At 73.2% G+C, this 55884-nt stretch carries 56 protein-coding genes and 1 tRNA gene (2 of these 57 running past the window's edge); 25 read left to right on the plus strand and 32 right to left on the minus strand.

What is annotated here, in order from left to right:
- The 4 genes in view from DQ244_RS04985 to DQ244_RS05000 are tightly spaced (at most 19 nt apart) and all read left to right on the plus strand, a layout consistent with a single transcriptional unit that may run on beyond the window.
- Positions 1 to 1098 carry the 3' portion of a GntP family permease gene (locus DQ244_RS04985; RefSeq protein WP_199580184.1) on the plus strand. The gene continues 399 nt to the left of window position 1, outside the view, so 1098 of the gene's 1497 nt are visible here — the last part of the coding sequence; the start codon falls outside the window, past its left edge; it ends in the stop codon at positions 1096 to 1098.
- A 19-nt stretch (positions 1099 to 1117) separates the two neighbouring features.
- Complete coding sequence (locus DQ244_RS04990; protein WP_113810277.1) at positions 1118 to 2479, plus strand: four-carbon acid sugar kinase family protein; 1362 nt, start codon at positions 1118 to 1120, stop codon at positions 2477 to 2479.
- A complete protein-coding gene (gene pdxA, locus DQ244_RS04995) occupies positions 2476 to 3513 on the plus strand; it encodes a 4-hydroxythreonine-4-phosphate dehydrogenase PdxA (protein ID WP_113810278.1) in 1038 nt (345 codons plus the stop codon). The genes DQ244_RS04990 and pdxA overlap by 4 nt, the downstream gene beginning before the upstream one ends.
- Before the next feature lie 16 nt (positions 3514 to 3529).
- Positions 3530 to 4309, plus strand: coding sequence for a DeoR/GlpR family DNA-binding transcription regulator (locus tag DQ244_RS05000; RefSeq protein ID WP_113810279.1), 780 nt, complete (start codon positions 3530 to 3532; stop codon positions 4307 to 4309).
- Here the strand turns inward: DQ244_RS05000 and DQ244_RS05005 are convergent.
- The 3 genes from DQ244_RS05005 to DQ244_RS05015 are packed head-to-tail and all read right to left on the minus strand — an operon-like array spanning position 4287 to position 6920.
- Positions 4287 to 5423, minus strand: a complete 1137-nt coding sequence (locus tag DQ244_RS05005) for a glycerate kinase (protein WP_113810280.1) — start codon at positions 5421 to 5423, stop codon at positions 4287 to 4289. The genes DQ244_RS05000 and DQ244_RS05005 overlap by 23 nt on opposite strands.
- Positions 5424 to 5456: 33 nt before the next feature.
- Positions 5457 to 6470 (minus strand): NADPH:quinone reductase, encoded by a 1014-nt coding sequence (locus DQ244_RS05010; RefSeq protein WP_113810281.1) that lies wholly within the window; start codon positions 6468 to 6470, stop codon positions 5457 to 5459.
- A gap of 33 nt (positions 6471 to 6503) precedes the next feature.
- The gene (locus DQ244_RS05015; RefSeq protein ID WP_147251469.1) at positions 6504 to 6920 is read right to left on the minus strand and encodes a hypothetical protein; all 417 of its coding nucleotides are present in this window, start codon (positions 6918 to 6920) and stop codon (positions 6504 to 6506) included.
- A gap of 138 nt (positions 6921 to 7058) precedes the next feature.
- On the opposite strand from DQ244_RS05015, the gene DQ244_RS05020 reads away from it, so the two are divergent.
- On the plus strand, positions 7059 to 8468 hold the full coding sequence (locus DQ244_RS05020; RefSeq protein WP_113810283.1) for an APC family permease: 1410 nt from the start codon (positions 7059 to 7061) through the stop codon (positions 8466 to 8468).
- Positions 8469 to 8626: 158 nt separating this feature from the next.
- Positions 8627 to 9430: a hypothetical protein gene (locus tag DQ244_RS05025; RefSeq protein WP_113810284.1), complete on the plus strand. Its 804-nt coding sequence runs from the start codon at positions 8627 to 8629 to the stop codon at positions 9428 to 9430.
- A 24-nt stretch (positions 9431 to 9454) separates the two neighbouring features.
- Here the strand turns inward: DQ244_RS05025 and DQ244_RS05030 are convergent, their stop codons facing one another.
- From DQ244_RS05030 to DQ244_RS05055, 6 genes are all read right to left on the minus strand, one after another.
- Positions 9455 to 12058 carry a bifunctional FO biosynthesis protein CofGH gene (locus DQ244_RS05030; RefSeq protein WP_113810285.1) on the minus strand — a complete coding sequence of 868 codons (2604 nt, stop codon included), beginning with the start codon at positions 12056 to 12058 and terminating at the stop codon, positions 9455 to 9457.
- A gap of 78 nt (positions 12059 to 12136) precedes the next feature.
- Positions 12137 to 12985 carry an ABC transporter permease subunit gene (locus DQ244_RS05035; protein ID WP_113810286.1) on the minus strand — a complete coding sequence of 283 codons (849 nt, stop codon included), beginning with the start codon at positions 12983 to 12985 and terminating at the stop codon, positions 12137 to 12139.
- Positions 12982 to 13926: an ABC transporter ATP-binding protein gene (locus DQ244_RS05040; RefSeq protein WP_233491173.1), complete on the minus strand. Its 945-nt coding sequence runs from the start codon at positions 13924 to 13926 to the stop codon at positions 12982 to 12984. Before DQ244_RS05040 ends, DQ244_RS05035 begins: the two co-directional genes overlap by 4 nt.
- A gap of 19 nt (positions 13927 to 13945) precedes the next feature.
- The gene (locus DQ244_RS05045; RefSeq protein WP_113810288.1) at positions 13946 to 15037 is read right to left on the minus strand and encodes a hypothetical protein; all 1092 of its coding nucleotides are present in this window, start codon (positions 15035 to 15037) and stop codon (positions 13946 to 13948) included.
- Entirely contained in the window at positions 15021 to 15527 is a 507-nt protein-coding gene (locus tag DQ244_RS05050; protein ID WP_233491174.1) for a sigma-70 family RNA polymerase sigma factor, read from the minus strand. The genes DQ244_RS05045 and DQ244_RS05050 overlap by 17 nt, the downstream gene beginning before the upstream one ends.
- 142 nt (positions 15528 to 15669) lie before the next feature.
- A complete protein-coding gene (locus DQ244_RS05055) occupies positions 15670 to 16182 on the minus strand; it encodes a flavin reductase family protein (RefSeq protein ID WP_113810290.1) in 513 nt (170 codons plus the stop codon).
- A gap of 33 nt (positions 16183 to 16215) precedes the next feature.
- On the opposite strand from DQ244_RS05055, the gene DQ244_RS05060 reads away from it, so the two are divergent.
- The 3 genes from DQ244_RS05060 to DQ244_RS05070 are packed head-to-tail and all read left to right on the plus strand — an operon-like array spanning position 16216 to position 19482.
- Complete coding sequence (locus DQ244_RS05060; protein ID WP_113810291.1) at positions 16216 to 17640, plus strand: NAD(P)/FAD-dependent oxidoreductase; 1425 nt, start codon at positions 16216 to 16218, stop codon at positions 17638 to 17640.
- Positions 17641 to 17649: 9 nt separating this feature from the next.
- Positions 17650 to 18615, plus strand: coding sequence for an epimerase (locus DQ244_RS05065; RefSeq protein ID WP_113810292.1), 966 nt, complete (start codon positions 17650 to 17652; stop codon positions 18613 to 18615).
- A gap of 57 nt (positions 18616 to 18672) precedes the next feature.
- Positions 18673 to 19482, plus strand: coding sequence for an SGNH/GDSL hydrolase family protein (locus DQ244_RS05070; RefSeq protein WP_113810293.1), 810 nt, complete (start codon positions 18673 to 18675; stop codon positions 19480 to 19482).
- 58 nt (positions 19483 to 19540) lie between these two features.
- Here DQ244_RS05070 and DQ244_RS05075 read toward each other — a convergent pair whose 3' ends face one another.
- On the minus strand, positions 19541 to 21475 hold the full coding sequence (locus DQ244_RS05075; RefSeq protein WP_233491175.1) for a bifunctional diguanylate cyclase/phosphodiesterase: 1935 nt from the start codon (positions 21473 to 21475) through the stop codon (positions 19541 to 19543).
- 253 nt (positions 21476 to 21728) lie between these two features.
- Here DQ244_RS05075 and DQ244_RS05080 point away from each other — a divergent pair, with 253 nt between their 5' ends.
- On the plus strand, positions 21729 to 22766 hold the full coding sequence (locus tag DQ244_RS05080; RefSeq protein WP_113810295.1) for an LLM class flavin-dependent oxidoreductase: 1038 nt from the start codon (positions 21729 to 21731) through the stop codon (positions 22764 to 22766).
- A gap of 151 nt (positions 22767 to 22917) precedes the next feature.
- The gene (locus tag DQ244_RS05085; protein ID WP_113810296.1) at positions 22918 to 23559 is read left to right on the plus strand and encodes a hypothetical protein; all 642 of its coding nucleotides are present in this window, start codon (positions 22918 to 22920) and stop codon (positions 23557 to 23559) included.
- On the opposite strand, the gene nadC is transcribed toward DQ244_RS05085, so the two are convergent.
- From nadC to nadA, 3 genes are read right to left on the minus strand one after another with little or no spacing between them, the layout of a single operon-like run.
- The gene (nadC, locus tag DQ244_RS05090; protein ID WP_113810297.1) at positions 23548 to 24444 is read right to left on the minus strand and encodes a carboxylating nicotinate-nucleotide diphosphorylase; all 897 of its coding nucleotides are present in this window, start codon (positions 24442 to 24444) and stop codon (positions 23548 to 23550) included. The genes DQ244_RS05085 and nadC overlap by 12 nt on opposite strands.
- Positions 24441 to 26117: an L-aspartate oxidase gene (locus tag DQ244_RS05095; RefSeq protein WP_233491176.1), complete on the minus strand. Its 1677-nt coding sequence runs from the start codon at positions 26115 to 26117 to the stop codon at positions 24441 to 24443. Before DQ244_RS05095 ends, nadC begins: the two co-directional genes overlap by 4 nt.
- A gap of 1 nt (position 26118) precedes the next feature.
- Positions 26119 to 27132 (minus strand): quinolinate synthase NadA, encoded by a 1014-nt coding sequence (nadA, locus tag DQ244_RS05100; RefSeq protein ID WP_113810299.1) that lies wholly within the window; start codon positions 27130 to 27132, stop codon positions 26119 to 26121.
- A 71-nt stretch (positions 27133 to 27203) separates the two neighbouring features.
- Between nadA and DQ244_RS05105 the strand changes: the two genes are divergently transcribed.
- Positions 27204 to 27908, plus strand: coding sequence for an NrtR DNA-binding winged helix domain-containing protein (locus tag DQ244_RS05105; protein ID WP_113810669.1), 705 nt, complete (start codon positions 27204 to 27206; stop codon positions 27906 to 27908).
- Between the two features lie 185 nt (positions 27909 to 28093).
- Entirely contained in the window at positions 28094 to 28249 is a 156-nt protein-coding gene (locus DQ244_RS19545) for a DUF6131 family protein (protein WP_199580186.1), read from the plus strand.
- A 171-nt stretch (positions 28250 to 28420) separates the two neighbouring features.
- On the opposite strand, the gene DQ244_RS05110 is transcribed toward DQ244_RS19545, so the two are convergent.
- The 3 genes from DQ244_RS05110 to DQ244_RS05120 all read right to left on the minus strand — a co-directional run bounded on the left by DQ244_RS05110 (position 28421) and on the right by DQ244_RS05120 (position 30464).
- Positions 28421 to 29647 carry a lytic transglycosylase domain-containing protein gene (locus DQ244_RS05110; protein WP_158544468.1) on the minus strand — a complete coding sequence of 409 codons (1227 nt, stop codon included), beginning with the start codon at positions 29645 to 29647 and terminating at the stop codon, positions 28421 to 28423.
- A gap of 110 nt (positions 29648 to 29757) precedes the next feature.
- Positions 29758 to 30288, minus strand: a complete 531-nt coding sequence (locus DQ244_RS05115) for a hypothetical protein (RefSeq protein WP_199580188.1) — start codon at positions 30286 to 30288, stop codon at positions 29758 to 29760.
- Positions 30285 to 30464, minus strand: a complete 180-nt coding sequence (locus DQ244_RS05120) for a hypothetical protein (protein ID WP_113810301.1) — start codon at positions 30462 to 30464, stop codon at positions 30285 to 30287. The genes DQ244_RS05115 and DQ244_RS05120 overlap by 4 nt, the downstream gene beginning before the upstream one ends.
- A gap of 74 nt (positions 30465 to 30538) precedes the next feature.
- Here DQ244_RS05120 and DQ244_RS05125 point away from each other — a divergent pair, with 74 nt between their 5' ends.
- Complete coding sequence (locus tag DQ244_RS05125) at positions 30539 to 31105, plus strand: TetR/AcrR family transcriptional regulator (protein ID WP_113810302.1); 567 nt, start codon at positions 30539 to 30541, stop codon at positions 31103 to 31105.
- A gap of 21 nt (positions 31106 to 31126) precedes the next feature.
- Here DQ244_RS05125 and DQ244_RS05130 read toward each other — a convergent pair whose 3' ends face one another.
- The 3 genes from DQ244_RS05130 to DQ244_RS05140 all read right to left on the minus strand — a co-directional run bounded on the left by DQ244_RS05130 (position 31127) and on the right by DQ244_RS05140 (position 32411).
- Positions 31127 to 31762 carry a DUF305 domain-containing protein gene (locus DQ244_RS05130; protein WP_113810303.1) on the minus strand — a complete coding sequence of 212 codons (636 nt, stop codon included), beginning with the start codon at positions 31760 to 31762 and terminating at the stop codon, positions 31127 to 31129.
- 91 nt (positions 31763 to 31853) lie between these two features.
- Positions 31854 to 32285, minus strand: a complete 432-nt coding sequence (locus DQ244_RS05135; protein WP_113810304.1) for a DUF6153 family protein — start codon at positions 32283 to 32285, stop codon at positions 31854 to 31856.
- A 53-nt stretch (positions 32286 to 32338) separates the two neighbouring features.
- Positions 32339 to 32411: transfer RNA gene (locus DQ244_RS05140), tRNA-Arg, on the minus strand.
- A gap of 186 nt (positions 32412 to 32597) precedes the next feature.
- Here DQ244_RS05140 and DQ244_RS05145 point away from each other — a divergent pair.
- The 4 genes from DQ244_RS05145 to DQ244_RS05160 all read left to right on the plus strand — a co-directional run bounded on the left by DQ244_RS05145 (position 32598) and on the right by DQ244_RS05160 (position 36180).
- Entirely contained in the window at positions 32598 to 33101 is a 504-nt protein-coding gene (locus DQ244_RS05145; protein WP_113810305.1) for a single-stranded DNA-binding protein, read from the plus strand.
- Positions 33102 to 33203: 102 nt separating this feature from the next.
- Complete coding sequence (ettA, locus tag DQ244_RS05150) at positions 33204 to 34874, plus strand: energy-dependent translational throttle protein EttA (RefSeq protein ID WP_113810306.1); 1671 nt, start codon at positions 33204 to 33206, stop codon at positions 34872 to 34874.
- A gap of 144 nt (positions 34875 to 35018) precedes the next feature.
- Positions 35019 to 35642, plus strand: coding sequence for a maleylpyruvate isomerase family mycothiol-dependent enzyme (locus DQ244_RS05155; protein WP_113810307.1), 624 nt, complete (start codon positions 35019 to 35021; stop codon positions 35640 to 35642).
- A gap of 130 nt (positions 35643 to 35772) precedes the next feature.
- The gene (locus DQ244_RS05160) at positions 35773 to 36180 is read left to right on the plus strand and encodes a thioesterase family protein (RefSeq protein WP_113810308.1); all 408 of its coding nucleotides are present in this window, start codon (positions 35773 to 35775) and stop codon (positions 36178 to 36180) included.
- Here the strand turns inward: DQ244_RS05160 and DQ244_RS05165 are convergent, their stop codons facing one another.
- The 9 genes from DQ244_RS05165 to DQ244_RS05205 all read right to left on the minus strand — a co-directional run bounded on the left by DQ244_RS05165 (position 36181) and on the right by DQ244_RS05205 (position 45262).
- Positions 36181 to 36714, minus strand: coding sequence for an MOSC domain-containing protein (locus tag DQ244_RS05165; protein WP_233491177.1), 534 nt, complete (start codon positions 36712 to 36714; stop codon positions 36181 to 36183).
- On the minus strand, positions 36711 to 37352 hold the full coding sequence (locus tag DQ244_RS05170; protein ID WP_113810309.1) for an energy-coupling factor transporter transmembrane protein EcfT: 642 nt from the start codon (positions 37350 to 37352) through the stop codon (positions 36711 to 36713). Before DQ244_RS05170 ends, DQ244_RS05165 begins: the two co-directional genes overlap by 4 nt.
- Entirely contained in the window at positions 37352 to 38083 is a 732-nt protein-coding gene (locus DQ244_RS05175; protein ID WP_199580190.1) for an energy-coupling factor ABC transporter ATP-binding protein, read from the minus strand. Before DQ244_RS05175 ends, DQ244_RS05170 begins: the two co-directional genes overlap by 1 nt.
- 5 nt (positions 38084 to 38088) lie before the next feature.
- A complete protein-coding gene (locus DQ244_RS05180) occupies positions 38089 to 38655 on the minus strand; it encodes a biotin transporter BioY (protein ID WP_113810310.1) in 567 nt (188 codons plus the stop codon).
- Between the two features lie 43 nt (positions 38656 to 38698).
- Complete coding sequence (locus DQ244_RS05185) at positions 38699 to 40228, minus strand: alpha-amylase family glycosyl hydrolase (protein ID WP_233491178.1); 1530 nt, start codon at positions 40226 to 40228, stop codon at positions 38699 to 38701.
- A 159-nt stretch (positions 40229 to 40387) separates the two neighbouring features.
- On the minus strand, positions 40388 to 40819 hold the full coding sequence (locus DQ244_RS05190; RefSeq protein ID WP_113810311.1) for a globin: 432 nt from the start codon (positions 40817 to 40819) through the stop codon (positions 40388 to 40390).
- Positions 40816 to 42231, minus strand: coding sequence for an MFS transporter (locus tag DQ244_RS05195; protein WP_233491179.1), 1416 nt, complete (start codon positions 42229 to 42231; stop codon positions 40816 to 40818). Before DQ244_RS05195 ends, DQ244_RS05190 begins: the two co-directional genes overlap by 4 nt.
- Positions 42114 to 43115 (minus strand): mechanosensitive ion channel family protein, encoded by a 1002-nt coding sequence (locus DQ244_RS05200; protein WP_113810312.1) that lies wholly within the window; start codon positions 43113 to 43115, stop codon positions 42114 to 42116. Before DQ244_RS05200 ends, DQ244_RS05195 begins: the two co-directional genes overlap by 118 nt.
- A gap of 77 nt (positions 43116 to 43192) precedes the next feature.
- Positions 43193 to 45262: a prolyl oligopeptidase family protein gene (locus DQ244_RS05205; RefSeq protein ID WP_113810313.1), complete on the minus strand. Its 2070-nt coding sequence runs from the start codon at positions 45260 to 45262 to the stop codon at positions 43193 to 43195.
- Positions 45263 to 45405: 143 nt separating this feature from the next.
- Between DQ244_RS05205 and DQ244_RS19815 the strand changes: the two genes are divergently transcribed.
- From DQ244_RS19815 to DQ244_RS05220, 3 genes are all read left to right on the plus strand, one after another.
- Complete coding sequence (locus DQ244_RS19815; protein WP_233491180.1) at positions 45406 to 45963, plus strand: HNH endonuclease; 558 nt, start codon at positions 45406 to 45408, stop codon at positions 45961 to 45963.
- Positions 45960 to 46481, plus strand: a complete 522-nt coding sequence (locus tag DQ244_RS05215; RefSeq protein WP_113810675.1) for an HNH endonuclease — start codon at positions 45960 to 45962, stop codon at positions 46479 to 46481. The genes DQ244_RS19815 and DQ244_RS05215 overlap by 4 nt, the downstream gene beginning before the upstream one ends.
- 469 nt (positions 46482 to 46950) lie before the next feature.
- Complete coding sequence (locus DQ244_RS05220) at positions 46951 to 47571, plus strand: hypothetical protein (protein ID WP_147251470.1); 621 nt, start codon at positions 46951 to 46953, stop codon at positions 47569 to 47571.
- 48 nt (positions 47572 to 47619) lie between these two features.
- On the opposite strand, the gene DQ244_RS05225 is transcribed toward DQ244_RS05220, so the two are convergent.
- The 4 genes from DQ244_RS05225 to DQ244_RS05240 form a co-directional block, all read right to left on the minus strand.
- Complete coding sequence (locus DQ244_RS05225) at positions 47620 to 48990, minus strand: hypothetical protein (RefSeq protein ID WP_147251471.1); 1371 nt, start codon at positions 48988 to 48990, stop codon at positions 47620 to 47622.
- A 96-nt stretch (positions 48991 to 49086) separates the two neighbouring features.
- The gene (locus DQ244_RS05230; protein ID WP_113810316.1) at positions 49087 to 49662 is read right to left on the minus strand and encodes a DUF6262 family protein; all 576 of its coding nucleotides are present in this window, start codon (positions 49660 to 49662) and stop codon (positions 49087 to 49089) included.
- Entirely contained in the window at positions 49659 to 52175 is a 2517-nt protein-coding gene (locus DQ244_RS05235; protein ID WP_113810317.1) for a site-specific integrase, read from the minus strand. Before DQ244_RS05235 ends, DQ244_RS05230 begins: the two co-directional genes overlap by 4 nt.
- Positions 52172 to 53338, minus strand: coding sequence for a tyrosine-type recombinase/integrase (locus tag DQ244_RS05240; RefSeq protein WP_158544469.1), 1167 nt, complete (start codon positions 53336 to 53338; stop codon positions 52172 to 52174). Before DQ244_RS05240 ends, DQ244_RS05235 begins: the two co-directional genes overlap by 4 nt.
- A gap of 108 nt (positions 53339 to 53446) precedes the next feature.
- Between DQ244_RS05240 and DQ244_RS05245 the strand changes: the two genes are divergently transcribed.
- The 4 genes from DQ244_RS05245 to DQ244_RS05260 all read left to right on the plus strand — a co-directional run.
- The gene (locus DQ244_RS05245) at positions 53447 to 53758 is read left to right on the plus strand and encodes an HNH endonuclease (protein ID WP_199580194.1); all 312 of its coding nucleotides are present in this window, start codon (positions 53447 to 53449) and stop codon (positions 53756 to 53758) included.
- A gap of 160 nt (positions 53759 to 53918) precedes the next feature.
- Positions 53919 to 55052: a hypothetical protein gene (locus tag DQ244_RS05250; RefSeq protein WP_113810319.1), complete on the plus strand. Its 1134-nt coding sequence runs from the start codon at positions 53919 to 53921 to the stop codon at positions 55050 to 55052.
- 3 nt (positions 55053 to 55055) lie between these two features.
- Positions 55056 to 55742: a class F sortase gene (locus DQ244_RS05255; RefSeq protein WP_113810320.1), complete on the plus strand. Its 687-nt coding sequence runs from the start codon at positions 55056 to 55058 to the stop codon at positions 55740 to 55742.
- A gap of 35 nt (positions 55743 to 55777) precedes the next feature.
- On the plus strand, positions 55778 to 55884 hold the 5' end (the start) of the coding sequence (locus tag DQ244_RS05260; protein WP_113810321.1) for an amidase. Its footprint extends 1327 nt past the window's final position; only the first 107 of its 1434 coding nucleotides appear in the window; its start codon is at positions 55778 to 55780; its stop codon lies off the right edge, out of view.

Genomic DNA, 55884 nt, shown 5'->3' on the forward strand with positions numbered 1-55884 from the left:
AAGGGCCGCTACGTCACCCTGGCGCTGGCACTCGGCTGCGGCATGACGCTGACCCACCACCTCGTGCCGCCGACGCCCGGCCCGCTGGGCGTGGCCGGGATCCTGGGCACCGACCTGGGCGCGCTCATCCTCTCCGGTCTGGTCTTCAGCGTGCTGCTGCTGCCGGTGGTCATCGCCTACGCCGCGTGGATCGGACCCAAGCTGGAGAGCGAGATCAACCCGAAGGTCCGCGAGGCGGTCTACGCGGGCGTGCCGGCCGGCACCGGCGCCGTCACCGACGGTGCCGTCGGCTCGAGCGGGCGCGGCACCGGCGCCGGCGCGGAGGACGTCACCGGCGAGCCTTTGCGGGAGGAGGACAGCCCCTCCGCCCTCGGTGAGGCGCCCGCGGGGGCGAAGCCGCACAAGGTCGGCTTCGGGCTGGCCGTCGTCCCCCTCCTCGTCCCCCTGCTCCTCATCGTCATGAACACGGTGGCGACGGCGATCGACCGGAACGCGCAGGGCGTCCTCGCGCCGACCGACGAGTACACCCCGTCCGGCATCGCGGCGGTGCTGTCGTTCGTCGGCAACCCGGTCGTCGCGCTGATCATCGGCATCGTCCTGGCCGTCTACCTGCTGCTGCCGCGCTGGACGCCGCGTAAGCGGGTGCACGGCTGGCTGGCCGACGCGGCCGCCTCGGCCGGCCTGATCATCCTGATCACCGGCGCCGGCGGTGCGCTCGGCCAGGTGCTGCGCGACACCGGTGTCGGCGACGAGCTCGCCGAGGCGGTGTCGAGCCTCTCGCTGCCGAGCGTGCTGGTGCCGTTCCTGGTCGCGTCGCTGGTCCGCCTCGCGCAGGGCTCCGGCACCGTCGCAATGATCACCGCGGCGTCGGTGACGGCGCCGCTGGTCGGCGCGCTCGGGCTCTCGCCGCTGCTGGCCGCGCTGGCCTGCTGCGCCGGCTCCATGGTGTTCAGCTACTTCAACGACTCCTACTTCTGGGTCGTCACGAGGTTCACCGGGCTGGACGGCACCGCGGCGCTGCGCGGCTGGTCGGGCATCACCACCGCGGTGTGGCTGGCGTCGCTGCCGCTGCTGCTCATCGCGAGCCTGTTCCTCTGACCGGGGGAGCGTCTTCCTGATGGCCGAGGTGCTCGTCGTCGCCGACGACCTGACCGGCGCGAACGCGACGGCTGCGGACTTCGCGTCCGCCGGCCTGCGAGCGGCGACGGCGAGCGCCGCCACGGGGGCCGAGGTGGTCACCGACATGGCCTCGCGCTTCGACGTCCTGGTGGCCACGACCGACAGCCGGCACTCCCCGCCGGCCGAAGCGGCCGCGCTGGTGCGGTCGGCGGTGCGGGCCGGCTGGCCGGCCAGGCTGGTGTGCAACCGCATCGACACCACCCTGCGGGGCAACGTCGGCGCGACGACGGAGGCGCTGGCCGCCGAGGTCCGGGCGCTCACCGGCTCCCGGGTGGTGGTGCTCTGCGCGCCGGCGCACCCGACGGCGGGACGGCACACGATCGGCGGCACCCAGCTGCTCGACGGGCGCCGCCTGGAGGAGACCGAGGTCGCGCGGGACGCCCGCACGCCGATGCGCACCTCCGACGTCCTGGAGATCCTGCGGCAGCAGACCGACCTGGCCGCTCACCTGGTGCCCCTGGCCGCGGTGACCGGCCCGGCCCCGGAGCTGGTTGACCACATCGCGTCCGCTCTCGACGCGGGCGTCGACGTCCTGGTCGCCGACGCCACCACCGAGGAGCACCTCGAACGGGTCGCGACCGGCGCCGTGGCCGCCGCCGAGGGACGGGACCTGGTCTGGGTGACCAGCGATCCCGGCCCGTCGGCCGTGGCGATGGCGCGGGCACTGGGTCTGACGCGCGGCGTGCCGGGCGCGCCCCTCCTGGTGGTGTCGGGGTCGGCGACCGAGCTCACCCGCAAGCAGTTGCAGCAGCTGGCCGCGGAGCGGGCCGCCGTCGTGCACACGGTGCCGGTGCTGGAGGGCAGCGCCGTCCCCGACGTGGACGCCGCGGTCGCCGTGCTGGCCGCGGCCCTCGATCGGGCCGGCGCCGACGACATCGTCGTGTTCGCCACCGCCGTCCAGGACTCCGACGTCCGCCCCACCACGGCGGAGGACGCGGTGCGGATCTCGCGCGAGCTCGCGACCGCGGTGCGCCGGGCGCTGGAGGAGCACCCGGTGGACGGGCTGTTCACCACCGGTGGCGACGTGACCGCCGCCGTGCTGGCCGAGCTGGGCTCGCACGGGCTGGAGATCTCCGAGGAGGTGGTCCCCCTGGCGGTCGCGGGAACACTCGTGGGGGGACCCTGGGACGGAGTGCACATCGCGACCAAGGGTGGGCTGGTCGGCGACGTGGGCACCACCGTCACGTGCCTGGACCACCTGCGGCGGACCGTCGAGCTCGACCGCCGCCGCGTCGCCGCCGCCACCTCACGCACCTCGCACCGATCATCGCCGCCCCGCACGAAGGAGAGAGACACATGACCCGACACGTACTCGCAGTGACCCTGGGCGACCCGGTGGGCATCGGACCCGAGATCACGGCGCGGACCCTTGCCGAGCAGGCCGGCGCGGCCGACCACCACGGCGTCGCCGTCGGTGACGCCGCCGCCCTGCGGCGGGGGGTCGAGGCGATGGGCCTGGACGTCGAGGTCCGCAGCGTGGACGGCTTCGACGTCGAGCCGGCCGAGGGGTTCATCGACATCGTGGACACCGGTGTGCTCGGCGACGACGTGCCCGAGTGGGGCAAGGTCGACGAGCGTGCGGGCAAGGCCGCGGTCGCGGCGATCGAGACCGCCACCCGGGCCGCCATGGAGCGGAAGGTGGCCGGCATCGTCACCGGCCCCATCCACAAGGAGGCCATCTGGGCCGCCGGCTCGAAGCACCTGGGCCACACCGAGATGCTCGGCGAGCTGACCGGGGTGACCGAGCAGGACACGATGTTCGTCGTCCGCAACAGCGCGGCGGCCGGCCACCACCTGCGCATCTTCTTCACGACCCGCCACGTCTCGCTGCGCAAGGCGCTCGACCAGCTGACCAAGGAGCGGATCGAGTCCTCGATCCGGAAGGCGCACACCGCGCTGCAGGTCTTCGGGGTCGAGAACCCGCGGCTGGCCGTCGCGGCGCTGAACCCGCACGGTGGCGAGAACGGCAACTTCGGGGACGAGGAGATCGTGCACATCGCGCCCGCGTGCGAGGCCGTCCGGGCGGAGGGGCTGGACGTGCGGGGTCCCATCCCGGCCGACTCGGTGTTCCACCAGGGGCTGGTCGGCCGGTTCGACGGCGTCCTGTCCCACTTCCACGACCAGGGCCACATCCCCGCCAAGACCTTCGACTTCGACGGGACGATCTCGGTGACGGTGGGTCTGCCGATCCTGCGGACCTCGGTCGACCACGGCACGGCGTTCGACATCGCCGGGAGCGGCAAGGCCGGCCACGGCACCATGCTCTCGGCCTACCTGGCAGCGGTGGACTACGCCCCGTACGTCGACAACATCCGCCGCGCCTACGGGTCCTGATCCGGAGCCGGCGCCGATGGGGGAGACGAGGAGACGTCGCTCGACCGAGGAGCGGCACGAGGCGCTGCTCACGCTGCTGCGCGGCGGGGCCGACGGGGTGGAGACGCTGGCCGACCAGGTCGGCGTCTCCGCCTCGACCGTCCGCCGGGACCTGGCCCGGCTGCAGCGCGAGGGGCGGATCGCCCGCACCTACGGCGGGGCGCTCGTCCGCGAGGTCTTCCACGAACGGTCCTTCGGCGAGAGCGCCCAGCTGTTCGCCGGGGCGAAGGCGGCCATCGCCGCCGAGGCGGCGGAGCTCGTGCCGGCCGAGGCCAGCGTGTTCGTGGACGCCGGGACGACCTGCCTTGCCCTGGCACGCGTCCTCGCCGAGCGCGGCCCGCTGACGGTGACCACCCGCGGGTTGGAGGCGGCGCTGCTGCTGGCCCGGGTGCCCGGCCTGCGCGTGATCATGGTCGGGGGGCAGGTGCAGCCGCTCAGCCACGGGGTGGCCGGTGCGCTGTCGGAGGTGGCCCTCGGCCGGCTCGCCTTCGACGTCGCCTTCCTCGGGGCGGACACCCTCGACCCGGAACGGGGCCTCGGTGAGCCCACCGTGGAGGAGACCTACGTCAAGGAACTGGTGGCCGGGCGGTCCAGCCGGGTCGTCGTGCTCGCCGACGCCTCCAAGTTCGCCCCGGACAACGCACCCGCCTGGACGCGGCTGGGCGGGGAGTGGAGCGTGCTCACCGACGACGGCGTGGACGACGCGACCGTCGCCCGGTTCCGGCGGCGGGGGATCAGGGTCGACCCGGTGCGCTGAGGTGCCGGGCGGCGACCTCCGCCGCGAGCCGCTCGAGCAGCTCCGCTGCCTGCGCCATGCTGCGCGCCGGGTCGGGTTCCAGGTCCGCGAGCGCGTAGGCCGCGTCGATGCCGGCGTCACGCAGCTGGTCCTCGCGGAGCGCGTTGCGCCCGCACACCGCCACGACCCGCGCACCGGCGTCCCGCGCCGTGCGCGCCACCCCGACCGGCGCCTTGCCGTGCAGGGTCTGCTCGTCGAGCGACCCCTCGCCGACGACGACCAGCTCGGCGCCGCGGACCAGCTCGCCGAAGTCCAGCAGGTCGAGCATCAGCTCGATCCCCGGTCGCAGGGTCGCCCCGAGCACGGCCATCGCGGCGAAGCCCACCCCACCGGCTGCCCCGGCTCCCGGCGCGTCCCGGACGTCCCGGCCGGTGGCGGCGGCGACCAGGTCCGCGAAGCGGGTCAGGTTCCGGTCGAGCAGCTCCACCTGCGCCGCGTCGGCCCCCTTCTGCGGCCCGTAGACGGCCGGCGCGCCGGTCGGCCCGGTCAGCGGGTTGTCGACGTCGCAGGCGACCACGAGCTCCGACTCCGCCACGTCGGGCAGCAGCCCGTCCAGGTCGATCCGGGACAGCTGCGCGAGCGCGTCGCCACCCGGACCGATCTCGCGCCCGTCGGCGTCGAGCAACCGGGCGCCGAGGGCCTGCAGCACGCCGGCGCCGCCGTCGGTGCAGGCGCTGCCGCCGATGCCCACCACCACGCGCCGGGCGCCGGCCGCCAGGGCGGCGGCGATCAGCTCGCCGGTGCCCCGGCTGGTGGCGCTGAGCGGCTCGGGCCGGCCTCCCGGCAGCCGTGACAACCCCGACACGTCCGCCATCTCCACGACCGCGACCGGGCCCCGCCGGCCGTAGGCGGTGGCCACCGGCTCACCGGTCGGTCCGGTCGCCGTGACCGGCACGCGCTCGAAGCCCGAGGCGACCGCGGCGTCGAGGGTGCCGTCACCGCCGTCGGCCACGGGTACCGCCCGGACGTCGAGGTCCGGGATGACGGTGCCGAGCCCGCGGATCACCGCCTCGGCCACCTCGGCCGCGGTCAGCGAGCCCTTGAACTTGTCCGGCGCGACCAGGACCCGTGTCATGCCCGGATCGTGCCAGCCGTGAGGGCGCGGGGCTCAGGCGGTGACGTCGACGAGCACCTTGCCGACGGCGCCGTCCTGCACCGCCTGGTGCGCGGCCGCGGTCTCGGCCAGCGGGTGGACGTGCAGCGGCAGTCCGGCCTCCTCGCCGACCCGGATGGCGCCGTCGGCGACCGCGGTGGCGACGTCCTCGATGGCGAGCACCTTGGCGCGCTCCGGCTCGGTGTAGACGAGCACGAACTGCCAGCGGGCGTTGGGCCCCATCTGCGCGCGCACGGGCACGGTCACCTCGGCGCCGCCGTCGTCGGCGTACATGGCGACCGCCCCGTGCAGGCCGATCACCTGCGCGTCGACGGCGGCGTTCACCGCGGCGGACACCTCGACGATGGACGCGACGCCGTTCGGAGCGATCCTCCGGACCTCGGCGACGACGTCCTGGTCCCGGTAGTTCACGACGTGGTCGGCGCCGGCGGCCGCGGCGAGCTGCGCCTTGCGGGGGCTGCTGACCGTGGCGATCACCGTGGCGTCGGACCACCGCGCGAGCTGGATGGCGGCGTTGCCCACCGCACCCGCCCCGCCCTGGACGAGCACGGTGTGGCCGGTCAGCGTGCCGGGGCCCAGCCGGTCGGGGAGCGACTCGGCCACGGTGAGGCAGCGGTGCGCGGTCAGGAACGGGATGCCGAGCGCTGCGCCCAGCTCGAAGGACGGGTCCTCGCCGAGCAGGACCACGTGCCGGGCGGGGACGACGGTGTGCTCGGCGGCGGTGCCCCACGGGCGCTGCCAGGCGGCCTCCCAGATCCACACCCGCTGGCCGACCATCGCCGGGTCGACGCCCTGACCGACGGCCTCGACGGTGCCGGCGCCGTCCTGGTTCGGCACCTGCCCCTCGGGGCCGGGCTGGGCGGTGGAGCGGGACTTCCAGTCGGTCGGGTTCACCCCGGAGAAGGCGACGCGGACCCGGACCTCGCCGGGGCCGGGCTCGGGCACCGGCCGCTCGACCAGCTCGAGGACGTCGGGGCCGCCGGGACTGCTGTAGGAGATCGCTCGCACGGAGGTCCCCCTACCCGGCGACGGGGGTCTCAGTCAGCCGGCGTAGGCGTGCGGGTCGGTCGGCCAGTCCACCGGCGGCAGGCCGGCGAGCTCGATCATCCGGTCGACCGTCAGCTCCACCACCTCGTCCTCGGGCGGGACACCGGCGGGGGAGGCCAGCAGGGCCTGGACGTCGGCCGGGTCGAGCGGGGTCCCGGTCGCCTCCACGACCCAGCGGGTGAAGCCCTCGGCCTCGGCGGCCGCGTCCACCGGGTCGGCGGCATCGGCGTCGTCGAAGTAGAAGCGCGGCTCGTAGCGGAGGAAGAAGCGCCCGCCCGAGGCGTCGGCTCTGCGGTAGTCGACGGTGGCGAAGCCGCTGTCGTGCACGTCGAGGATCAGGAACGGCACCGCGGTCGGGCCCCCGGTGCTCCACCGGCCGTCGCTGTAGGAGAGCTTCCCGGAGTACCCCACCCCCGGAGGCTAGCCGCCGCCCCGCAGCCCCGCGGAGGGCTCCGGAACGCTCGGACGTGCGGCGATGCCGCCGGAGGGCCAGCATGCACACCGGAGGGGGTCGCGCCCGCGGCCACCACCGCGGCATGGGGAGTGGGCATGGCTTCCCAGAAGACCTCCGACGGCTTCATCCGCACGCTCGGACGCTGGGACGTCCTGGCCGTCGCCTTCGGCGCGATGATCGGTTTCGGCTGGATCGTCCTGACCGGAGGCTTCCTGGAAGGTGCCGGGCCGCTCGGCGCGGCGCTGGCCTTCGTCCTCGGTGGGATCGTGGTCGCCCTGGTCGGCCTGACCTACGCCGAGCTGGTGTCGGCCATGCCGCACGTCGGCGGGGAGCACAACTACGTCCTCAGGGCGATGGGCAGCCGCCCCGCGTTCTTCACCTCGTGGACCCTGGTGCTCGGCTACGTCTCGGTGGTGGCGTTCGAGGCGGTCGCGCTGCCGCAGACGATGCTCTACCTCTTCCCCGACATGCTCGCCGGCCGGATGTGGAGCGTCGCCGGGTACGACGTCTACGCCACCTGGGCGGCGGTCGGGATCGTCTCCGCGATCGTGATGACCGGGCTGAACTACATCGGCGTCCGGCCCGCGGCGGTGTTCCAGAGCATCGCCGTCCTGTTCCTCCTCGCGGTCGGCGCGGCGCTGCTCCTCGGCAGCTTCGTGGGCGGGAGCACGGAGAACATGGAGCCGCTGATCACCGGCGGCGTCGCCGGGCTGGTCGGCGTGCTGGTCGCCACGCCGTTCCTCTTCGTGGGCTTCGACGTCATCCCGCAGTCCGCCGAGGAGATCAAGCTGCCCTACCGGCAGATCGGCCAGCTGCTCCTGCTCTCGGTGCTGATGGCCGTGGCCTGGTACGTGCTCATCATGCTGACCGTCGGCTCCTCGCTCCCGGTCGGAGAGCTCGCCGCGTCCGAGCTCGCGGCCGCCGACGGCATGACCGCCCTGTGGGGCAGCGACGCGATGGGGACGATCCTGGTCCTCGGTGGCATCGCCGGGATCCTGACCTCGTGGAACGGCTTCCTCATCGGCGCCAGCCGGCTGGTCTACGCGCTGGCCCAGTCCGGCATGCTGCCGCGCTGGTTCGGCCGGCTCCACCCGCGCTACCGCACCCCCGGCAACGCCCTGATCTTCATCGGTGGGCTCTCGGTCCTCGCGCCGCTGTTCGGCCGGCAGACCCTGGTCTGGATGGTCGATGCCGGCGGTCTGAGCATCATCGTCGCCTACGTGATGGTGGCGCTGAGCTTCGTCGTGCTGCGGCGCCGGGAGCCGGGGATGGACCGGCCCTTCCGGGCGCCCGGAGGCACGGCCACCGGTGTGGTCGCGGCCGTGCTGGCGTTCGGGCTCGGCATCCTCTTCATGCCGGGCATGCCGGCCGCCCTGGTGTGGCCCTACGAGTGGGTCATCTTGGGCCTGTGGTGGGTCATCGGCGTGGTCTTCATGCTCCGGGTGCCGCGCGTGGGCCCCGGACCCGAGGCCGAGGCGAGGGTCCTGGCCGCGCGCATGCGGTGACTGCTCGGGGCGTCAGCCGGCGACGGCGACGCGACCGGTGAGCAACGCGGAGGCGACGTCGAGACGGCCGTTCCCCTCCGCGATGGCGGCGGCCGCGGTGGCGATCGCGAGTTCGGCCGACGATCGCTGCCGATCCGCTCTCGGGCAGGCTGCGCACCATGAGTTCCAGTGGGCCCGCGATCTTCGACGACGACCTGGCGTGCGACGTCCGTGATCTGTACCGGAAGGCACTCCTGGACCGGGTCCCCGACGACGAGGCGACCCGCCAGAGCATCGAGGGCTGGGAAGAGCTCGGGCCCGACGAGGAGCCGGTGCTCTGGCTGGCTCTGGCGGCTGCCCAGTTCGAGGTCGGCCGGCTGGACGAGCGCGTCCGTGATCGGGCCGTCGAGGCGATCGACTCCGGTCGGGACCTCGTCCGCTGGCAGGAGGCCGGCCCCGAGTTCGCGGCGGAGCGTGCTGCCGTCCTGGCGGCGCTGCGCGAGCAGCTGACCGGACCGCAGCCGAACCGCAAGACGCTCCGCCGCCCTTGGCGCGAGGTCACCGACCTGGAGGCAGGCATGGTGCTGGCCTGGTCGGCGAGCGACGGAACCGTCGCGCTGCTCCGGGTGGTCCAGCGGCTGGAGGACGAGTTCGACCACTCGGTCCGGCCGGTCCTGGAGCGGTTGGCCTGGTCCGGTCACGACGTCCCGCCGGCCGAGGTGCTGGCGAGGCTGCCGGCCGCAGCCGACGACGGCGCCTGGCGACCGGCGGACGGCGGAGGGCCGCACCGACCGGGTGTCTACATCCCGTTCCGGCTGAGGAAGCGCGATCCCGACTGGCGCGACGTCGGGTTGACCGTGTGCGGCCATGTGCCGGCTCGGCCGGGCGATGACGGCGACTGGATCCTGGGCACCGCGGGCCTCATGTGGTCTGGCCTGCCGTACTACTTGGAGCTCGCCGTCGTGGGGAAACCACCGGAGTAGCGCGGCTCCCGAGGCGGGAACGCGTCAGCGCGGGGTGATCGACAGGGTGAGCCGGGCGCGGCCCTCGTCGGAGCGGGCGGTGGCGATCCGTTCGGCCGAGGGCGTGCCGTACTCCGTCGTCCGCTGACGAGCGGGCCGGCCGATCGCGGCGGCCATGGCCTCAAGCTCGGCGATGGTCTTCAGCGAGCCGTTCTCGCTGCCGGCCATCCGGCTAATGGTCTCCTCCATCAGCGTGCCGCCGAGGTCGTTGGCCCCGCCCTGCAGCACCGCCTTGGTGCCGGCGTCGGCGAGCTTGACCCACGAGGTCTGGATGTTCGGGATGCGCCCGTGCAGCAGCAGCCGCGCGACCGCGTGGATCGCCCGGTTCTCCCGCACCGCCGGCCCCGGGCGGGCGACGCCGGCCAGGTAGATCGGCGAGTTGTGGTGCACGAACGGCAGCAGCACGAACTCGGTGAAGCCACCGGTGCGGTCCTGCAGCGCGGCCAGGGTGCGCAGGTGCGCGACCCAGTGCGCCGGGGTGTCCACGTGCCCGTACATCATCGTCGACGTCGTCGGGATCCCGACCTCGTGCGCGGTGCCGATGATCTCCAGCCAGGTCGCCGTCGGCAGCTTGCCCTTGGTCAGCACCCAGCGGACGTCGTCGTCGAGGATCTCGGCCGCGGTGCCTGGGATCGAGTCGAGACCGGCCGCCTTGAGCTCGGTGAGGAACTCGCGGAACGACAGCCCGGTGCGGGCCGCGCCGTTGACGATCTCCATGGGCGAGAAGGCGTGCAGGTGGATGCCGGGCTGCCGCTTCTTCACCGTGCGGGCCAGGTCGAAGTAGGCGGTGCCGGGCAGGTCGGGGTGGATGCCGCCCTGCATGCAGATCTCGGTCGCGCCGGCGGCCCACGCCTCGTCGACCCGGTCGCCGACCTGGCTCATCGAGAGCGTGTAGGCGTCGGCGTCGGTGCGCCGCTGGGCGAACGCGCAGAACCGGCAGCCGGTGTAGCAGACGTTGGTGAAGTTGATGTTCCGGTTCACGACGTAGGTGACGTCGTCGCCGTTGACGTCGGCCCGCACGGCGTCGGCCAGCGCGCACAGGTGCTCGAGGTCGGTGCCGTCGGCGCCCAGCAGCGTGAGGTACTCCGCGTCGGTCAGCCCGGCCGGGTCCTGCTCGGCGTGCAGCAGCGCGGCCAGCACCTCCGGGTCGCCGACGGTCAGCGCCGTCGAGTGCCCGTCGCGGGCGCTCTCGGTGCGCGACCGCAGCTCGGACCAGTCGCCGTAGACGGCGTCGAAGTCGCTGCGCCGGTCGGCGGTGCGGCCGACGGTGTCGACCTCGACGTGCAGGTCCACCCGCCCGGTCGACGTCCACGCCTCGTCCGGCTCCTGCCACGGCAGCCCGACCGGGTTGCGGCCCTCGACCGCCAGTCCGTCGGGGCCGGCCAGCGCGTCGACGTGCGGGCGCACCCGCGGGTCCAGCCACGGCTCGGGCTGCAGCACGTACGGCGGCTGGGCGGCCAGCCGCTCGCGCAGCTCGAAGCCTGCCTCGGCGGACAGGGCCGCCAGCTTGTCGATGTTCGGCCAGGGCCGCTCGGGGTTCACGTGGTCCGGCGTCAGCGGGGAGACCCCGCCCCAGTCGTCGACGCCGGCGCGCAGCAGCAGGCCGAGCTCGGTGGAGTCGCTGAGGTTCGGCGGCGCCTGCACGCGAGCCTTCGGCCCGAGCAGCAGCCGGGTGACGGCGACGGCGGCGATGTACTCCTGCAGCTCCAGGTCGTCGTGCGCCTGCATCGCGGTGCGCGGCTTCGCCCGGAAGTTCTGGACGATCGTCTCCTGCACGTGCCCGTGCCGCTGCGCGCTGGCGCGGATCTCCAGGACGGCGTCCACCCGCTCGGCGTAGTCCTCGCCGATGCCGAGCAGCACGCCGGTGGTGAACGGGACGGCGGAGCGCCCGGCCTCCTCCAGCACCCGCAGCCGGACGGCGGGCTCCTTGTCCGGGGAGCCGAAGTGCGGGCCGCCGGGATCGGACCACAGCCGCGTCGCCGTCGTCTCCAGCATCATCCCCATGGAGGCGGCGACCGGCTTGAGCCGCTGGATCTCCTCCCACGACAGCACGCCGGGGTTGAGGTGGGGCAGCAGCCCGGTCTCCTCGAGCACCCGGATCGCCATCGCGCGCAGGTAGCCCAGCGTCGAGTCGAAGCCGTGCGCCTCCAGCCACTCCGCCGCGACGGGCCAGCGCTCCTCGGGCCGGTCGCCCAGGGTGAACAGCGCCTCCTTGCAACCCATCGCCGCTCCCGCGCGGGCGACGTCGAGCACCTCGTCGGGGGAGAGGTAGGGGGCCTTGCCCTGCGCCCGGAGCTGGCCCGGCGTCGTCACGAACGTGCAGTAGTGGCAGCGGTCGCGGCACAGGTGGGTGAGCGGGATGAACACCTTGCGGCTGTAGGTGACGACGCCGGGCCGCCCGGCCGACGCCAGGCCGGCGTCGCGCACCCGGCCGGCGGCGGTGAGCAGCCGGTCCAGCGGCTCGCCCTCGCCCAGGCCGCGGGCGTGCAGCAGCGTCTCGGCCTCGACCGCGTCGAGGGTCACGCCGCGCTCGGCGCGCACCAGGACGCGGCGGACGGCGGACTCGGTGGGGGCAGGCAGCGGACTCATCGGTCACAACGCTATCCCGGCCACCCTTCAGGGACCCGCGCCGAGCGTGCGAGGTGTGGGGGGAAGGGTGGTCCTTCGTCAGACGTCGCGGCGCTGGAAGGACAGCGCGGTCAGCCCCCAGACGACGGCGATCCAGACCGCCGCCCACACCAGGTAGGCGGCGGTGAGCGGGGCATCGCTGAGGAACGGGAACCCGGCCTCGCCCTGGCCCATCTGGGCGAGCGCGAACGGGTCCTGGAAGGCGTTCATCGCACCGCGCCACAACCCGTCGGTGGGCAGCACGACCCGTGACACCGACCCGACTCGCTCCACGCCCTCGTTGCCCAGCGCCGCGCCGATCCCGCCGACGACGCCCGCCACCCAGGTAGCGCCGAAGAGCCCGACCGAGATGATCCCGGACGCCAGCGGCGAGACGACGCTGGACAGCAGCAGGGCCAGGGTCAGCAGCACCACGGTCTCGGCGGCGAGCAGGAGCAGCCCGGCGACCGGATCCGGGGGCCAGTAGCCGACCGCCCAGCGCACCACCAGCAGCTGCGCCAGCCCGGCCACGACCACGTAGCCGCAGCCGAAGGTGAGCAGGCCGAGCCACTTGCCGAGCAGCACCGACGAGCGGCGGACCGGCCGGGCGAGGATCGCCAGCGCCTGCCCGGACTCGACCTCGCCGGACAACGTCGGCCCGGCCAGGAACGCGGTGCCGATCGCCGCGATCAGGCTGAACCCGAACATGATCAGGTTCAGCAGCACCGAGGCGATCAGCCGGGCCTCGCCGCTGGTCATGGTGCCGAGGTCGGTGTCCAGCCCGATCAGCTTGGAGAACCCCCAGCCGCTCAGGGCGAGCAGCACCACGGTGAGCACGAGCAGCGCCCAGACGACGCGGCGCCGGAAGGCCTCGCGCAGGGTCAGGCCGGCGACGGTCAGCGCGATCACGGGGCGACCTCCTCGTGCCGGAGCACGGCGAGCAGGCGCTCCTCCAGGCTGATCCGCACCGGCTCGACGGCGTGCACGCGCACGCCGAGGCCGACGAGGTCGCGCACCAGGTCGGGCACCGTGACGCCGTCGTCGTCGGAGGTGAGCTGGACGGTGAACCAGTCGCCGCTGCGGGTCAGCGCGCCGGCCGCCCGCATGCGCTCCTCGGCCGGTCCGTCGGCTCCGGCGAGCCGGAGCCGCACCTCGCGCTGGCCGAGCAGCTCGGCCAGCGTGCCGGACGCGGCCACCCGGCCCCGGTCGAGGATCACGACCCGGTCGCACACCCGCTCCACCTCGCCGATCAGGTGCGAGTTCAGGAGCACGGCGACGCCGCGGGACTTCAGCGAGAGCACGATGTCGCGGACGTCGACGCGGCCCAGCGGGTCCAGGGCGCTGGTCGGCTCGTCGAGGACGACGAGCTCCGGGCGGGCGACCAGCGCGACGGCGAGGCCGAGGCGCTGCTGCATGCCCTTGGAGAACCCGCCGACCCGGTCGCCGGCGCGCTCGGCCAGCCCGACCAGCGCCAGGCACTCGCGCCGCTCGGAGGCATCGACGTCGGCACCGGCCAGCTTCACGTGCAGGTCGAGCACCTCGGCCGCGGTCAGCCAGGGCTGGTAGCGGAAGAGCTCGGGCAGGTACCCGACGGCGCTGCGCGAGCGGGGATCGGTCGAGGGACGGCCGAGCAGCAGCACCTCGCCCGCGTCGGGCCGCACCAGGCCGAGCAGCATCTTGATGACGCTGGTCTTCCCGGCGCCGTTGGGGCCCAGCAGCCCGACGACCTCGCCGCGGCCCACCGTGAAGGAGACGTCGTCCACGGCGGTCCGGCGTCCGTACCGCTTGCGCAGCCCGGAGCACCAGACCGCCGGGGACGGCGGGATGCCGGCGAGCGGGTCGGACGTCACGCCGCGGACGGTAGCGGCGTCAGCGGAGCCCACGGGCGACCTGCAGCAGCTCGTCGGCGCTGAGCGTGCCGGCCACCCCGGTCATCACGCCGTCCTCCACCCAGACCACGCCGGCGAACAACCCGTCGCGGGAGGTGAGCACGGTGGCCTCGGCGCCGTCGACGTCGGCCGTGGAGCTGGTGACCAGCTCCGCGGGCACCGGCAGCGGCAGCGTGCCGGCGTCGGCCGCGAGGCCGCGCAGCTGCTGGGCGACGTTCTCGGGCAGGCCGGGCAGCGACAACAGGTGGTCGCGGACGGTCTCGAACGGCACCCCCGAGGAGGCCACGGTCGGTGCGCCCACCCGGGCGACCACCAGCGTGGGCACACCCGTCGGCTGGGCCCACATCGCCGCGACGCCCGGTCCGGCCTGCAGCCGCAGCCGGCTGCCGTCCAGGCCCGCGGGCGTCGGCGGCAGCACCTCGCCCTCGGCCGCCGCGGCCTGCGCGGCCTTCGCGGCGGAGAAGGTGAAGGTCGCCTCGAGGACGCCGGCGGCCTGGTAGGTGGGGTCGCCGGTGACGCCCTCGGGCAGCTCGCCCACCTCGGGGACCGCCAGGCCGGTGCGCTCCTCCGCAGCGGCCGCGTCGGCCACCTGCTCCGGCTCGGGCTCGCGGACGACCTGCAGGTCGCCGTAGGCGGAGAGGTCGGGGATCTGCACCAGGTCGGCGCTGGTCACCGCGATCGGGTCGATCTGCTCGGCCTGAAAGATCGGCAGCCAGTCGTTGGCCGCGGCCACGCCCGCACCGGCCAGCAGGACCGTGGCACCGAGCGCGGCGACCGCCGGACGCCGGACGGCGGTCCGCCAGCGGGCGGGTGCGGCGGTGGGCGCCGGGCGGAACACCGGCGCAGGGGCCGACGCGGGGGCCGTCGAGAACCGGGCCCAGGCGGCGTCGGTGTCGACGGCGGAGGACCCGGACGTCGCGAGCGCGGCGCCGACGAGCTCGGCGTCCGCGCGGATCTCGTCCAGGGCCCGCAGGCAGGTGTCGCAGCCGGCGACGTGCGCCCGGTCGGCGTCTGAGACGCCGGCGGGCTCGTCGACCAGCCGGCGCAGCACGCCCTCAGTCGGATGACGCATGGCGGTTCAGCTCCTCGCGAAGGGCGGCCTCGGCGCGACGGACCGTCGTGCCGATGCTGCCGGGGGACAGGTCGAGAGCGGCGGCGACCTCGGCGTAGCTGAGGCCGCTGTGGCGCAGCACCAGGGCAACGGCCTGGGTGCGGGGGAGGGTGGCGAGGGCGGCCCGGACGCGGCTGCGCTCCTCGCGGGTGAGCACCGTGTCGGCCACGTCGGGGACGACGGCGGTGTCGGCGGCGGCGACGGTCTCCTCGCGGGACGCGCGCCGGCGGCCCGAGCGGATCAGGTTGAGCGCGGTGTGCGCGGCGGCCACGGACAGCCAGCCGCCGGCCTCCCCGGCCGGGACCCGGGAGCGGCCGAAGGAGAGGAAGACCTCCTGGGCGACGTCCTCCGCCTGGTCCCGCGAGCCGAGCACCCGGGCCGCGACGCCGACGACCCGCGAGTACTCGCGGCGGAAGACATCCTCGAGGTCGGGCCGCACCGACGTCGCCACGGCGCCCAACCCTCCGGGTCGGCCCACCGCGGCGCGGGGGCGTGCCAGGACGACGGCGGCTGCCGGTCGTCCCCGTTGAACGAGCTCCATGCCTGACTAGCACCGCCGGGCCCGCGGATGTGACATCCGCGCCGGAGATCGCTCAGCCGCGACCGGCAGGGGCGCCCGTCTCGTCGACGAACCGGCCGCGCAGCCGCAGCAGCGGAGGCACCGCGGGGTTCAGCACCGGCACGCCCACCACCTCCAGCAGCGCCAGGACGTGGTCCCCGGCCTCGACCAGCCGCTCCAGCCGGCAGTCCAGCGCCGCCGGGGCCTCCCGCAGCACGATCCCGCCGCTGGTCTCCGCCCGCGTCCACGGCACGGTCTCCAGCAGGTGCCGGGCGCTGGGCCGCCCCGCGGAGGAGAAGCGGGAGGCGACGATGGCGTGCGCGGCGCCGAGCACCGTGAGCGCGCAGGTGCCGACGGACTCCAGCACCTCGGCCGGGTAGCCGTCGGCGGAGAGCCCCACCGCGACCAGCGGGGGCGCGGACGACACGCTCATCACCGAGCTGACGGTCGTGCCGACGTCGTCGATGTCGTCCCGGACGGTCAGCAGGCAGACCCCGGCGGCGTACTGGCTCAGCGCAGCGGCGAACTCGGTGCGGTCGACCGGCATGCGCCCAGTCGACCACAACCCCAGGATGGAGCGGTGGATGCATCGGAGCGCACGTACGACGTCGTCGTCCTCGGAGGCGGCTCGACCGGGGAGAACGTGGCCGACATCGTCGTCCGCGGTGGGCTGACCGCGGTCGTCGTGGAGCCGGAGCTGGTCGGCGGCGAGTGCTCGTACTGGGCCTGCATGCCCAGCAAGGCGCTGCTGCGCGGCACCGAGGTGCTGGCCGAGGCCCGGGCCGTGCCCGGCGCGGCCGCGGCGGTGACCGGCGAGCAGGACGTCGCGGCGACGCTGGCCCGCCGCGACTCCTTCACCTCGAACTGGGACGACGCCTCGCAGGTGGAGTGGCTGGAGTCCGCGGGCATCGACCTGCTGCGCGGCACCGGGCGGCTGGACGGCGAGCGGACCGTCGTGGTCACCGACGACGAGGGCGGCACGGTCCGGCTGACCGCCCGGCACGCGGTCGCCGTCTGCACCGGGTCGATGGCCGCGGTGCCGCCGATCGACGGGCTGGCCGACGTCGTCCCCTGGACGCCGCGGGAGGCGACCAGCGCCAAGGGGGCCCCGGCCCGGCTGCTGGTGCTCGGCGGTGGCTACGTGGGCTGCGAGATGGCGACGGCCTGGCAGGCGCTCGGCTCGCAGGTGACCGTGCTGCAGCGGGGGGAGCGGCTGCTGCCGGGCCTGGAGCCGCAGGCTGGGGAAGCGGTCGGTGCGGCGCTGCGCGACGCGGGTGTCGAGGTGCGGTTGACGACCTCGGTGACCGGCGCCCGCCGGGACGGGACCGAGGTCGTGCTGACCACCGACGACGGCCAGGAGTTCCGCGGCGACGAGGTGCTGGTCGCCGTCGGCCGGAAGGCCCGCACGGACGACATCGGCGCGGACACCGTGGGCCTCGAGCCGGGGGAGTACCTCTCGGTCGACAGCACGCTGCGGGTCGAGGGCTCGAGCTGGCTCTACGGCGTCGGCGACGTCAACGGCCGCCGGCAGCTGACCCACATGGGCAAGTACCAGGCCCGCCAGGCCGGCGCGGCGATCGTGGCGCGCGCCCGCGGCGAGGAGGCCGACACGTCGCCGTGGTCGCCGTTCGTGGCCACCGCCGACGACGTCGCGACGCCGTCGGTGGTGTTCACCTCGCCCCAGGTCGCCAGCGTCGGGCGCACCTCGGCGCAGGCCGAGTCCGATGGCCTCCCGCACCGCGTCGTCGAGTACGCGATCGGCAGCGTCGCCGGCGCCTCGCTCTTCGCCGACGGGTACGAGGGCACCGCGGTGGCCGTCGTGGACACCGAGCGCGAGGTGCTGCTCGGCGTCACCTTCGTCGGCCCGGCGGTGGCCGAGCTGCTGCACGCGGCGACGATCGCGGTGGTCGGCGAGGTGCCGATCGGCCGGCTCTGGCACGCCGTCCCGGCCTACCCGACGATCAGCGAGATCTGGCTGAGGTTGCTGGAGACCTATCGCGGCTAGGTTCGCGGCATGAAGATCGTCCTCCCCGGCGGCACGGGGCAGGTGGGCGGCCTGCTGCGGCGGGCCCTGGCCGCGCAGGGGCACGACGTCGTCGTGCTGAGCCGGCGGCCGGAGCAGCTGGAGGACGGCGTCCGGCACGTCCTGTGGGACGGCCGGACGCTCGGCGCCTGGGCGGAGGAGTTCGACGGCGCGGACGCGGTCGTCAACCTCGCGGGCCGGACGGTGAGCGCTCGCTACAACGACCGGAACCTGCGCCAGATGATGGACTCGCGCGTCGACTCCACCCGGGTGGTCGGCGAGGCGATCGAGCGGGCCACCCGGCCGCCGCGCGTCTGGCTGCAGATGAGCACGGCGACGATCTACGCCGACGCCCGCAGCCGGCCCGACGACCTCCCGCACGACGAGGCGAACGGGATCATCGGCGGCGAGGAACCCGACGTGCCGCTCTACTGGGAGTACAGCGTGCGCATCGCCCGCCGGTGGGAGGAGACCCAGGCGGCGGCCGACGTCCCGGGCACCCGCCGGGTCGCGCTCCGGGCGGCGATGGTGATGACCCCCGACCGCGGCGGGGTCTTCGACTACCTGTCGTGGATGGCCCGGATCGGTGTCGGGGGCCCGGTCGCCGGTGGCCGCCAGTACGTGTCGTGGATCCACGGCGAGGACTTCGTGCGGGCGGTGGAGCTGCTCCTCGACCTCGAGGACGTCGACGGTCCGGTCAACCTCGCCGCGCCCGGGCCGGTGACCCAGCGGGAGCTGATGCGCTCGCTGCGCCGGGCGTGGGGGAGGCGGCCGGGGCTGCCCGCCACCGCCTGGATGGCCGAGATCGGTGCCTTCGTCCTGCGCACCGACACCGAGCTGCTGCTCAAGAGCCGCCGGGTGGTGCCCGGGCGGCTGCTCGACGCCGGGTTCACCTTCGTCCACCCGACCTGGGACGAGGCGGCCCGCGACCTGGTGGCGGAGCGGCGCCGGCGGTGAGCCGGTTCACGCCCGGGCCGCAGGCAGGTGGCGGTGCGGTCGTGCTGGAGTGGACGGGTGCCCGCCGACCTCTCCGCACCGTCCCCCTGGCGTCGCTACATCGCCCTCGGTGACTCGTTCACCGAGGGGCTGAGCGACCCCGACCCGGCGCGGCCGGGTGAGTTCCGCGGCTGGGCCGACCGGCTCGCCGAGCACCTGGCCACCGCCTCCGACGACGACGTCGAGTACGCCAACCTCGCCATCCGGGGGCGGCTGCTGCGCCAGGTCGTCGACGAGCAGGTGGAGGTCGCGCTGGCGGCCCGGCCCGACCTGGTCAGCCTGGTCGCCGGCGGCAACGACCTGATGCGCCCCGGCTCGGACCCCGACGAGCTCGCCGCCGGGCTGGAGGCGGCGGTGGTCCGCTTCCGCGAGGCCGGTGCCGACGTGCTGCTGGCGACCAGCGTCGACACCCGCAACACCCCGATCCTGCGCCGGGTCCGCGGCAAGATCGCGATCCACAACGCCAACATCTGGTCGATCGCCGACCGCACCGGCGCCGTGGTGCTCGACCAGTGGGGCGCGGCCTGGGTGCAGGACTTCCGGCTGTGGGACTCCGACCGCATCCACATGACCGACGAGGGCCACCGCCGCATGGCGCTGGCGGCCGCGGCCGCGCTCGGCCTGCCCGGTGCCGACGGCGAGGACTGGCGCACCCCGCTCCCGCCGCAGGCCCCGCGGGCGCTGCGCGCGGCGGTGGCGGAGGAGGCGGCGTGGGTGCGCGGCTTCGTCGCCCCGTGGATCGGCCGGCGGCTGCGCGGGCGCTCGTCCGGCGACGGCCGGCAGCCCAAGCGCCCCGTCCCGCTCACCCTCCCGAAGCCGGCCCTCTAGCGCGCACGAGGCCGTCATCCAGCGCGGATGACGGCCTCGGGTGCACGACGGGCTGCGGTTACAGGTCCTCGGGGTCGGCGAGCTCGTCGAAGAGGGTGCGCGCCGCGAACGACCCGGTGTCGTGCAGGTCGTGGGCCTCGGGCGTCGGGGGGATCCGCGGCTTGGGCAGCGAGACCGGCGGGACCTCCAGCTCGGGCAGCAGCGGGCCGGCGACGTCCTCGACCGGGGCCTGGGTGGCCTCGCTCATCAGCACCTCCGCCGGGCTGGGCAGCGGTGCGGGACGGCCGAAGGCGAAGCCCTGGGCCATGGCGCAGCCGTGCCGGAGCAGCCAGTCGGCCTGGTCCAGGTCCTCGATGCCCTCGGCGATGACCTGGAGGCCCATGCCGCGGCCGAGCTGCAGCAGGCCGTGCACGAGCGCGGCGGTCGAGGGCTCGGTGACGACGTCGGCGACGAACGAGCGGTCGATCTTCACGGTGTGGATCGGCAGCCGGTGCAGCGCGGTGATCGCCGAGTAGCCGGTGCCGAAGTCGTCCAGCGCGAGCGTCACGCCCTGCTGGGTGACGACGGCGACCGAGTGCAGCGTGGCCTCGGCGGCGAAGAGCGCCGTCGACTCGGTGATCTCCAGCTCCAGGCGGTGCGGCGGCAGCCCGGACTCCTCCAGGGCCGCGGCGACCAGCTCGCTGAAGCCGTCCTCGGCGAGGTGGCGGGCGGAGATGTTGACGTGCACCCGCAGGTCGTCGGGCCAGGTGACGGCGTCCAGGCAGGCGCGGCGGAGGACCCACGCGCCGAGCTTGGAGGTGAGCCGGTTGTTCTCGGCGGCGTCGAGGAAGGCGCCCGGGGGGAGCAGCCCGCGGGTGGGGTGCTGCCAGCGGATGAGCGCCTCGTAGCCGAGCAGCGTCTCGTCGGCCAGGTGCACGATCGGCTGGTAGAAGAGCCGAAGCTCGTCGTGGTCCAGCGCGTGCCGGAGGTCGGTCTCCAGCTGCAGGGCGTCGACCTCGTTGCGGCTGAGAGCGCCCTCGTGCACCTCGATGCGGGCGCGCTGGCCGTCGGCCTTGGCGCGGGTGAGCGCGCTCTGCGCCTGCCGGAGCAGGTCGTCGGGGGTCATGTCGGAGCCGAGGGTGAGCCCGACGCTGGCCGACAGGGTCAGCTCCCGGTCCTGCACCACGAACGGCTCGTCCAGGACGCCGAGCAGCCGCTCGGCGAGCGTGCGCAGGCCCGCGAGGTCCTCGACGTCCTCGGCCACGACCAGGAACTCGTCGGCGCCGAGGCGCACGGCGGTGTCCTCGACCCGGGTGCTCCAGCGGAGGCGGTCGGCGAACTGGCTGAGCAGCAGGTCGCCGGCCTCGTGGCCCAGCGCCTCGTTGACCGCCTGGAAGCGGTCGATGTTGAGGTGCACCAGGCCGACCTGCAGGCCGCGGCGACGGGAGAGCGCGACGGCGTGCCGCAGCCGGTCGGTGAGCGCGCGGCGGTTGGGCAGGCCGGTCAGCGGGTCGGTGTAGGCCCGGCGGACGGCGTCCTCCTCCGCGCGACGGCGGTCGGTGACGTCGACCATCGAGAGGACGACGAACTGCGGCGTCCCGTTGTTCTGGCGCACGATCTCGTGCGACTGCACGACCCACAGCTCGGTGCCGTCGGAGCGGCGCAGCCGGCGCTCGCCGTCGAGCAGGAGGTTGGGGTCCATGACCGGCTCGCCGGGCGGTGACTCGAGACCGAGGTCGCCGACCGGCGGGTCGTCCGGGTGGGCCAGCAGGTCGATGTGCCGGCCGGACAGGCTCTCGGGGGTGCGGCCGGTGAGGGCGCACATCCGCGGGTTGGCCACCAGCACGTGCCCGTCGAGGTCGACGAGGGCCTGGGGGATCGGCGCCGAGAGGAAGAGCGCCTGGAAGAGCTGACCCCGGTCCGCGAGCAGCGTGTCGATGGCCCGCAAACGCTGCCCGGCGGTGCTGCCGGGCGTGCCCGGGGACCGCGGCATGTCGGGTGCGGGAAGGCTCACCGGGACAGCGTCACCCATCGTCATCGAAAAGTGACGGAACCGGGCGACGGAGAGTCGTGTTCGTGCCGTCACTCCGTGTTAGTTGTGCGTGTCCTCTCGGCAGAATGTGCCGTGCCCGGGCGGCCGGGCGGGTGGTTCTGACCAGCCGCCCGAGCCCGGGCCCGTTCCGCCCCGCGCGTCCGGCCTCGTCCCGAGCGGGAATCCCGGCGTCGTCGCCGGTGCTGCGCACTCCAGACGACGAGAGGTGAGTGCGGTGGAGCAGCGGATCGGGTTCCTGTCCTTCGGGCACTGGCAGCCCATCCCCGGGTCGCAGGTGCGCACCGGGCAGGACGCGCTGGTGCAGAGCATCGAGCTGGCGGTGGCCGCCGAGGAGCTCGGTCTGGACGGCGCCTACGTGCGGGTGCACCACTTCGCCCGGCAGCTGGCCTCGCCCTTCCCGCTGCTGTCGGCGATGGCCGCCCGCACCAGCCGGATCGAGCTCGGCACCGGCGTCATCGACATGCGGTACGAGAACCCGCTCTACATGGCCGAGGAGGCCGCGGCCGCCGACCTGATCAGCAACGGCCGGCTCCAGCTCGGGGTCAGCCGGGGATCACCGGAGACGGCGCTGCGCGGCTCCGAGAGCTTCGGCTACGTGCCCGGCCCGGACAGCACCGACGCCGACCTCGCCCGGCAGAAGACCGGGCTGTTCCTGGCCGCGATCGCCGGCGAGGCGGTGGCCGACGCCGACCCCCGGATGACCGGCGGACGCTCCGGCCGGCTGCCGATCCAGCCGCAGTCGCCCGGCCTGACCGAGCGCGTCTGGTGGGGCTCGGGCACCTTCGCCACGGGCGAGTGGACCGCTCGGCAGGGCATGAACCTGATGAGCTCCACGCTGCTGAGCGAGGACACCGGTGTTCCCTTCGACCAGCTGCAGGCGGAACAGATCGAGCGGTTCCGCGCCGCCTGGGCCGCCGCCGGCTGGGAGCGCGAGCCCCGGGTGTCGGTGAGCCGGAGCATCGTCCCGCTGGTCAGCGACCTCGACCGCCAGTACTTCGGCGACGAGCGGTCCAGCCAGGACCAGGTCGGACTGCTCGAGGGCGTGCGCTCGCGGTTCGGCAAGAGCTACGCCGCGGAGCCCGACGTGCTCGCCGAGCAGCTGGCGAAGGACGCCGCCGTCCGCGAGGCCGACACCCTGCTCATCACGGTGCCCAACATGCTCGGCGTCGACTACAACGCGCGGCTGCTGCAGAACGTGGTGGAGCACGTCGCGCCCGCCATCGGCTGGGTGCACCCCGACCGTCGCGGCTGAACAGGCCGCTCTGCGGGTGTTCCTCGCGCTCCGCGGGTCCTGCAGGACGACCTGACCGCGAGAACCGCCCGCAGAGCAGCGTGCAGGACGCCGTCACCCGTTCGGTGCACGCGGGGCGACACCCACCAGGGCCTCGGACAGGCTGCGGTGCATGACCGCCTCGCTGGACGACGACGCGCGCTGGGCCGAGGCTCGGCGGATCGTCGACGGCCTTCCGTCGGAGACCCTCGAGGCGAGGGTGCGGCGGCTGCGCGGGTTGACGATCCTGGCGGTCGTCGGCGGCGTGCTGGTCAGCATCGGGCTCGGTCTGGCGTTCAGTCTCATCGCCGGGCACGACGGCGGCACCGAGGCGGAGACGCCGGCCTGGCGGCGGATCGTCGGAGTCCTGGGCGCCGCCGGCTCCGTCGTCCTCGTCCTGACCGCACTCCGCATCCAGTGGCGCGCCCGCCGCCGCTTCGGTCTCTGGACCAGCCCGCTGATGGTGCTCGACCGGCAGCAGCAGAAGCGCCTGCACCGGGAACTTCGCGGCACCGAACCGCTCGACCCCGAGCACGTGCCGCTGGTCCGGCTCCTCGCGGAGAACCAGCTGAATCAACGATCGCTGATCGTGACCCAGCTGGGCCTGCTGCTCCTCTTCACCGGGCAGTGGATCAGCTCGCCGTCGCCCTGGCGCGCCACGATGGTCGGGTTCTCCGCCCTGCTGGTCGCGGGGACGATCGTCGTCGTGCGGCGCAACGAACGCCCTGCTCTGCGGTTCCTCGCCGAGCACCCGCCGGAGCGTTCAGCCGCGTAGGTCGAAGCCCAGGTCGAGCACCGGGGCGCTGTGGGTGAGCGCGCCGACGGCGAGGTAGTCGACGCCGGTCGCCGCGACCTCCGCCGCACGCTCGAGCGAGAGCCCGCCGCTGGCCTCCAGCCGGACACCGGTGCCCTCCACCAGCCCGACCGCCGTGCGGGTGTCGGCGAGCGTGAAGTTGTCCAGCAGGATCAGCTCGACGCCGGCCGCGATCGCCTCGCGCACCTGGTCGAGGGTGTCGCACTCGACCTCCAGGGCGATGGTCGGCGCGTGCGCCCGCACCGCCTCCACCGCTTCCGTGATCCCACCGGCCGCGGCCACGTGGTTGTCCTTCACCAGCGCGGCGTCGCCGAGCGCCATCCGGTGGTTCACGCCACCGCCGCAGCGGACCGCGTACTTCTCCAGCGCCCGCAGCCCCGGGAAGGTCTTGCGGGTGTCGCGGATCGCGGCGGAGGTGCCCGACACCGCGTCCACCCACTGGCGCGTGAGGGTGGCGACGCCGGACAGATGGCTGATCAGGTTCAGCGCCGTCCGCTCGGCGGTGAGCAGCGATCGGGTCGGTCCGGTGACGGTGAGGACCGTCGCGCGCGGCCGGGCCGCCATGCCGTCCGCGGCGTGCAGCATCACCTCGACGTCGGCCCCGCCCACGATCTCGAACACGGCCGCGGCGACCGGGACGCCGGCCAGCACGCCGGGGGAGCGCGGCACGATCTCGCCGGTCGCCCGGGCGCCGGCGGGCACCGTCGCCTCGGTCGTGACGTCCGGGCCGAGCGCCAGGTCCTCGTCGAGGGCGCGGCGGACGACCTGCTCGACCGCCGCCGGGTCCAGGCCGGCCGCGCTGAGGACGTCGGCCAGCTCGGTCCGCAGCGGGAACCACTCGGTCATGCCACTCCCTGGTCCTGGTCGGTCGTCTGCGCCGCGAGCGGCACCGTGCGGGTGAGCAGGTGGCCGGTCCCGTCGATGCGGTGCGCGAGCCGCACCTGCCACTCCGGTCGGGTGGCGGGGGCGTCGGTGCGCCGGTGGCAGCCGCGGCTCTCCCGCCGGGCGAGCGCGGCGGTGGTCAGCAGTGTCGCGACGGTGTGCACGGCGGTCGCCTCGACCGCGGCCAGGTCCAGCGGCCCGGTCAGCCTCGGCGCCGCGGCGAGCGTCCCGGCCAGCTCGGCGAGTCCTCCAGGCGTGCGCACCACACCGGCGTACCGGCTGGTGGCGGTGCCGATCGCGGTGCAGGCCGCCGGGTCGATCGCGCCGGTCGCGGTCGCCACCGGGCGGGGCGCCGCGGGGGCACCCGCGGGCAGATCGGCGTCGAGCAGGGCGGCGCACCGCCGGGCGGCGACCAGCCCCTCGGTGATGGAGTTCGACGCGAGCCGGTTCGCCCCGTGCACACCGGTGCACGCGACCTCGCCGACGGCGTACAGCCCGGCCACCCCGGTGCGGCCGTCGAGGTCGGCCAGCACGCCCCCGCAGGTGTAGTGCGCGCCCGGCGCGACCGGCACCGGCTCGGTGGCCGGGTCGAACCCGGCGGCCCGGCAGGCGGCGAGGATGCCGGGGAAGCGGCGGGCGAGGAAGTCCGCGCCCAGGCCGGTGGCGTCGAGGTGCACGCAGTCCTCACCGGTGGCCGCGAGGTGCGCGGCGATGGTGGCGGAGACGACGTCGCGCGGAGCGAGGTCGGCCAGCGGGTGGGCGCCGGGCATGATCCGCCGTCCCCCGCCGTCGACCAGGACCGCGCCCTCACCGCGCACGGCCTCGCTGATGAGCACCTGCTGCCCGGTCGCGCCGGGTCCCTGCCACAGCACCGTCGGGTGGAACTGCACCATCTCGACGTCGGCGATCTCCGCGCCGGCGCGCAGCGCCAGGGCGAGCCCGTCGCCGGTCGCGCCGGCCGGGCTGGTGGCGGCGGCGTAGGCCTGGCCGTACCCGCCGGTGGCCAGGACGACGGCGTGCGCGCGCAGGTCCCCGGCGTCGGTCAGGGCGCCGTCGTCCGCCACGCGGGCGACCCGCAGCCCGACGACCTCGCCTCGGGCGGACCTCAGGGCGTCCAGCGCGACGGTCCGCTCCAGCACCTCCACCCCGGCGCCGGCCAGGGCCTCGACCAGCGTGCGGGTGACCTCGGCGCCGCTGGCGTCCCCGCCGGCGTGCACGATCCGGTCGCGGCTGTGCCCGCCCTCGCGGGTCAGGGCCGGTCGGCCGTCGGGGGCCAGGTCGAGCCGCGCGCCCAGGTCCCGCAGCAGCGCGATCGCGGCCGGTGCCTCGGTGACCAGCGCGCGCACGGCGTCCTCGTCGCACAGCCCGGCGCCGGCGACGAGGGTGTCGTCGAGGTGCAGCGCGACGTCGTCGTCGTTCCCCAGCACGGCGGCCAGGCCGCCCTGCGCCCAGCGGGTGCTGCCGTCACCCAGCGCGCCCTTGGTGACGACGACGACCCGGCGCCCGGACCCCGCCAGCGCGAGCGCCGTCATGAGCCCGGCGGCGCCGCTGCCGACGACGACCACGTCGGTCGTCCGCTCAAAGCCGGCCGCGGGCAGCGGCAGGGCGGGGACGACGCGGGCGAGGCTCGCCGTCACCTCACTCACCGACCGGCGACGGGGTGCCGATGGCCACCATCGCCTCGACGGCGGCGCGGGCTCGGGCCGCGATCCCCGGGTCCACGGTGACCTCGTCGCGGCCCTCGCGCAGCGCGCGGAGCAGCTTCTCCGGCGTCGACATCTTCATGTAGGGGCACGCGGCGCGGGAGTTCACCGGCTCGAACGACGTCGTCGGGTTGGCCTGGCGCAGCTGGTGCAGCATGCCGATCTCGGTGGCGACGAGCACACGCTTCGCCGTCGTCCGCCGGGCCTCGTCGAGCATGCCGCCGGTGGAGAGGATGTGCACCCGCTCGGTCGGCAGCTGGCCGTCGGACACCATCCACAGCGCGCTGGTGGCGCAGCCGCACTCGGGGTGCACGAGCAGCTCGGCGTCGGGGGCGGCCTCGACGCTGGCCCGCAGGTCGGTGGGGGAGATGCCGGCGTGCACGTGGCACTCGCCCATCCAGATCCGCATGTTTTCGCGACCGGTGACGCGCTGGACGTGCGCGCCGAGGAACTGGTCGGGGAGGAAGAGCACCTCGCGGTCGGCGGGGATCGAGTTCACTACCTCGACGGCGTTGGAGGAGGTGCAGCAGATGTCGGTCTCCGCCTTCACCTCGGCCGTGGTGTTCACGTAGGAGACGACGACCGCGCCGGGGTGCTCGGCCTTCCAGGCGCGGAGCTGGTCGGCGGTGATCGTGTCGGCCAGCGAGCAGCCGGCGGCGGCGTCGGGCACCAGCACGGTCTTCTCGGGGCTGAGGATCTTCGCCGTCTCGGCCATGAAGTGCACACCGGCGAAGACGATCGTCGAGGCGTCGCTGGAGGCGGCGATCCGGGAGAGGGCGAGGGAGTCGCCGACGTGGTGGGCGACGTCCTGGATCTGCGCGTCCTGGTAGTTGTGCGCCAGGACGACGGCGTCGCGCTCGGCGGCCAGCCGGCGGACCTCGTCGCGCCAGTCCTGCCACTGCTCCGGGGTCCACTGCGCGGCGGTGGGGGCGGGGAGCGTTGCGGTCACCGGGACCTCCGGAGGAGTGGGTTTCACACTGAGAGGCGAAAACCTCTGCCCGGAAACCTAGCATGGGATCCGTGACGTCCGTGTGGTCCTCGCCGGAGCGACCGGCCTACCCGCACCAGGCCCTGGCCGTGGTCCTGCAGGTCAGGGCCGCGCGGCTGCACGTGATGCTGTGGCGACGCGCCGGTGAGCCCTTCGCCGGCGCGTGGGCGCTCCCCGGCGGGCCGCTGCTGCCCGAGGAGACCCTGGGCGCCTCCGTGGGCCGGCAGCTCGCCTCGAAGGTGGAGGTCGCCCAGCTCGCGCACCTGGAGCAGCTAGAGACCCGTAGCGACCCGCACCGCGATCCGCGCAGCCGCACGGTCGCGACCGCCTACCTCGGGCTGATCCCCGGCGATCTCGACCCGGTGCTGCCCGGCGACACCGCGTGGCACCCCGTGGACGCGCTGCCGCAGACGGCGTTCGACCACGGCTCCATCGTCGAGTCGGGGCTGGAGCGGCTGCGCGCGAAGCTGTCGTACACGAACGTCGCCTTCGCCCTCGCGCCGCCGACGTTCTCCATCGCCGAGCTGCGCGAGGTCTACGTCGCCGCGCTCGGCTACGAGGTCACCGCCACCAACCTGCAGCGGGTGCTGCTCCGCCGCGGCGTGCTGGAGCCGACGGGGGAGATGGCGGCCTCCGGTCGCGCCGGGGGCCGGCCCGCCACGCTCTACCGGTTCCTCACCTCCGGCCTGGAGGTCACCGACCCGTTCGCCGTCCTCAAGCCGCCGTCGGCCCGCTGAGGAACGAGGCCGGGGCGCCGCCGTACCGCCGACCCAGGCGTGCCGAGCGCCGGTTCTGCGCCGTGCCCGGGTGGAAGGAACCATGATCACCAACGGGTGAACCCGTGGGCGATCCGGTTTGCCGGGAGCGCGGAGCTGGCTACCTGCCCGCCGACTGCCTACCGCAGCTACGAACGGAGATTCACGTGCTCATCCTCGGCCTGGTCCTGCTCCTGCTCGGCTTCTTCCTCAAGATCTCGATCCTCTGGACGATCGGGATCATCCTCCTCGTGGTCGGAGCCGTGCTCTACGTGCTCGGTTCCACCGGGCGTGCCGTCGGAGGCCGGAAGCACTGGTTCTGACCCCTGCGGTGCAGGTCTCCTGAGCGGGACGTGCACCGGCGACAGGGGTGAACGGCGAACCCCCGGCTGCACGAGCGGCCGGGGGTTCGCCGCTGTCCGGGCGCCGGACCGGACGGCGCTCCGACGACTCCGCGGACGGCCGCGGCTGCCGGGAGCCCCGTCAGCCGGGCCTCACCTGGGGCACTCGGGCAGGCCCGGGAGGTCGGGCACCAGGTTGCCCACCACGTTGCAGGTCGTCCCCTCCACCAGGTTCGTCGCCACGGGCGGCGGCGGGGGTGGTGGCGGGAGCTGGGCCGGGGGCGGTGGCAGCGGCGGGAGCGGCACGGGCGCCGCCGGCGCGGGCGCCGGGGCGGGGTTCGGCGCCGGCGCGGCGGGCGGAGGCGGAGGCGGCGCGGGCTGCCCGGCGGACTGCGGCGGGGCGCTCGGCTGCTCGGGCGCCGGCGGGGGGCTGTCCTGGGGAGCCGGGCCGGGGGCGGGCTGCGCCGGTGGCGGGGAGCTCTGGCCCACGGTGTCGCCGGAGGCCGGCGTCGAGTCGCTGGCGCCGATGGCGGGGCCGGGTGAGGCCGGGGCGCGGTAGAAGCCGCTCGGCGGCGGGACCGGGCCGCTGGTGATGCCGTTCATCGGCAGGTCGGCGACCGGGATCCCTGCCGCGTAGGCGCGGGCCAGGCTGAGCACCTGGGCGACGTACTCGTCGGAGTGGTTGTAGGCCAGGACGGCCCGCCGCAGCCCGCTGTCGGTGCGCAGGTCGCGGCCGGCGACGCAGAGGTAGTTGGCCGCGGCCAGGGTGGCGTCGTCCATGTCGAACGGGTCGGTGCTGCCGTCGCCGTCGCCGTCGATCGCGTACGACCGCCAGGTCGTGGGGATGAACTGCATCGGGCCCACGGCCCGGTCGTAGGTCGTGTCGCGGTCGAAGCGGCCGTCGTCGGAGTCGCCGATGTAGGCGAACTGCCCGCCGTCGAGCGCCGGACCCCGGATCTCCGGGACGGACCTGCCGTCGGCCTGGAGGACCGCGCCGCCGAACCGGCCGTGGTTGGTCTCCACCCGTCCGATGCCGGCGAGCAGCGACCAGTCGATGCCGCACTGCGGCTTCGCGTCGGCCATCCGGGCGGCGGCCACGCGGTAGGCGTTGAGCGCGACCGTCGGGATGCCGTTCGCCGCCAGACCGCTGATCGCCTCGGGGGCGGGTGGTGGCTGGTTCGCGTTCTGGGCGGGTGCCTCGCCGAGGGTCTTTGCGCCGGCCGGTGCGCCGGCGGAGAGCGCCGGTGCGCTCCACGCGGGCCGGGTGTCCCTGCCCTCGTCCCGGCTGTCGGCGGCCTGCTCGGCCAGCTCCGGCTCGGCCGGTTGGGCCACACCGGCGACCACGCCGCCGAACCCGACGAGCACTGCCGCGACGAGCACACCGCGTCGACGACGTGCGTGACGAACCCCTGTGTCCATGGACCTGCGCACCCGTTGCTCCGAACGACCGCTGGCTGATGTGGTCCCGTCCCCCGACCGGTGGCGCCTCGTTACCCGTGACGCGCGTTACTAATCACCGCTTCGGCGCGCGCTCGGCGGCCGAACCGGGTGACGCCGCGGGGCTTCACGACGGCCAGCACGGTGGCGCCGAGCAGGACGACCAGCGCCGCGACGGCGTCGAAGAGCAGCTGGCCGCGCATGCCGTCGAGGTCGGCGGTCAGCGGTTCGCCGGCCGCCGCGACCGCGCCGAGGTGACCGATCGGCTGGGTGTGCAGCAGGAGCAGACCGGTGGCGACGAGGGTGAGCACCAGCTTGACGACGACCCAGTAGTGCCGCAGGAGCCCCCACGGGGTGGCCACCGATTGCACGACGCCGGTGACCAGCGACGCGAGCGCGAGCGGCACGATGACCGCCCAGGTGATCACGTCGGCGGCGACGTAGGCGCCGCGCGCCGTGGCGTCGCCGTCGGCGGTGAGGCCGGTGACGGCCAGGGCGAGGAACGCGGCAACCGCGCCCAGCCAGCCCACCGAGGTGGTGACGTGGAGCGTGAGCGCGACCTTGCGCAGGGTCGGTGGCATCACGGCCACGACGGGACCGCCGTGCCGAGGTGGTCGCCGGGTCCGCCGAATCCGCCGCCGGACAGGTGCAGGGCGACGAAGAGCAGCGCCAGCAGGAGTGCGACGAGGGCGAGGACCTTCACCCACCGCGGTGCGCCCGGTGGCGGTCCGGCGTCCGGCCTGCTGCCGGGATCGGTCATGGGGCGCTCCTCCTGTGGTGGGACAGTCCGTCCGGGTATGAGACAGAATGTCTCATGGGCAGTAGTCTCGTCGCATGCCGACCCCCTGGACCGAGACGGTCGCCGGGCACCGGTCCTCGGTGCGCGACGCCGTCCTCGACGCCGCGTCGGCGCTCGTCGCCGCCCAGGGCCTGGACCTGACGATGTCGCAGGTGGCCGAGCGCGCCGGCATCGGCCGGGCGACGCTCTACCGGCACTTCGCCGACGTCGACGCGGTGCTGACCGCCTGGCACGAACGCCAGATCGGCTCCCACCTGCAGCACCTGACCGCTGTTCGCGACCGCGTGGCGGACCCGGTCGAGCGGGTGGAGCAGGTCCTGGCCGCCTACGCCGGCATGTCCCGGCACGGCGGGCAGTCGGCGGCCGCCGCCCGGCTGCACCGGTCCGAGCACGTGGGCCGGGTCCGCGACCAGCTGCGCGACTTCCTCGCCGAGCTGCTGGCCGAGGGGGCACGCGCCGGCCGGCTGCGCGGCGACGTGCCCCCGGCCGAGCTGGCCGAGTTCGTGCTGGGCGCCCTGACGGCGGCCGGGGAGCTGCCCTCGGCCGCCGCCGTGCAGCGGCTGGTCGGCGTGACCGTGGCGGGGCTCCGCCCACCGCCCTGACCGACCGCCGCGACGGGCGGATCAGCCGCCGAGCTCGCTCAGCAGCTGCTCCATCTCCTCGATCTCGGCGTTCTGGGTGTCGCGGATGTCCTCGGCCATCGCCAGCGCCTCGGAGCTCTCCCCGTCGGCGATCTCCGTCTCGGCCATCGCGGTGGCGCCCCGGTGGTGCTCCACCATCATCTCGAGGAACATCCGGTCGAACTCGGGTCCGGAGGCGTCGGTCAGGGCGGACATGTCCTCCTCGGACATCATCCCGCCCCCGCCGTGGTCCATGCCCCCGTGGTCCGTCCCGCCCGATCCCTCCTCGGCGCCCCAGGCGTCCAACCAGTCGGTCAGGGTCTGGATCTCGGGCTCCTGAGCGGCCTCGATGCGTGTCGCCAAGTCCGCCACCCGGGGGTCCGCGGAACGGTCGGCGGCCAGCTGCGCCATCTCCACCGCCTGCTCGTGGTGGGGCAGCATGCCCCGGGCGAAGGCGACGTCGGCGTCGTTGAACTCGGCCGAGGTGCCGGGGTCCTCGGACGAGGCGTTCGGCGAGGCGCTGTCGGACATGCCGGACATGTCCTCGTGGCCTGCGTCGCCGGAGCAGCCGGCGAGGAGGAGGGCGCCGGAGACGAGGGCGCCGGCGAGACCTGTGCGGCGTGCGGTGGTGCGGTTCATGGGTGCTTCTCCTGCGGTCGGTGCGGTTCGGAGGCGTGCGGGACCGTCGCCGCGGCAGCTGGGCTGGAGGCGGGGCGGTGCGGCGGTCGGCCTAGGTCCGCAGGACGCAGAGGGCGAAGATGTCCGGTGGCCTCGGTGGCGGCTGCCCGGCCGTCGTGTCGAGCCGGGCCGACGGCTCCGTCGCGCGCCGGAGCCGTCGTGCCGGGACACCGGCGATCCCCAGCAGGACGGCCAGGCCCACGGCGAGCACCGCCAGGCAGGTGGCCCAGAGGTGGGCGGGCAGGCCGCCGTTGCTCTCGCGGTCCCCGGCCGTGGCGTCCGGTGACGGGGCCGGGGCGGCGTGGTGGGCGGTGACGCCGACCGGGGCATCGACCGCCGCGAGCGCCAGCGGGCCGGCGCTGACCTCCGGCACGTGGGCCGCGTGCCCGGGGTGGGCGGGGCCGGCGGCGCACTGCAGGCCGTGCCCGAGCAGCACGGCGGCGAGCAGCAGCGCGGCAGCCCACGCGCGCGCCCCCGTGCCCATGCGACCGAGCCTACGAGCCTGGGCCCGGGGTGCTCCGCCGGTGGCGTCGCGAGCGCGCCCGGCAGGGATCGAACCTGCGACCAAGTGCTTAGAAGGCACCTGCTCTATCCGCTGAGCTACGGGCGCTCGGCATCGATCATCGCATCGCCCGGAGGAGCCGGTCACGAGCCGGCGGCGCAGGTCGTCCACAGGGGTCAGGCGTGTCCACAGTCCGGCGGACGGCCCGCTCGTGGCCGTCCGAGGCGGCCAGGGTCGAGGCACACCGGCACCGAGCCGGTCGCGCCGTTCGGCGCAGCACCTCCGAGGAGCACCGTGAGCGCCACCGAGATCACCGTCATCGGCAACGTCGTCAACGCCCCGACCCGCAACCGCACGCAGAACGGGAGCGTCACCAACTTCCGCATGGCCGCAACCGAGCGCCGCTTCGACAGCGCCACGCAGGACTGGATCGACGGCCACTCCTTCTTCGTCGACGTCGAGTGCTGGGGCGAGCTGGGCGGCAACGTCTCGCACAGCATCAGCAAGGGCGACCCGGTCGTCGTGGTCGGCAACATCCGCACGCACGAGTGGGAGTCCGAGCAGGGGCGGCGCAGCCGCCCGCAGATCAAGGCCGAGGCGGTGGCCCCCAACCTGGCCCGAGGTGTCGCCGACTTCCGCCGGACGCCGCGGAGCGCTCCGGCGATCCCGGACGCCCCCGAGGAGCACGGCTTCCCGGGGGCGGACGGCGAGCTCCGTCCTGGACGGGACTACGTGGGGGCCGACGACGCGTTGGAGCAGGTGACCGAGGACCTCTCGCCGGAACCCGTGCACGCGTAGTTGCCGGAGGCTGGGAGGATCGCAGGCGAGAACGCACGGGGTGGGGTCGCGATCCCGCGGCCCCGCCCCCGCTCGCGAGACGACGGAAGGCTCCGAAACCCAGTGGCCCAGTACATCTACACGATGGTCCGTGCGCGCAAGGCGCACGGCGACAAGGTGATCCTCGACAACGTCACCCTGTCGTTCCTGCCCGGCGCCAAGATCGGTGTCGTCGGCCCGAACGGTGCCGGCAAGTCGACCGTGCTCCAGATCATGGCCGGCATGCAGCAGCCCTCGAACGGCGAGGCGAACCTGGCGCCGGAGGCCACCGTCGGCATCCTCCAGCAGGAGCCGCCGCTCAACGAGGCGCTCGACGTCCGGGGCAACGTCGAGGAGGCGGTCAAGCCGCTCCGCGACGCGCTGACCCGCTTCGAGGAGGTCAGCGCGGCGATGGGCGAGCCCGACGCCGACTTCGACGCGCTCCTCGCCGAGCAGGGCGAGCTGATGGAGGTCATCGAGAACCAGGACGGCTGGGAGCTCGACGCCCGCATCGAGCAGGCCATGGACGCGCTGCGCTGCCCTCCCGGTGACGCCGACGTCACCGTCCTCTCCGGTGGTGAGCGCCGCCGCGTCGCGCTGTGCAAGCTGCTGCTCGAGGCGCCGGACCTGCTGCTGCTCGACGAGCCCACCAACCACCTCGACGCCGAGAGCGTGGCGTGGCTGGAGCAGCACCTGGAGAAGTACGCCGGCACAGTCGTCGCCGTGACCCACGACCGGTACTTCCTGGACAACGTGGCGCAGTGGATCCTCGAGCTCGACCGCGGTCGCGCCTACCCCTACGAGGGCAACTACTCCACCTACCTCGAGACCAAGGCCGCCCGCCTCTCGGTCGAGGGCGCCAAGGACGCGAAGCGGCAGAAGCGCCTCAAGGAGGAGCTGGAGTGGGTGCGCTCCGGCGCCAAGGCCCGCCAGGCGAAGAGCAAGGCGCGGCTGGCCCGCTACGAGGAGATGGCCGCGGAGGCCGAGAAGTTCCGCAAGCTGGACTTCGAGGAGATCCAGATCCCGCCGGGTCCGCGCCTGGGCAGCGTCGTGGTCGAGACGAAGAACCTCACCAAGGCCTTCGGCGACCGGGTGCTGATCGACGACCTGTCCTTCACCCTGCCGCGCAACGGGATCGTCGGCGTCGTCGGCCCGAACGGCGTGGGCAAGACGACGCTGTTCAAGATGCTGGTCGGCGAGGAGCAGGCCGACGGCGGCGAGATCAAGGTCGGCGAGACGGTCAAGCTCTCCTACGTCGAGCAGAGCCGCGGCGGCATCGACCCGAAGAAGACGCTGTGGGACGTCGTCTCCGACGGCCTCGACCACATCAAGGTCGGCAACGTCGAGATGCCCTCGCGCGCCTACGTCGCCGCCTTCGGCTTCAAGGGCCCGGACCAGCAGAAGCCGGCCGGCGTGCTGTCCGGCGGTGAGCGCAACCGGCTGAACCTGGCGCTCACGCTCAAGCAGGGCGGCAACCTGCTGCTCCTCGACGAGCCGACGAACGACCTGGACACCGAGACGCTGACCAGCCTGGAGAACGCGCTGCTGGAGTTCCCGGGCTGCGCCGTGGTCGTGAGCCACGACCGCTGGTTCCTCGACCGCGTGGCGACGCACATCCTCGCCTACGAGGGCGAGTCGAAGTGGTTCTGGTTCGAGGGCAACTTCGCCGACTACGAGAAGAACAAGGTCGAGCGGCTCGGGGCCGACGCCACGCGTCCGCACCGCGCGACCTACCGCAAGCTCGCCCGCGACTGACGGTCGCCGAGCTCCGTGTCAGGCCGGTCTTCCCCACGGGGGAGACCGGCCTGACGCACATCCGGGTGCCGCCCGGCCCCGCCGTGCTCTAGCGTGGCGCCCCTCCTGCCGTGCACCCGGCGCGGCCACGACCGCGGAGCGCGGATGTCCCTCCTGCCCTTGGCGCGCGCAGAACGCGAGGACCTGCGCGAGGTCCTGGTCGGTCTCAGCCGTGAGCAGTGGCAGGCGCCGTCGCTGTGCGACGGCTGGTCGGTGAAGGACGTCGTCACGCACATGCTGAGCTACGAGGAGCTGGGCCCACGGCAGCTCGCGGAACGCTTCGTGCGCGGCCGGCTCTCGTTCGACCGCGTGAACGACCTGCGGCTCCGGGAGTGCTCGTCTCGCACCGCCCCCGAGCTGATCCAGCTGCTGGACGCGCACCTGACCCCGAGCGGGTTGACCGCAGGCATGGGCGGCGCCATCGGGCTGACCGACGGGATGATCCACCAGCAGGACATCCGACGTCCGCTCGGACTTCCGCGCACCATTCCCGCCGAGCGGCTGGTGCCGGCCCTGCGGACCGCGCTGTTCGCACCCACGCTGCTCGGCGTCCTCCGCGTGCGCGGCGTCCGCCTCGTGGCCACCGACATCGACTGGTCCTTCGGCCGCGGCCCCGAGGTCCGGGGTACGGCCGAGGCACTCCTCATGGCCATCGCGGGGCGCCGGGGGATCGCCGCCGAACTGGCCGGGCCGGGCCAGGAACGCCTCTCCCGCCGGCTCGGTGGCTGAGGCGCGACACCGCGGTCGGCGAGATCCGCGTCGCGCCGGTCTCCTCCTCGCGGGAGACCGGACCGACGCGCATCTCGGTGTGGTGGCGCGTTCTCCACGTGGGCGGTCGCGGTAGGGCAGGGTGGCGGGGATGAGGCACACCGTGCACGTCCCGATGCGCTGGTCGGACATGGACGCCTACCAGCACATCAACAACGTCGCCTTCCTCGGCTACTTCGAGATGGCTCGCGTCAACCTGTTCTTCGAGCACCCGACGCACGACGAGAAGACCGGCATGCGCCGCGGGCTGGTCGTCCACTCGCACGAGATCACCTACAAGCGCCCCGTCGTCTACGACGAGCAGCCGCTGGAGATCCAGGTCTGGGTGTCCGGGGTCCGGGCGGCGTCCTTCACCTGCCACTACGAGCTGTTCGACCACGAGCGGCTCGCGGTCACCGGAAGCACCGTCCTGGTCCCGTTCGACTTCGCGCTGAACCGGCCGCGCCGGATCACCGCCGAGGAGAAGGAGTTCCTGGCCCGCTGGGCCGACGAGGGCTGATCAGCCGGCGACGATGCGCGGCACCGGTCGATCGGCGCCGGTGGGAGCACCGCGCCGGGCGGCCTCCTCGTCCGACACCGGCCGCACCAGCGCGCCCTCGGTGACCATCCCGCCGCCGAACACCGCGGCGTTGATCCCGCCCCGGTGCACCATCGCCTTGACCAGCTTCAGCCCGGTCAGCCGCTCCAGGTGCGTGCACGGCGGGCAGCGCTTCATGCCGAACAGCAGCGCGTCGCCCACCGCGAACCACCCGCCGACCAGCGAGGGCAGGTCGATGCCGGTCGTCACCAGGTTGCGGCGGGTGTCACCGGGGGAGAGGTCGGCGCCCACCTCGGCAGCGACGGCGGCGACGTCGTCCCGGTCGATCAGCGTGAGCTGCTTCTCCAGGTCGGGGTACTGCGCCCACGTCCCGCCACCGAGCGCGTACCGGTCGCCGTCGAGCCCGATCCCGGGCACCAGCCGGCCACCGGGCACCCGGCGCATCGGGGCGGCCGCCGCGCCGGTCAGCCAGATCTCGTGCACGGTGCCGCTCACGAGGCCACCGCCGTCCGCCGTCGGGGGCGCCGGGCCGGGGCGTCGTCGGCGCCCCGGGCGTCCAGTGCCTCGCCGACCGTCGCCGCCATCCGCAGCACCTGGATCAGCAGCGGCACGGCCATGCCCAGCCGCACCCGGTGCGCGCCCCGGGCGGCCTGGGCCTCCCGGATCCGTGCGGCCCGCTCCGCGACCAGGGGGATGAACCGCAGCGTCATCGCGAGCACCAGGCCGATCCGCGCCGGCCGCACGCCGAAGACCCGCAGCGGTGCGGCCAGCCACTCGATCACGGCGACCAGCGCCGTCACCCGCGTCGTCGCCGTCACGATCGCGGCGGCTGCCAGCAGGGTCAGCAACCGGAGGACGGCGACCGACCCCGTCCGGAGGTCGGTGACCAGCAGGTGGAAGCCGAGCAGCAGCGCGAGCCACGGCCACACCGGCCGGACCTGGACCGCCAGCGCCCGCCACGGCAACCGCGCGAGGCCCACGCCGGCCAGCACCACGAGCGCCACCGCGCCCGCCATCACGGCCGGGGACCCGACCCAGAAGAGGCCGATGCCCAGCGCCGCGAGCAGCCCGAGCTTCAGCCCGGCCCGCGCGCGGTGCACGACGCTCTCGCCCGGCACGTAGAGCGACAGCATCAGTCCATCCTCGCCACGTACCAGGGCACGGTCTCGGCGGGGGTGCCGTCGGCGATCACCCGCCCGTGCTCGACGACCAGCACCCGGTCGAACCCGCTCAGCAGGTCGAGGTGGTGGGTGACGACGACGACGTCCTGCTCCAGCTCGTCGATCACCCGTGCCACCCGGCGGGTGTTGCTCAGGTCGAGCAGCGTGGTCGGCTCGTCGAACACGATCCGCCGCGGGCGCATGGCGAGCACGCCGGCGATGGCCAGCAGCTGCTTCTGCCCGCCGGACAGCAGGTGCGCGGGGTGGTCGCGGTGGTCGGCGAGCCCGTAGCGCCCGAGCATCTCCTCGACGCGTCGCTGCACCTCGTCGTCGGGCAGGCCCTGGTTGTGCGGACCGAAGGCGAGGTCCTCGGCGACCGTGGGGTGCACGATCTGGGCATCGGGGTCCTGGAAGACGAAGCCCACCCGGCGGCGCACCGCCCGCACCTGGGTCCGGGTGTCCAGACCGTCGACGAGCACCGTCCCCGAGGTCGGCACGACCAGCCCGTTGAGCAGCCGGGCGAAGGTGCTCTTGCCCGAGCCGTTGGCGCCGACGACGCCGATGCGCCGTTCGGTGAGGGTCAGCGAGATGCCGTCGAGGACCACGCGCTCGCCGTAGGCGTGCTCGACGTCGCGCAGCTCGATGCCGGCGCCGGGAGCGACGGCGTCGTCGGCCTCCTCCGCGGGCCGCCGTCCCCAGCGCACCCGGCTCAGCTGGCGGCCGCGCGCCGGCCCGGCAGCTCGATCACCGGGTAGGTCCGGCGCACGGCCACCGCCACCACCGACGCCGCGACCGCCTTGACCAGGTCGCCCGGGATGAAGGTGAGAGAGCCGGTGAACGAGGCCCACAGCGGCACGTCGCCGTAGATGCTGGTGAAGGGGATGCCGATCGCGTAGATCACGACGATCCCGCCGATCATGTTGGCGATCAGGGCCCAGGCCAGGTTGAACCGCTTCCAGAACAGCTGGGTGAGCAGGCCGATGACGAAGGCGGCGATCGGCCAGCTGTACAGGTACCCGGCGGTCGGGCCGACGAAGACGCTCAACCCGCCACGACCGCCCGCCAGGAGCGGCGCGCCCGCGGCCACGAGGGCCAGGAAGACCAGCAGCGCCAGGCCGCCCCGCTTGGCGCCCAGCACCGACCCGGCGAGCATCACGCCGAGGGTCTGCGCCGTGATCGGCACGGGCAGGCCCGGAACGGGCACGGGCGGCAGCAGCCCCAGCACCGCGACGATGGCGGCGAAGAGGGCGACGTAGGCGAGATCCCTGGACTTCACGCGGCGGAAAGTACCGGAGCCGATCCGCACCGCCTCCCGCCGGTCATGCCTGGAGCCACACGGCGGCGTCGTCGGGAACGGTTCCGTCGTCCACCGGGACGCTGCTGAGCAGCACCCGGCCCTCGGGGAGGGGCACCGGCGCGCCCGACAGGTTGACGAAGCAGACCAGTCCGCCCGACCGCCGGAACGCGACGCAACCGTCGGGTGCCTGTAACCACTGCACGTCCTCGCCGGTGAACGCCTCGGAGGAGCTGCGCAGGGCCAGGGCGGTTCGGTACAGCGACAGCATCGAGGTGTCGTCGTCCCGCTGGGCGTGCGCCGTCAGGGCTCCCCAGCCCGACGGCATCGGCAGCCAGGTGTCCGGAGCCGTGGAGAACCCGTACGGCGACTCCGCGCCCGACCACGGAACGGGGATCCGGCAGGCGTCGCGCCCGCGCTCGGCGCCCTCGGAGCGGAACCAGATCGGGTCCTGCAGCGCCTCGTCGGGCAGGTCGACGTCCGGCATGCCGAGCTCGTCGCCGTTGTAGAGGTAGGCCGCACCCGGCAGCGCCAGCTGCAGCAGTGCGGCCGCCCGGGCCCGCCGCGTGCCGAGGTCGCCGCCGCCGTAGCGGGTCACGTGGCGGGGCCGGTCGTGGTTGGACAGCACCCAGCAGGCCGGCGCGGGCGTCCCGGAGACGGCGGCCAGCGAGTGGGTGATCGCGTCCCGCAGCCCGTCGGGCGTCCACTCCGCCGTCAGCAGCTTGAAGTTGAAGGCCAGCTGGAGCTCGTCGGGTGCGAGGTACTGGGCCAGCCGGTCGTCGTCGGACACCCAGACCTCGCCCACGGCCATGGTGCCGGGGTACTGGTCGAGCACCGAGCGGATCCGGCGGTGGATCACGTGCACGCCGTCCTGGTCGAACCGGTGGTCGCCGGGGCCGTGGTCGTCGAGCAGGCCCGTGTCCTCCATCGGCAGCATGTCCGGCAGCCCCTCGGGCTTGGCCATGCCGTGCGCGACGTCGATGCGGAACCCGTCCACCCCGCGGTCGAGCCAGAAGCGCATCGTCTCCTCGAGGTCGGCGACCACCTCGGGGTTGGTGAAGTCCAGGTCGGGCTGCTCGGGCGCGAAGATGTGCAGGTACCACTGGCCGTCGGGCACGCGGGTCCAGGCCGGGCCGCCGAAGACCGAGGGCCAGTTGTTCGGCGGCTCGCTGCCGTCGGGGCCACGGCCGTCGCGGAAGACGTAGCGCGCCCGCTCGGGCGACCCCGGCCCGGCCGCGAGCGCGGCCCGGAACCACTCGTGGTGGTGCGAGCTGTGGTTCGGCACCAGGTCGACGGTCACCCGGATGCCCAGGGCGTGCGCCTCGGCCAGCATCGCGTCGAACTCGGCCAGGTCGCCGAACACCGGCTCGACGTCCCTCGGGTCGGCGACGTCGTACCCGTGGTCGGCCATCGGGGAGGGGTAGAACGGCGTGATCCACAGCGCGTCCACGCCCAGGTCGGACAGGTAGGGCAGCCGCGACCGGACGCCGGCCAGGTCGCCCACGCCGTCGCCGTTCCCGTCGGCGAAGCTCCGGATGTAGATCTGGTAGAACACCGCCTCCCGCCACCATGGAAGGACCTCGTCCCTCTCACTCCTCGCACGCTCGGAGCGAGCCTCCGGACGAGGCCGGGACGACCTGGTTGTGCTCGGGTCCGGGGTCACCGGGCTCCTTCGTGACGTGGTGGAACGGCCTTCCCTGCCGGGGAGGTCCTTCTAGGGGGTGAGGTCGCCGTCGGCGTCGGCGGGGAAGCGGTTCTGCATGCTCCGGGCCGCCATCTCCAGGTAACCCCACAGCGTCGCGTCCTGCTCGGGGGGCAGCTCGAGGGAGTCGACGGCGGCGCGCATGTGCGTGAGCCACGCGTCCCGCTCGACCGGCCCGATGGCGAACGGCGCGTGCCGCATGCGCAGCCGCGGGTGCCCGCGCTGCTCGGAGTAGGTGGTCGGCCCGCCCCAGTACTGCTCCAGGAACCCGCGCAGCCGGGTCTCGGCGCCTTCCCAGTCGTCCTGGGGGTACATCGGCTGCAGCACGGGGTCGGTGCGGACGGCGGCGTAGAAGCGCTGCACGAGCGAGCGGAAGGTCGGCTCGCCACCGACCTCGTCGTAGAAGGTCCGCGCCGACGGCAGGGACCGCCTCGACTCGCTCATTCCCTGGATGCTCCCTCAGCGTCGACCGTGGCGGGCGCCTGGCTCCGCGTCCCCCGGTAGGCCCACAGCGTCGGCGCCACCGCGATCATTCCGAGGCCGCCCGCGACGGCCACCACGACCGAGGGGCCGAACGCCTCGGCGGCGAGCCCCGACGCCAGCGCGCCGATGCCCTGGATGCCGGAGAGCCCGCTGGCCGCGACCCCGAAGGCCCGGCCGCGGAAGGCGCTGGGGACCGCCTGCACGAAGGCCACGTTGAGCGGGATCGTCCACGCGCCGGCGAGCCCCGAGACGAAGAGCAGCGCCACCAGCGTCCAGTACGTGCCGGGCCCGGGCCCGCCCAGGACGGCGACGAGCCCGCCCGCGAGCACCGCGAGCAGCGAGACCAGCACCAGCGGCTCGACCAGGCGCTCCCGCCGGGACGGCGCCACGAGCCGCGCGATGGCCAGCCCGCCGATCGTCAGGCCCAGCGGGTTGGCGGCCAGCAGCACGCCGACCGCGGTGGGCCCCTCGCCGAGCTCGTCGACCAGCGGCGCGGCGATGCCCTCGGGGGCGTAGAGGAACCCCGTCGCGAGCCAGGCGACGCCGACGATGGCCAGCAGCCGGGGGGAGCTGCGGATGAAGCGCAGCCCTTCGACCGCCCCGCGCCAGAGCGTGCTGGGTTCTGCGTCGACGGAGGGCGCTGGGCGCCGCTGCAACCCGACCCACAGCCACACCGCGGACACGAGGAAGGTGGCGGCGTTGACGAGCAGCGCGGTGCCGGGGCTGAAGACCAGGAGCAGGGCACCGCCGGCGAGGAAGCCCGCCACCTGGGCCAGCTGGACGGTGCTGCCGCTGATCGAGGTCGCGACGGCGTACCGGTCGCCGTCGAGGACGTCGGCCATGAGCGCGGACCGGGCCGACTCGAACGGGGGCGCGCACATCCCGACGACGAACAGCAGGACCAGGAGCAGCCACAACGGCACGCCCGGCAGCGCCATCGACGCGACCAGCACGGCGCGCAGGACGTCGGTGGTGATCAGGACCTCGCGGCGCGGGAACCGGTCGGCCAGGACCGAGAGCAGCGGGCCGCCTAGCAGCCAGGGCAGGTAGCCGATGGCGAAGGTGAGCGCCGCGAGCAGCGGGGAGTCGGTGCGGGCGTAGACCAGCACGGTCAGGGCCAGGCGGGCGAGCTCGTCGCCGGCCGCCGACAGCAGGAAGGTGCCGAACAGCGGGCGGAACTCCCGGACGGCGAAGACCTCCCGGAAGGTGGCCTGGCCCTCTCCGACGGTGGCGCCCTGCCCCGGGACGTCGGTGGTCAGCGGGACCCCGTCCCGGCGCCCGAGGCGCTGCCCAGCAACGGCACCGGCGTGCGGATGCCCTCGGCCACGAACCGCTCCTTGAGCCGCATCCGCAGCTCCCGGCCGACCCGCCACTGGTCGGCGTTCGTGGTGCGCACCTGCAGCCGCAGGAAGACGCCCTCGGAGGTGATCTGCTCGACGCCGAGCGACTCCGGCTCGGCCAGCAGCACCGCGGCCCAGTCCTCCTCGTCGTACATCGCGTCGGCGACCTCCTGCATCACCGTGCGGGCGCGCTCGAGGTCGGTGTCGTGGGCGACCGGCATGTCGATGACGACCTGCGCGTAGCCCTGGCTCTTGTTGCCCACGCGGAGCACCTCGCCGTTGCGGACGTACCAGACGACGCCGTTGACGTCGCGCAGCCGCGTGATCCGCAGGCCCACGGCCTCGACGGTCCCGCTGGCCTCGCCCAGGTCGACGACGTCACCCACGCCGTACTGGTCCTCGAGGATGATCCCGATCCCGGTGATGAAGTCCTTGATCAGGTTCTGCGCACCGAAGCCGAGGGCGACGCCGACGACGCCCGCGCTGGCCACGATCGGCGCGAGGTTGATGCCCAGCTCGCCCAGCACCAGGACGACGGCGATGCCCATGATCACGATCGAGGCGAAGCTGCGGAGCACCGAGCCGATGGCCTCGGCGCGCTGGGTGCGGCGGGCCGCCACCTGGTCGACCGGGTCGCCGGGCTGCGCCGCACGGTTGCGCAGCGGACGCAGGATCGTCGGCATCGCGCCGGTGGCGGTGCGGTCGGTGAGCCGCCGGATGGCCCGGTGGGCGAAGCCGCGCACGACGGCGGCGAGCACGACGATCAGCAGGATCCGCGACGGCGTGGCGATGAGGGTGCGCGCGTTCTCCGCGAGCCAGTCCAGCCCGAACCAGTCGTAGACCTTCTGGCAGAGCCAGTAGTCCGCGCAGTCGGGCGTGCTCTCATCGGCCGCGAGCACGGTGCGTGATCCGTCCATCACCCGGAATCCTTACAGGTCGGCGGCGTGCCGTCAGCGATGACCGACGCGTGTCCGGCCGGGGGCGTTCCGCAATCTCACGAGGTGAGACCGGTGTGCGCCGCGAGGAAGGCCAGCTGGTCGGCGGAGAGCCCGACGGTCCTGCTCACCGCCCGCGCGCCGTGCCCCACCGAGGTCTCCCGCCGCAGCACGATCGGCGCCTCGGAGCTGGTGGCGTGCTGCAGCGCCGCGGCGAGCTTGCGGCCGTGCAGCGGGTCGACGCGGGTGTCGGACTCGAACGTCGTGAACAGGGTGGCCGGGTAGGCCGTGCCCTCGCGGACCGCGTGGTACGGCGAGTAGCCCAGCAGCCAGCCCAGCTCGACGGCGTCCTCGGCCGTGCCGTACTCGTCGTTCCACGTCCGGCCGAGGCCGAACTGCTCGTACCGGACCATGTCCAGCAGCGGCGCGCTGCAGACGACGGCGGCGGCCAGATCGGGCCGCTGGGTGAGGGTGGCGCCGACCAGCAGCCCGCCGTTGGACCCGCCCATGACCGCGAGCTGCTCGTGCGTCGTCCAGCCCTGCGCCACCAGGTGCTCCCCGGCGGCGGCGAAGTCGTCGAACACGTTCTGCTTGCGCTCGCGCATGCCGGCGCGGTGCCACTCCTCACCGTGCTCGGACCCGCCGCGCAGGTTGGCGACGACCCACACGCCGCCGGCGGCCACCCAGGACAGCGCCTGCGGCGAGTAGGCCGGCGTCAGCGAGACGTTGAAGCCGCCGTAGCCGTAGAGGACCGTCGGGCGCGGGCGGTCGGCGGCGCCCGTGCCCGACAGGACGAACAGGTGCACCGGCGTGCCGTCCGCCGACGTCGCGTGCGTCTCGACGACGGTCAGCTCCGGCACCTCGCTGGCGACCGGCGCCTTCTCCCACTCCGTCAGCACGGCGGGGTCGGCGGAGTCCCAGCGCAGCACCGAGGGCGGGGTGGCGTAGTCGGTGTAGCCGACCCAGGCGGTCGTCCCGCCGGAGTGCGGGGCGCTGACGCCGGTGATGCTGCCGGCACCCGGTGCGGGCACGTCGGCCAGCCGTCCGCCGCCGTCCCCGGCCCACAGCGACAACCGGTCGGTCGCGTCGACGGCGTGCACGGCCAGCATCTGCAGCGTGCCGTCGGGGGCGTCCACGAGGGCCAGGTCGGAGAGGACGGCGTCGTCCTGCTGCGGGACGACGTCGGTCCAGGCCTCGGGCCCCCACGTCGCGGGGTCGGCGGGGTCGGCCACCGCCACCCGCCAGCGCGGGGCGTCCCGGTCGCTCATCAGCCACAGCCGGCCGTCCCGGGCGACCCACGCGGCGGTCTGGGCGTCGACGCCGGTCTGGAGCTCGCGCAGCGCGCCGTCGCCGGCCAGGTCGGCCAGCCAGACGTCGTCGCGCGGGGCGGTGCCGGCCGAGGCGGAGACGATCAGCCAGCGGCCGTCGGCGCTGGTGCGGACGCCGTAGTAGTTCGTGGGGTCGAGACCCTCCCCGTGCACGAGCACGTCGTCGGCCGGATCGGCGCCGACGCGGTGGCGCCACACCCGGCGGTGGTACTGCTCCTCGCCGGCGGGCACCTGGTCCGGGGCGAGGCGGCGCACGTAGAAGAGCTCGTCACCGCCGGGCAGCCAGCCCACGGGGGAGTAGCGGCACCGGTCGACCGGGCCGTCGAGCACCTCCCCGGTCGCGACGTCGAGGACGTAGAGGTTCGACTCCTCGTCGCCACCGCTGCTCACCTGGTAGGCCAGCCGGTCGCCCTCCCAGGACGGCGCCCACGCGTCGAGCGTCGTCGTCCCCTCGGGGTCCAGCTGCATCGGGTCGACGAGCACGCGCACCGTGCCGTCGGCCTCGCGCACCCGCAGCACCGCGTGCTCCTGGCCCGGGTCGCGACGGGTGGAGAAGGCGCGCTCACCACGCCACACCGGCAGACCCACGGCGCCGGCGTGCACCAGCTGTTCCAGCCGCTCGGCGAAGCGCGCGCGCAGGGGGAGCGCGGACAGCACCTCGCCGGCCAGGGCGTCCTGGGCCTCCGACCACTCCTGCGTGCGGGGGTCGGCGGGGTCCTCGAGCCAGCGGTAGGGATCCGCGACGCGGTGACCGTGCAGGTCGTCGACGAGGTCCAGGCGCGGGGCGTCCGGGTAGCGCATGCCCGGCACGCTAGTCGCGCCCCCTGACACGGGATCGGTGCCGCGGGGGAATTCGACTGCGCCGATGGGCCTCCGACAGGTCAGAATGGGGCTGCCCGCGGGTCGCGCAGCACCCGGTGGTCCGGGGCGTCCGGAGGTGATCCGTGCCGCGTTCCGCGCCCGGGTCGTCGTCGGCGGGTCACCCAGGCCCGCGTCGCGACCCCGTCCTGCCGCTCGTCCCGCTGCCCTCGCCCGCCACGACCGCGGCCACCCTGCTGCTCAACGCGACCTACGAGCCGCTGTGCGTGGTGTCCAGCCGGCGGGCCATCGTGCTCGTCCTGGCCGCCAAGGCGGAGTCGGTCGACGTCACCGGCGACGTGGTGCACGCCGAGACCGTCAGCCTGCCGGTGCCCGTCGTCGCCCGGCTGACCCGCTACGTGCGGGTGCCCTACCCGGTGGCGGTGCCGCTGTCTCGCCGGGCGGTCTTCACCCGGGACGCGCAGACCTGCGTCTACTGCGGCGGGTCGGCCACGAGCATCGACCACGTCGTCCCGCGCAGCCGCGTTATCTGTAGTGCCTTCACCCCCTCTCAGGACTTGCACGACGACACCGGCGAGGATTGCGTGCTGAGGGATTACAGGAGACTTCCTCAGCACGGACGACGAAGGCTCTCGCGGACCGGTCTGCGGTCAAGGGTGGCGGAACGGTGGGCCGTTCGATGACGACGACCTTGGTGCTGAACGCTTCATACGAGCCCCTCGGAGCGGTGGCCGAAAGGCGCGCCATCGTCCTCGTACTCACGGAGAAGGCAGTCGTCCTGGAGGAGGGGCAGTGGGTCCTCCACTCCGAGCGACTCACGATCTCCGTGCCCAGCGTCGTTCGCCTGCGGTACTACGTGCGCGTTCCTCACCAGGCAGGTTCGGTCCCGTTGAACAGGAAGGCGGTGTTCGAGCGAGACGGGCACGTGTGCGTCTACTGCGGGAGCCGACCGGACACAGTCGATCATGTCGTTCCCAGGTCGCGAGGGGGACTTCACGTCTGGACGAACGTCGTGGCGGCGTGCCGACGCTGCAATCACCGGAAGGCCGATCGGCTCCTCAGTGAACTGGGCTGGGCGTTGGCGACGAAGCCGACGATGCCCAGCGACCGGCTGCTGAGGCTGCGGGGCGCTTCCGCCGTTCACGACTCCTGGGCTCGGTACCTCGATCCCGAGGGCTGGGCGGTGGGCGCCGCGAGTTGACGTTGGACCGCTCCCGCTCCGGGTGGGCGGGGTGCGGTCGGGCGGACCTGTCGGTGACCCCTGCGATCCTGACTTGGTGACTTGCGCGGATGACTCCTGATGGCCAGCGCTCCACTTGGCTGGGGCGATCAGTGCGGCGCAGAGTTGACCCACGGGGAACGCTCCTCCGGGCGAGCGCGCCGGTTCTGTAGCGGCACCTGTCGCCAGCGGTTCCACCGTCGAGTGAGCCTGCGCAGGAACCTCGCGCGCGAGGTCGGCCTCACGCAACAGCAACTGGATCGATTGCTGGCCCTGTACCGGGTCGCGCCTCGACGGGCGTCCGCCTGATCGGATCGTGACTTCGCCACGTCACGCTTTGGCGGCGCCCTAGACTCCGACTGGCGACGGGGCGGAGCGATCCGCCCCGTCGCCCGATCGGTGGAAGGGCTGGTCACAAGCGGCGTGGCGCTGGCGCGCTCATTACGTTGCGGTGCATGTCAGGGCGGCGGACGGGATGAGGCGGCGGCGTGTCTACGGGCTGCTCTACGGCGGCTGCGCCGTCTTCGGCGCTGCGTTCGGTGTGGCCTGGTGGGCCTACTACGGCGACGCAGTGCTGGGTGGCTTCTTCCTCGGCCTGGCGGCTCTCTCGGTCCTGTCGTACTACCTGGTGACCCAGCCGATGCGGTTGCGTGCGAAGCGAGACGCGGAGCGCGAGGCGACAGCCGCCGTGGAACTGGAGCCTGCCTCTTCTGCCGACTCGGCGGATTCCCAGGTGAAGGCAACCGGATACGCGCCACCAGGACTGGGTCCGGCGTCCGGAGAGATCATCGTCGAACGCCCGAAGGGCTACTACGTCGCCGTGTACCGGCGCTACCGCATTCTCATCGACGGCCGCAAAGTCGGTGCCGTGAAGCGGGGGGAGACGCTGCGGACGACGGTCACGGCGGGGCCGCACACGGTGGCAGCCAGGATCGACTGGTCGGGAAGTCCGGCAGTCGAAGTCAACGTGCCTCCCGGCGGCCAGGTCGCGCTCGATGTGGAGCCTTCGAATGACCCGTTCGCAGGCATGCTCTCCAGCGACAAGATGCTCACGCTCAGGTTGAAGCCCTGACAAGCCGAACGCCCCGGCGGGCTGCGAGTTCAGGCTTACGCCGATGGTTCAGGTGTGGGCGTCGACCACAGCCTTCACCTTGGGATTCAGGTACACGAATGTCTGGTGCTGCGCGATCCGATCGAAGACGGCTTGAGGTGCACCCGCCTCGTGCAGCATCAGCAGCACGAAGGCCCAGTACACGGACTGCCCGAGATAGTATTGATCGGATTCCGCGCCTCGTGGTCGTCGTCCGAGATGATGAGCGATGTCGTTACGGTGATAGGCGACCGCGTTGGACCACTTGTTCACGTTTCCCACCATTTCCGTGAATGGGGAACCGGCTTGTGCCCCGCAACGCCGAAGCCTGGTGGGCAACTTATCCGTGGAGTTCCCGGTCTTGGTGCGATCGAATCCCTCCAAGGCTGCCGTGTAGTTGAGCATCCTGTCGGAAACGAACATGTTTGCGGTCGCCCGAGTGCTCATGGCACGTCCTAGGGCGCTCCGGTAGGTCGCGGCCACCGTCATCCACTTGGCCAAGCCGTCTACGCCGCCCAAATCTTCGAATGTGAAGTACAAGTCGTGGTGGTCGATCTGGTCGGGCTTCTTGGCGAGGTCGCGAATGCTCCAACGGGAGATGACCTCAAACGGCATTGGAATGTCGTCCCCATTTGGACGCTCGCGCACCAGGTCGGGGTGGTAGCCGCTGACATTCTGAAACCCAGCGTCGCGGCCGGTGGCGATGGAGAGGAGGTCTTGAGCGTCACTTGCGATGTCAATGAGGTCGTCAATGGGCATGACGCTGTCAGCGCCGATGCGTAAGCGGTAACCCTGCCAGAGGGACCGCTCAGTCTCTCGCCGCCCCGTAGCGCCGAACCGGTACGGAAGACTGAGCGTGAGTCCTCCCGTGAGTTGCACGTTGCGCGTGGGCTTGTTCTCAACGCTGAGTTCGATCTTATTCCAGCGTTTCTGGTCTTCGGTCGTGTACATCGTCTCGCCGATGTACTTCTCGATCACCCAATCGTTCAGGTAGGCGAGGGCAACGCTGATGGCGTCCGCCTCGGGCTCTTCATCCTTCTCCCACCACACGTCCTTGAAGACGCGGTTGACGCTCACGATCTGTTCGTTGGCTGGCCCGAATAGGTTGCCGCGAACGTGTGTTTGGAAACAGTCCTCCAGGGTCAGAGGGCGACCTTCAACTCGGCCGTAAATCCTGGGATACGTGCCGGATCGCTCTTGGACATCCAGTGTGAGGCTCTGGGATACCGCGCCATTCTCGCTCACCTCTGGCTCGGCATAGTCGGTCCAGACACTCAGGGCCCCTATGAGCGTGAGAGTCCCGCCAGTCTCGGGATCGAATCGCAGGTAACCTGGCACTTCCTTGTCTTCGCGGCCAGGAAGCCACCAGTGCCCACGAACCTCGAACGCTTCATCGCTCACGTGCTTCCCCCGCGCTGCGTCGTCGTCGCTAACCGATGTCAGCCATCCAAGCAGGGTTGTCGGATGGCCGCCTGATGGTTGATCGGCGTGGCGTCGCTACCTCGCGGTGTTGGCTTGACGCATCAGTCGGGTGTGTGCGGCGCGGGAGGCCATGAGGTCTTCCTCAAGTGTCGACTTCTCCTGGTCTAGGGTCCGGCATTGCGCTTGCGTGGCATCCAGTTCCGCGAGCAGGTCGCGATTCCGCCGCTCCAAGTCGTCGATGCGCGCCAATGAGTCCTGCTGTGTCAGAGCGTTCATCTCTGCCCCGAGGGTGCGGTGCAGCCGGTTACGCAGTTCCCGGTTCTCTCGGCGGAGATCACGCACCTCGGCTCTGGCCAGTTCTAGGTCTTGACGGAGACTGTCCGTTGTGACTCGGGAACGCACGGGGACCCGAGAGGCATCAGGATCGAACCCGTCCGCTTCCTGCTTCGCCATCGCCTCCGCAATGGACTTCTTCAATGTGGGGTCATGTACGAGGCCCTCGGACACTCGCGCGCTTCGGGCGACGGCTGCGAACGAGATTCGCACTCCGCTTTCCTGCATGTCGCGGACCGCGTCCAAGACGCGCTGTCGCTTCTCGGCACTGACCTGCTTCCGCGCTCGTACCAGAGGGAGATCGCTGCTGGTCGTCACGCCGGTTCCTCCGGCGGCCGACGCCCGATCTGGACGAGAACGGGGCCACGCGAAGTTTCGACATCGGCGGCGGCAGCGGCTGCGCGGGCACGGCGGAGAATGACGCTCGCCTGCTCGATTGCGGAGCGCTCATCCTCATTGAGGTCGGCCAAGTCGGTGAGCATCTTGGCGGAGATGTTCCGATAGGCGGCGACCTCTTGCTCTAGCCCGTCGATGACCCAGTCCGCAGCCCCGGTGGCGATAGCGGTCTCACGGTTCTGGAGCAACTCGTGAATGTGCTCCTCGATGGCCGGGAGGAACGAGGGGTCCGGTCGATAGTGAGCACAACCAGCGCACTGGAACCGCAGTGGGCATGCCTTGCCGCCTGCCGCGACGTTGCTCGGCTCCTGGCAGTTTCCGTAGGGCACCGCCACCGACTGGACCTCGTACGCGAGGACGCTGACCGCGCCGACCCGTTGGCCGGTGCGGTCCAGCCGCATCGACGCCACCGTTTCGACGGCGGCTCGACGGCGCTCTTGCGAAACCGTGTAGTAGATCATCGTCGTCTCGACCGATCGGTGATCCATCAGTTGCCGCAGAATGTCGACGGACGTTCCAGCGTCTGCATGACGCTGTGCATAAGCGTGTCGGAAAGCGTGCGGGTAGATCAGCGTGCGATCGAAGGGCTGCACCCTCCCCTTCTCGTCCGGGTAGTCGTTGAGTATGGCGTTCTCAGGGATGGCAGTGACCCAACGGCTGATCCAATCGGCTAGGCCGCTTGCTGCGATGTGCACCTTGCCGTCGGGGTTGCGGACCGGGCGGGGGAACAGCCACAAGCGGTCACGCGTGGTGTGCGGAAAGGCGGCGGCAACGAGACCTCCCACCTCGTTGATCTCTGTGGCGAGGGCCTCGTCGATGGGCAAGCGTCGTCCTCGTCGCCGGGCCTTGACGTTCGTGTAGACCAGATTCCAGCCGTCGTCCTTCTTCTCGGTGCAGTCGAGACGCAGTGCGGCCAGATCACTGACGCGGCGACCGGTATCGCGGAGAAGGCGGTATGCGAGTCGCCGGAGTCGACAGGAGAGCGCCATTCCGAGTGGCCTGATCTCGCGCCCGATGTCGAGCAGGCCGACGTAGTTGTCCAACTGCGCGATGACGTGTTCGGGGACAGCCCGCCCGACGAGGTCGTCCTCGTCGTAGTCCTCGCTGCGATCGAACTTATCGTCGGCGTTGAAGGCGAATCCTTTAGGGACGTGATCGAGCCAGTCGTCGTTGCGCGCGTGGGCGAGGAACAACTTCGCGGCGGTGACGTATCGACCCTTGGTGCTGTTACTAAGTGCGGCACCATCGTTCTGGGTGAGGCCACCGATCAAGTCCATGAACGTGTCGATCTCGCTCCGGGACAGCAGGGTCGCGTCATGCGCTCCAGGACCGAGTGCGATGGCGTCACTGAGGTGGCTGATCGCAGTGATGCTGATGCGGACGTTGTCAGCGCGGTTGACGCTTCCTGTATCGATCCACCGCTTCGCCAGGTCGCGCAGCCATCGCTGACGGATGGGGGTGAAGTCCACGAGAAGGGGCTTGGTCCCGGTCTCGCGACCCGCAGCGAGGTTCAGCACTCGCAGGTCCCAGATGTCCTTGCGCCGCTCGGCTTCAGCGTCGGCGTAGAGGACGGTCAGCGTGTCCACCGCGTACTTGAACCATGGGCGCGCCGAGCCGGAGAAGGAGCCGGGCAACTCGACGAGGCTCGCCACCGCCGTCTCGCGGACGGCACGGGCGATGGTGCGAGCAGGCTCCAGGTCGAAGCGGTTGCCCTCGGCGTCGCGCTTCTGGAGGACGTAGAGGATCTCGCTGACGACCAGCGCGGGCAGGCCGCCGAGCCACAGCGTCACGCCGTCATTGATCGGTTCCTGGACGGCCGCCCACGCGTCGATGTCTGCGGGCTGGCCCGCCGCGTACCACCGCCGGTAGTGCGTCCGGCAGAGCCCGCGCGTCTCGGACTGCAACGCGCACGGACTGACGAGGCACTCGGGCGTCCGCGGCATGGGCGTGACTGTGGCCATCCACGCGGCGCGGTCCGTGCCGCCCCGTCGCTGGAAGGCGCGCCAGGACACGTCGTGCAGGTTGCACAGCAGGGAATCGCTCCCGGCGGCGGTTCGCTCGCACTGCTCCTCGTCGAGCGTCACCTCACACCGGAGGTCGTCCGGCCCTTGAAGTCCGCGCTGCCTCCCCGTGCGTTCGGCGGTACGCAGCCACGCCTCTACGTCGTCACTGCCGCTGGCCACGAACTGGCGGCGGCAGACCGAGCAGAGGCCGTGGCTGGACCGTGTCGTCTTCCCGCAGCCACTGACCCGGCAAGCACTCAGGGCGGCCTGCCGGTCCGCTGGGTCGGCGCGGAGGAGGTGCCTGGAGGCATCCCACTGCGAGGCGCGCCAGCCCGAGTCCAGGCGGCTGCGCAGGACAGTCAGTCGCGGATCGGCATCGTGCTCTGCATCCGGTGCCTCGGGGACCAGCGCGAGGTGCGACGCCCGCGTCATGCGGCACCAGCGGTGCTGCGGTACTGGAAGACGCCCTGGACGGCATCCCTCATAGCCTGCGCCTCCGGGTGCAGGTAGACGCCGGTCGAGGACAGTGCCACGTGTCCCAGGAGTTCCTGCACGACATCGACCGGGACGCCGTCCGCCAGCAAGGCGGTGGCGAACGTGTGGCGGAACATGTGCGGCTTCACGGTGAAGCCCACCCGCTTGCTGAGCCTCTCGAACAGGTTCTTCGTCGACCGGTACGTCATCCCACGGCCCAGCGGCGCGTGGAACAGGTTGACGAAGACGAGGTCCCTGTCGCGGGCCTGCGGGACGGCGTCACGCTCGTACTGGTACTGGCGGTAGAGGTCGACGTACTCCTGCTCGACCGGTACCGGTCGTCCGCGCCGGTCCTTCGCCAGAGCCCCGTTGTCGTTGTCCTCACGACGAAGGACATGGATGTGTGCCCCGTCGAACTTGCACCCCAGATGACGCGAGGACGGCAGCAAGTGCATGTCGCTGCGGCGCAGCCCCAACTGCTCGCTGATCCGGAGGCCGGTAGCGCGTAGCCCGTAGACCAGGAACCGATCGCGCGCGTGGGCGCACTCGTCGATCACCGCGCAGGTCTGGTCGTCGGTGAGGGTGACGATCTCCGGCTCCTCCTCGAAGACCTTGAGGACTCGGGCTCGCACCTTCCGCCACTGCCCGTCCTCGCCGGGGTCGTAGTTGGGCGGCGTGTGGTGCAGGATGCGCTCCTCCGATAGTTGGTCAGCGACCCGCTCCTCCACCCAGCCTTGCGTGGCGCAGAAGCGCAGGAAGCCGCAGACCGCCGTCAGGTGGCCGCCGACGGTGGTGCCCTTGCGCAGTTCCAGGAGGCGGCGGTCGACTCCACGTGGTGGCTCGGTCATCGTCTTCGGTGTCTCTTCGAGCCACCGCTTGAACTGCGTCATCTGCGTGAGCGAGATGGTCCGCCAGTCGATGCCGTGGCGGTCGGCCCAGGACAAGAACCCGGCCACGCGTCCCGCGTACGCCCGTGCGGTGTTCATCGACCGCTTGCGCCCGTCGACCAGCACCGACAGGTACGCGCTCGCCTCGGGGTGCAGTTCGAAGGTCTCGTCGATCACGACGAGGTTGGTGCGCCCGTTCAGGGGGGAGATGGCCTTGCTGACCTCGTAGCGCATGGGGCGCACCGTAGGTCCCGCCTCCGACAGATCCCGGCTCATCGGCGGCGTGTCGTGAGCGTCGTGAGGGGCTAGCCACGTGGCTGAGCAGCGAGTATCGATGGAGGTATGCAGATAAGCCGCGGCGGGACGCACACCTGGGACAACGTGGTGGCCGCCTGCCGGCGGTGCAACCACACCAAGGCCGACCGCTCGCTGGCCGAGCTCGGGTGGAAGCTGCCGCAGCCGCCGCGCACCCCGAGCGGCGCCGCCTGGCGGCTGTTGGGGGGCGCGCACGGTCGACCCGCGTTGGCGGGAGTGGCTCGGCATGCCGGAGAGCGTCAGCGCCTGAGGGCTGCCCGGGGAGCCCTCCGCTGCCGTCGAGGCGAGGTGTCGTCGCATGCCGTCCCGGTGGCACGCGCGTCGTCAGCTTCTGCCTAGATGACACGCCGATCCCGTCACGATCGACGTCGAGATCTGCCCGCTTCTCATCATTGCGGGCGACTCGCCTCGGTGAGCGCTGCACAACAGTTGCGGAACTCCTACTTTCCACTCGCCGGCGTAGCACCGACGACGCCGTGAGCTCCAGGAGATCCGCCAGATGCCCGCTCGCTCCACCACCCGCCGGGGACTCGTCCGCGCCGGTGCGCTCACCGCCTCGGCGTTCGCCGCAGTCACCCTGTGGGCGCCGGCCGCCGCCGCGGCGCCGGTCAGCACCCTGCCGCTGGAGCCGCCCACGGCGGAGGTGCACCTGCGCCCGCAGGAGACCATCGGCAAGCTGCCGGTCGCCGCGCCGCCGTCGACCGCTCCGGACACCGTCACGCCGATGCACCACCAGTGGGGTGCCACCTCCCGGCTCCTGCTCCCCACCGACGTCGACGCCAGCGCGATGGTCGTCGAGCTCGAGCTCAGCCCCTCGATGGGCGCCGTGCCGACCCGCACGTACTCGACCCGCCCCGCCACCCCGCCGGCCGACCAGCTGGTGGTGAACGACCTCGGCGCCGGCCCGTTCACGGGTGTCACGCAGTACGAGGTCGTCATGCCCGCCTACGACGCCGCGAACCCGACCAACGGGCGGCTCGTCTTCGCCGGCCTCGACACCACGGCCGGCGCCGGGGTCACCATGATCGACCCCCTGGCCTACCACCTGCAGTTCGCCGGCTCGGGCGGGATCATCCAGTACCACGTGCCGCAGGTCGTGGTGAGCGCCCAGGAGCGCTGCCCCGTCGGCTCGGCCACCCGGTGCACGCCGCCGGTCCCCGTGACGGCCGGCTCGGCCCTCACGCTGACCGTGCCGGCCACCTCCCGGCTGGCCGCGCTCGGCTTCGGGACCTTCGGGGTGACGACGTTCTCCCTCGAGGGCCTGGACGGCAGCGGTGCGCACAACGGGGAGCTGGCCCAGTTCGGCGCCACGTCCGTGGCCGCCGACCGCTCCGCGGTGACGCTCACGATCCCGGCCGAGACGCCGGCCGGCACCTACCGGCTGACCGTGGCGAACGGTCTGGACACCACCATCTACGGCACGGACACGCTGAGCCGCGTCGCGTTCGACCGCGTCGAGCTGCAGGTGTCCGCGGCCGCCAACCGCGGCCTGAAGTCCAACACCGGCTGGGGTGAGTCGACCGAGGACGGCGGCACGTCCGGTCTCGTCCCGCTGGGCGCCGGCATGGTGCTGCTGGCCGGGCTCACCACCGTCGTGGTGCTCCGGCGCCGTCAGGACACGACGGCGGTCTGATCCGTGCGGCTGAAGCCACTCCGTCCGCGCGCGGCGGTCCTCTCCGGGGCCGCCGCGCTCGGCGTCTGCGGTGCCGTGCTCATCGGTGTCGGGCTGGCCGACGGCGACGCGACCGCGCACGCCGTCCCGGTGGTCGCCGACGACGGCGGGACCGCCGCCCCCACGTCGGCTCCACCGGCCCCCACGGCCGGGCCCACCGCCACCCCGTCGCCCACGCCGGTGGCGCTGCGGACGCCGTCGTCGGACGTGCACGTGCGCATCGGGTCGGTCGACCTGGACCTACCGGTGCTCCCGCTGCAGCCGAAGCGGGGGGTCGTCGACCCGCCCACCCTGACGGCCGCGTACTGGCTGGAGCCCTACGGCCGGCCGGTCGGTTCGGCGGACCAGGCGGAGAACACGCTCTACATCGCCGCCCACTCGGCGGGCCGCGGCGACAACGGGTTCGATCCCCTCCTGACCGCGGACCACCGGGGCGCCGCGGTCGCCGCAGGTGACACGGTCGAGGTGGTGACCCCGCAGGGCACGGTCACCTATACGGTCGACCGCACCGAGCGGGTGCCGAAGGGCGAGCTCGCCGACGCCACCGACGTCTGGGAGGCGGTGCCCGGGAGGCTGGTGCTCATCACGTGCTTCCAGCGGGCCGACGGCCGGAACACCACCGAGAACCTGGTGGTGTTCGCGCACTCCTGAGCTACCGGCACCGACCGGGCGCTAGCGTCCGCGCCATGTCGCAGCTGCACGACCTCACCGCGCTCGAGCAGGCCGCCGCCGTCCGCGCGAAGGAGGTCAGCCCGACCGAGCTGGTCGAGCACGCCCTGGCGCGGATCGACGC

The organism is Blastococcus sp. TBT05-19 (assembly GCF_003319095.1).
GTDB lineage: Bacteria > Actinomycetota > Actinomycetes > Mycobacteriales > Geodermatophilaceae > Blastococcus.

Excerpts from the sequence above, each read along its gene's own strand:
- DQ244_RS04990 (WP_113810277.1), top strand. The coding sequence starts at position 1,118 with ATGGCCGAGGTGCTCGTCGTCGCCGACGACCTGACCGGCGCGAACGCG.
- DQ244_RS05235 (WP_113810317.1), bottom strand. The coding sequence starts at position 52,175 with ATGACGCGGGCGTCGCACCTCGCGCTGGTCCCCGAGGCACCGGATGCA.
- DQ244_RS05055 (WP_113810290.1), bottom strand. The coding sequence starts at position 16,182 with ATGCCGGTCGACCGCACCGAGTTCGCCGCTGCGCTGAGCCAGTACGCC.
- DQ244_RS05000 (WP_113810279.1), top strand. The coding sequence starts at position 3,530 with ATGGGGGAGACGAGGAGACGTCGCTCGACCGAGGAGCGGCACGAGGCG.
- DQ244_RS05130 (WP_113810303.1), bottom strand. The coding sequence starts at position 31,762 with ATGAACCGCACCACCGCACGCCGCACAGGTCTCGCCGGCGCCCTCGTC.
- DQ244_RS05020 (WP_113810283.1), top strand. The coding sequence starts at position 7,059 with ATGGCTTCCCAGAAGACCTCCGACGGCTTCATCCGCACGCTCGGACGC.
- DQ244_RS05215 (WP_113810675.1), top strand. The coding sequence starts at position 45,960 with ATGACGACGACCTTGGTGCTGAACGCTTCATACGAGCCCCTCGGAGCG.
- DQ244_RS05025 (WP_113810284.1), top strand. The coding sequence starts at position 8,627 with ATGAGTTCCAGTGGGCCCGCGATCTTCGACGACGACCTGGCGTGCGAC.
- DQ244_RS05200 (WP_113810312.1), bottom strand. The coding sequence starts at position 43,115 with ATGGACGGATCACGCACCGTGCTCGCGGCCGATGAGAGCACGCCCGAC.
- DQ244_RS05190 (WP_113810311.1), bottom strand. The coding sequence starts at position 40,819 with ATGAGCGAGTCGAGGCGGTCCCTGCCGTCGGCGCGGACCTTCTACGAC.
- DQ244_RS05205 (WP_113810313.1), bottom strand. The coding sequence starts at position 45,262 with ATGCGCTACCCGGACGCCCCGCGCCTGGACCTCGTCGACGACCTGCAC.
- DQ244_RS05005 (WP_113810280.1), bottom strand. The coding sequence starts at position 5,423 with ATGACACGGGTCCTGGTCGCGCCGGACAAGTTCAAGGGCTCGCTGACC.
- DQ244_RS05135 (WP_113810304.1), bottom strand. The coding sequence starts at position 32,285 with ATGGGCACGGGGGCGCGCGCGTGGGCTGCCGCGCTGCTGCTCGCCGCC.
- DQ244_RS05240 (WP_158544469.1), bottom strand. The coding sequence starts at position 53,338 with ATGCGCTACGAGGTCAGCAAGGCCATCTCCCCCCTGAACGGGCGCACC.
- DQ244_RS05085 (WP_113810296.1), top strand. The coding sequence starts at position 22,918 with ATGACCGCCTCGCTGGACGACGACGCGCGCTGGGCCGAGGCTCGGCGG.
- DQ244_RS05160 (WP_113810308.1), top strand. The coding sequence starts at position 35,773 with ATGAGGCACACCGTGCACGTCCCGATGCGCTGGTCGGACATGGACGCC.
- DQ244_RS05170 (WP_113810309.1), bottom strand. The coding sequence starts at position 37,352 with ATGCTGTCGCTCTACGTGCCGGGCGAGAGCGTCGTGCACCGCGCGCGG.
- DQ244_RS05120 (WP_113810301.1), bottom strand. The coding sequence starts at position 30,464 with ATGACCGATCCCGGCAGCAGGCCGGACGCCGGACCGCCACCGGGCGCA.
- DQ244_RS05125 (WP_113810302.1), top strand. The coding sequence starts at position 30,539 with ATGCCGACCCCCTGGACCGAGACGGTCGCCGGGCACCGGTCCTCGGTG.
- DQ244_RS05155 (WP_113810307.1), top strand. The coding sequence starts at position 35,019 with ATGTCCCTCCTGCCCTTGGCGCGCGCAGAACGCGAGGACCTGCGCGAG.
- pdxA (WP_113810278.1), top strand. The coding sequence starts at position 2,476 with ATGACCCGACACGTACTCGCAGTGACCCTGGGCGACCCGGTGGGCATC.
- DQ244_RS05250 (WP_113810319.1), top strand. The coding sequence starts at position 53,919 with ATGCCCGCTCGCTCCACCACCCGCCGGGGACTCGTCCGCGCCGGTGCG.
- DQ244_RS05065 (WP_113810292.1), top strand. The coding sequence starts at position 17,650 with ATGAAGATCGTCCTCCCCGGCGGCACGGGGCAGGTGGGCGGCCTGCTG.
- nadC (WP_113810297.1), bottom strand. The coding sequence starts at position 24,444 with ATGACCGAGTGGTTCCCGCTGCGGACCGAGCTGGCCGACGTCCTCAGC.
- DQ244_RS05045 (WP_113810288.1), bottom strand. The coding sequence starts at position 15,037 with ATGCGTCATCCGACTGAGGGCGTGCTGCGCCGGCTGGTCGACGAGCCC.
- DQ244_RS05245 (WP_199580194.1), top strand. The coding sequence starts at position 53,447 with ATGCAGATAAGCCGCGGCGGGACGCACACCTGGGACAACGTGGTGGCC.
- DQ244_RS05030 (WP_113810285.1), bottom strand. The coding sequence starts at position 12,058 with ATGAGTCCGCTGCCTGCCCCCACCGAGTCCGCCGTCCGCCGCGTCCTG.